The organism is Quyinboa sediminis (assembly GCF_042219855.1).
Classification (GTDB): Bacteria; Bacteroidota; Bacteroidia; order Bacteroidales; family UBA5342; genus JBHJHP01.
The window spans coordinates 461374-519044 of sequence record NZ_JBHJHP010000003.1; the positions used below are offsets into that span (position 1 = coordinate 461374).

At 39.8% G+C, this 57671-nt stretch carries 49 protein-coding genes (2 of these 49 only partly in view); 16 read left to right on the forward strand and 33 right to left on the reverse strand.

Features of this window, described 5'->3' with window-relative positions; translation table 11 throughout:
* Both ACE1EF_RS09880 and ACE1EF_RS09885 read right to left on the reverse strand, forming a co-directional pair.
* A protein-coding gene (locus ACE1EF_RS09880) for a RelA/SpoT family protein (RefSeq protein WP_375720492.1) crosses the window boundary here: on the reverse strand, nt 1-530 show its 5' portion. 1681 nt of this gene lie to the left of the window's left edge; the window shows 530 of its 2211 coding nt (coding positions 1-530); its start codon is at nt 528-530; its stop codon lies off the left edge, out of view.
* 56 nt (nt 531-586) lie between these two features.
* Entirely contained in the window at nt 587-1894 is a 1308-nt protein-coding gene (locus ACE1EF_RS09885; RefSeq protein ID WP_375720493.1) for an MATE family efflux transporter, read from the reverse strand.
* 131 nt (nt 1895-2025) lie between these two features.
* Between ACE1EF_RS09885 and ACE1EF_RS09890 the strand changes: the two genes are divergently transcribed.
* Nucleotides 2026-2733, forward strand: coding sequence for a hypothetical protein (locus ACE1EF_RS09890; RefSeq protein WP_375720494.1), 708 nt, complete (start codon nt 2026-2028; stop codon nt 2731-2733).
* Here ACE1EF_RS09890 and ACE1EF_RS09895 read toward each other — a convergent pair.
* The 6 genes from ACE1EF_RS09895 to ACE1EF_RS09920 all read right to left on the reverse strand — a co-directional run bounded on the left by ACE1EF_RS09895 (nt 2730) and on the right by ACE1EF_RS09920 (nt 11225).
* The gene (locus ACE1EF_RS09895; RefSeq protein ID WP_375720495.1) at nt 2730-3704 is read right to left on the reverse strand and encodes a 4Fe-4S binding protein; all 975 of its coding nucleotides are present in this window, start codon (nt 3702-3704) and stop codon (nt 2730-2732) included. The genes ACE1EF_RS09890 and ACE1EF_RS09895 overlap by 4 nt on opposite strands.
* A 12-nt stretch (nt 3705-3716) precedes the next feature.
* Nucleotides 3717-4046, reverse strand: a complete 330-nt coding sequence (locus ACE1EF_RS09900; RefSeq protein WP_375720496.1) for a cupin domain-containing protein — start codon at nt 4044-4046, stop codon at nt 3717-3719.
* Between the two features lie 137 nt (nt 4047-4183).
* On the reverse strand, nt 4184-5485 hold the full coding sequence (locus ACE1EF_RS09905; RefSeq protein ID WP_375720497.1) for a hypothetical protein: 1302 nt from the start codon (nt 5483-5485) through the stop codon (nt 4184-4186).
* A gap of 5 nt (nt 5486-5490) precedes the next feature.
* A complete protein-coding gene (locus ACE1EF_RS09910) occupies nt 5491-6744 on the reverse strand; it encodes a hypothetical protein (protein WP_375720498.1) in 1254 nt (417 codons plus the stop codon).
* 201 nt (nt 6745-6945) lie between these two features.
* Nucleotides 6946-8412 carry a sodium:solute symporter gene (locus tag ACE1EF_RS09915; RefSeq protein ID WP_375720499.1) on the reverse strand — a complete coding sequence of 489 codons (1467 nt, stop codon included), beginning with the start codon at nt 8410-8412 and terminating at the stop codon, nt 6946-6948.
* Nucleotides 8413-8570: 158 nt separating this feature from the next.
* Nucleotides 8571-11225 carry a CotH kinase family protein gene (locus tag ACE1EF_RS09920; protein ID WP_375720500.1) on the reverse strand — a complete coding sequence of 885 codons (2655 nt, stop codon included), beginning with the start codon at nt 11223-11225 and terminating at the stop codon, nt 8571-8573.
* 476 nt (nt 11226-11701) lie between these two features.
* Between ACE1EF_RS09920 and ACE1EF_RS09925 the strand changes: the two genes are divergently transcribed.
* On the forward strand, nt 11702-12700 hold the full coding sequence (locus ACE1EF_RS09925) for a GntR family transcriptional regulator (RefSeq protein WP_375720501.1): 999 nt from the start codon (nt 11702-11704) through the stop codon (nt 12698-12700).
* A gap of 30 nt (nt 12701-12730) precedes the next feature.
* Entirely contained in the window at nt 12731-13894 is a 1164-nt protein-coding gene (locus ACE1EF_RS09930) for a galactokinase (protein ID WP_375720502.1), read from the forward strand.
* A 59-nt stretch (nt 13895-13953) separates the two neighbouring features.
* On the opposite strand, the gene ACE1EF_RS09935 is transcribed toward ACE1EF_RS09930, so the two are convergent.
* A complete protein-coding gene (locus ACE1EF_RS09935) occupies nt 13954-14310 on the reverse strand; it encodes a hypothetical protein (RefSeq protein WP_375720503.1) in 357 nt (118 codons plus the stop codon).
* Between the two features lie 178 nt (nt 14311-14488).
* Nucleotides 14489-18106 carry a DNA polymerase III subunit alpha gene (dnaE, locus tag ACE1EF_RS09940; protein ID WP_375720504.1) on the reverse strand — a complete coding sequence of 1206 codons (3618 nt, stop codon included), beginning with the start codon at nt 18104-18106 and terminating at the stop codon, nt 14489-14491.
* Between the two features lie 180 nt (nt 18107-18286).
* Here dnaE and ACE1EF_RS09945 point away from each other — a divergent pair, with 180 nt between their 5' ends.
* Entirely contained in the window at nt 18287-19237 is a 951-nt protein-coding gene (locus ACE1EF_RS09945) for a glucosaminidase domain-containing protein (protein ID WP_375720505.1), read from the forward strand.
* Between the two features lie 62 nt (nt 19238-19299).
* Here ACE1EF_RS09945 and ACE1EF_RS09950 read toward each other — a convergent pair whose 3' ends face one another.
* From ACE1EF_RS09950 to ACE1EF_RS10000, 11 genes are all read right to left on the reverse strand, one after another.
* On the reverse strand, nt 19300-20124 hold the full coding sequence (locus ACE1EF_RS09950; protein WP_375720506.1) for an FkbM family methyltransferase: 825 nt from the start codon (nt 20122-20124) through the stop codon (nt 19300-19302).
* Nucleotides 20125-20229: 105 nt separating this feature from the next.
* The gene (locus ACE1EF_RS09955; protein ID WP_375720507.1) at nt 20230-20853 is read right to left on the reverse strand and encodes a YdeI/OmpD-associated family protein; all 624 of its coding nucleotides are present in this window, start codon (nt 20851-20853) and stop codon (nt 20230-20232) included.
* 9 nt (nt 20854-20862) lie between these two features.
* Entirely contained in the window at nt 20863-21444 is a 582-nt protein-coding gene (locus ACE1EF_RS09960; RefSeq protein ID WP_375720508.1) for a YdeI/OmpD-associated family protein, read from the reverse strand.
* A gap of 292 nt (nt 21445-21736) precedes the next feature.
* Nucleotides 21737-22966: an MFS transporter gene (locus ACE1EF_RS09965; protein ID WP_375720509.1), complete on the reverse strand. Its 1230-nt coding sequence runs from the start codon at nt 22964-22966 to the stop codon at nt 21737-21739.
* 21 nt (nt 22967-22987) lie between these two features.
* Nucleotides 22988-23941 carry a hypothetical protein gene (locus ACE1EF_RS09970; protein ID WP_375720510.1) on the reverse strand — a complete coding sequence of 318 codons (954 nt, stop codon included), beginning with the start codon at nt 23939-23941 and terminating at the stop codon, nt 22988-22990.
* A 247-nt stretch (nt 23942-24188) separates the two neighbouring features.
* Complete coding sequence (locus ACE1EF_RS09975; RefSeq protein ID WP_375720511.1) at nt 24189-24539, reverse strand: hypothetical protein; 351 nt, start codon at nt 24537-24539, stop codon at nt 24189-24191.
* Between the two features lie 479 nt (nt 24540-25018).
* A complete protein-coding gene (locus ACE1EF_RS09980; RefSeq protein ID WP_375720512.1) occupies nt 25019-25498 on the reverse strand; it encodes a hypothetical protein in 480 nt (159 codons plus the stop codon).
* 4 nt (nt 25499-25502) lie between these two features.
* Nucleotides 25503-26339 carry a hypothetical protein gene (locus ACE1EF_RS09985; protein ID WP_375720513.1) on the reverse strand — a complete coding sequence of 279 codons (837 nt, stop codon included), beginning with the start codon at nt 26337-26339 and terminating at the stop codon, nt 25503-25505.
* 35 nt (nt 26340-26374) lie between these two features.
* Nucleotides 26375-26896: a hypothetical protein gene (locus ACE1EF_RS09990; RefSeq protein ID WP_375720514.1), complete on the reverse strand. Its 522-nt coding sequence runs from the start codon at nt 26894-26896 to the stop codon at nt 26375-26377.
* Nucleotides 26897-27143: 247 nt separating this feature from the next.
* The gene (locus tag ACE1EF_RS09995; RefSeq protein ID WP_375720515.1) at nt 27144-28172 is read right to left on the reverse strand and encodes a hypothetical protein; all 1029 of its coding nucleotides are present in this window, start codon (nt 28170-28172) and stop codon (nt 27144-27146) included.
* Nucleotides 28169-30415: a LamG-like jellyroll fold domain-containing protein gene (locus ACE1EF_RS10000; RefSeq protein ID WP_375720516.1), complete on the reverse strand. Its 2247-nt coding sequence runs from the start codon at nt 30413-30415 to the stop codon at nt 28169-28171. The genes ACE1EF_RS09995 and ACE1EF_RS10000 overlap by 4 nt, the downstream gene beginning before the upstream one ends.
* Before the next feature lie 232 nt (nt 30416-30647).
* Between ACE1EF_RS10000 and ACE1EF_RS10005 the strand changes: the two genes are divergently transcribed.
* Nucleotides 30648-32699: a TonB-dependent receptor plug domain-containing protein gene (locus ACE1EF_RS10005; RefSeq protein WP_375720517.1), complete on the forward strand. Its 2052-nt coding sequence runs from the start codon at nt 30648-30650 to the stop codon at nt 32697-32699.
* A gap of 62 nt (nt 32700-32761) precedes the next feature.
* Here the strand turns inward: ACE1EF_RS10005 and ACE1EF_RS10010 are convergent, their stop codons facing one another.
* Nucleotides 32762-34408, reverse strand: coding sequence for an AMP-binding protein (locus tag ACE1EF_RS10010; protein WP_375720518.1), 1647 nt, complete (start codon nt 34406-34408; stop codon nt 32762-32764).
* Nucleotides 34409-34423: 15 nt separating this feature from the next.
* Nucleotides 34424-34993, reverse strand: coding sequence for a helix-turn-helix domain-containing protein (locus ACE1EF_RS10015; RefSeq protein ID WP_375720519.1), 570 nt, complete (start codon nt 34991-34993; stop codon nt 34424-34426).
* Nucleotides 34994-35139: 146 nt separating this feature from the next.
* On the opposite strand from ACE1EF_RS10015, the gene ACE1EF_RS10020 reads away from it, so the two are divergent.
* From ACE1EF_RS10020 to ACE1EF_RS10030, 3 genes are all read left to right on the forward strand, one after another.
* Nucleotides 35140-35952 carry an aminotransferase class IV gene (locus ACE1EF_RS10020; protein ID WP_375720520.1) on the forward strand — a complete coding sequence of 271 codons (813 nt, stop codon included), beginning with the start codon at nt 35140-35142 and terminating at the stop codon, nt 35950-35952.
* A gap of 147 nt (nt 35953-36099) precedes the next feature.
* Nucleotides 36100-36774, forward strand: coding sequence for a tetratricopeptide repeat protein (locus ACE1EF_RS10025; RefSeq protein ID WP_375720521.1), 675 nt, complete (start codon nt 36100-36102; stop codon nt 36772-36774).
* Nucleotides 36775-36885: 111 nt separating this feature from the next.
* Nucleotides 36886-38655, forward strand: a complete 1770-nt coding sequence (locus ACE1EF_RS10030) for a chloride channel protein (protein WP_375720522.1) — start codon at nt 36886-36888, stop codon at nt 38653-38655.
* Between the two features lie 53 nt (nt 38656-38708).
* Here the strand turns inward: ACE1EF_RS10030 and ACE1EF_RS10035 are convergent, their stop codons facing one another.
* A complete protein-coding gene (locus ACE1EF_RS10035; protein WP_375720523.1) occupies nt 38709-39164 on the reverse strand; it encodes a Spy/CpxP family protein refolding chaperone in 456 nt (151 codons plus the stop codon).
* 57 nt (nt 39165-39221) lie between these two features.
* Between ACE1EF_RS10035 and ACE1EF_RS10040 the strand changes: the two genes are divergently transcribed.
* The gene (locus ACE1EF_RS10040; RefSeq protein ID WP_375720524.1) at nt 39222-39875 is read left to right on the forward strand and encodes an HAD family hydrolase; all 654 of its coding nucleotides are present in this window, start codon (nt 39222-39224) and stop codon (nt 39873-39875) included.
* Here ACE1EF_RS10040 and mnmL read toward each other — a convergent pair.
* Nucleotides 39867-40865 (reverse strand): tRNA modification radical SAM protein MnmL/YtqA, encoded by a 999-nt coding sequence (gene mnmL, locus ACE1EF_RS10045; protein WP_375720525.1) that lies wholly within the window; start codon nt 40863-40865, stop codon nt 39867-39869. The two genes, ACE1EF_RS10040 and mnmL, sit on opposite strands and share 9 nt — an antisense overlap.
* A gap of 27 nt (nt 40866-40892) precedes the next feature.
* On the opposite strand from mnmL, the gene ACE1EF_RS10050 reads away from it, so the two are divergent.
* Complete coding sequence (locus ACE1EF_RS10050) at nt 40893-42425, forward strand: DUF4301 family protein (RefSeq protein ID WP_375720526.1); 1533 nt, start codon at nt 40893-40895, stop codon at nt 42423-42425.
* On the opposite strand, the gene ACE1EF_RS10055 is transcribed toward ACE1EF_RS10050, so the two are convergent.
* The 5 genes from ACE1EF_RS10055 to ACE1EF_RS10075 all read right to left on the reverse strand — a co-directional run bounded on the left by ACE1EF_RS10055 (nt 42413) and on the right by ACE1EF_RS10075 (nt 45534).
* Nucleotides 42413-42823 carry an acyl-CoA thioesterase gene (locus ACE1EF_RS10055; protein WP_375720527.1) on the reverse strand — a complete coding sequence of 137 codons (411 nt, stop codon included), beginning with the start codon at nt 42821-42823 and terminating at the stop codon, nt 42413-42415. The genes ACE1EF_RS10050 and ACE1EF_RS10055 overlap by 13 nt on opposite strands.
* 63 nt (nt 42824-42886) lie before the next feature.
* Nucleotides 42887-43435 carry a 2-oxoacid:acceptor oxidoreductase family protein gene (locus tag ACE1EF_RS10060; RefSeq protein ID WP_375720528.1) on the reverse strand — a complete coding sequence of 183 codons (549 nt, stop codon included), beginning with the start codon at nt 43433-43435 and terminating at the stop codon, nt 42887-42889.
* Between the two features lie 13 nt (nt 43436-43448).
* Nucleotides 43449-44210, reverse strand: coding sequence for a thiamine pyrophosphate-dependent enzyme (locus tag ACE1EF_RS10065; protein ID WP_375720529.1), 762 nt, complete (start codon nt 44208-44210; stop codon nt 43449-43451).
* A 3-nt stretch (nt 44211-44213) separates the two neighbouring features.
* Nucleotides 44214-45296 carry a 3-methyl-2-oxobutanoate dehydrogenase subunit VorB gene (locus tag ACE1EF_RS10070; RefSeq protein ID WP_375720530.1) on the reverse strand — a complete coding sequence of 361 codons (1083 nt, stop codon included), beginning with the start codon at nt 45294-45296 and terminating at the stop codon, nt 44214-44216.
* Between the two features lie 13 nt (nt 45297-45309).
* On the reverse strand, nt 45310-45534 hold the full coding sequence (locus ACE1EF_RS10075) for a 4Fe-4S dicluster domain-containing protein (RefSeq protein ID WP_375720531.1): 225 nt from the start codon (nt 45532-45534) through the stop codon (nt 45310-45312).
* 372 nt (nt 45535-45906) lie between these two features.
* On the opposite strand from ACE1EF_RS10075, the gene ACE1EF_RS10080 reads away from it, so the two are divergent.
* Genes ACE1EF_RS10080 through ACE1EF_RS10095 form a run of 4 tightly spaced genes read left to right on the forward strand, consistent with a single transcriptional unit; the run spans nt 45907 to nt 53478 of the window.
* Complete coding sequence (locus ACE1EF_RS10080) at nt 45907-47631, forward strand: alanine/glycine:cation symporter family protein (RefSeq protein ID WP_375720532.1); 1725 nt, start codon at nt 45907-45909, stop codon at nt 47629-47631.
* A gap of 56 nt (nt 47632-47687) precedes the next feature.
* Entirely contained in the window at nt 47688-50204 is a 2517-nt protein-coding gene (locus tag ACE1EF_RS10085) for an OmpA family protein (protein ID WP_375720533.1), read from the forward strand.
* Nucleotides 50205-50224: 20 nt separating this feature from the next.
* A complete protein-coding gene (locus ACE1EF_RS10090; protein ID WP_375720534.1) occupies nt 50225-51955 on the forward strand; it encodes a hypothetical protein in 1731 nt (576 codons plus the stop codon).
* On the forward strand, nt 51955-53478 hold the full coding sequence (locus ACE1EF_RS10095) for a DUF5723 family protein (RefSeq protein WP_375720535.1): 1524 nt from the start codon (nt 51955-51957) through the stop codon (nt 53476-53478). Before ACE1EF_RS10090 ends, ACE1EF_RS10095 begins: the two co-directional genes overlap by 1 nt.
* A gap of 33 nt (nt 53479-53511) precedes the next feature.
* Here the strand turns inward: ACE1EF_RS10095 and ACE1EF_RS10100 are convergent, their stop codons facing one another.
* The 3 genes from ACE1EF_RS10100 to ACE1EF_RS10110 are packed head-to-tail and all read right to left on the reverse strand — an operon-like array spanning nt 53512 to nt 56015.
* Complete coding sequence (locus ACE1EF_RS10100; RefSeq protein ID WP_375720536.1) at nt 53512-54630, reverse strand: Lnb N-terminal periplasmic domain-containing protein; 1119 nt, start codon at nt 54628-54630, stop codon at nt 53512-53514.
* Nucleotides 54627-55484 carry a lipoyl synthase gene (gene lipA, locus ACE1EF_RS10105; protein WP_375720537.1) on the reverse strand — a complete coding sequence of 286 codons (858 nt, stop codon included), beginning with the start codon at nt 55482-55484 and terminating at the stop codon, nt 54627-54629. Before lipA ends, ACE1EF_RS10100 begins: the two co-directional genes overlap by 4 nt.
* Before the next feature lie 30 nt (nt 55485-55514).
* Complete coding sequence (locus ACE1EF_RS10110) at nt 55515-56015, reverse strand: SLOG cluster 4 domain-containing protein (RefSeq protein ID WP_375720538.1); 501 nt, start codon at nt 56013-56015, stop codon at nt 55515-55517.
* 40 nt (nt 56016-56055) lie between these two features.
* On the opposite strand from ACE1EF_RS10110, the gene xseB reads away from it, so the two are divergent.
* Together xseB and dnaA are read left to right on the forward strand one after the other, a co-directional pair.
* Nucleotides 56056-56253, forward strand: coding sequence for an exodeoxyribonuclease VII small subunit (xseB, locus tag ACE1EF_RS10115; protein WP_375720539.1), 198 nt, complete (start codon nt 56056-56058; stop codon nt 56251-56253).
* 349 nt (nt 56254-56602) lie between these two features.
* Nucleotides 56603-57671, forward strand: partial view of a chromosomal replication initiator protein DnaA gene (gene dnaA, locus ACE1EF_RS10120; RefSeq protein ID WP_375720540.1) — the 5' portion only. It continues 365 nt past the right edge of the window; 1069 of the gene's 1434 nt are visible here — the first part of the coding sequence; the start codon lies at nt 56603-56605; its stop codon lies beyond the right edge, outside the window.

The window sequence follows — 57671 nt, forward strand, 5'->3', positions numbered from 1 at the left end:
GTCTCCCTGGCTATTTTTAACTGATCTTCATCACTGAAATACTGCAGGTGGCGCATGGTGTGCAAACGGTCCGCTACCATGATAAGAATCACGCGGATATCACGGGCAAAGGTCAGCAGGAGTTGTCTGAAGTTCTCTGATTCTATGGCTGCACTTTTTTCATACAGACCGGAAGCCTGGTCAAGTCCACGGATAATCTCCACTACCTGGTGGCTGAAAAGTGTTTCAATTTCTTCGAGTGGAATATGGTTGGCGTGTACAACATCGTAAAGCAATGTGCAGATGAGCGATGTTTTTCCAAGGCCGATTTCATTGACCACAATTTTGGCCACATCCAGCGTTTTGTAAATTGCATGTCTTCCGGATCGAACACGTTTGTTACCGCGTTCATTCATCGCAATCTGAAAGGCCCTGTGCACATGATCCTCGGCATCGTCCTCCTTAAAAACAGAAGCATCCTTCAGTAGTTTTCTGAATTTTTCGTACAGTTTTTCCTGTTCTTCCTCTGTAAATAATGACGTGTCAGACATGCATATAAATTTTATTGTAAAATTAGGAAAAAGATAAACGCTTTAAAACGGAATACCTATTGCTTTTTATAAATAAACGATTCACTCACCATCCATAAATATATTCCCCGGCTGAACATAAAAAGTAACATGGCAATCCATAAAGCGTGGTTTCCCAGGCTGTTTTTAAAAACATACCATACCGGGAAAAAGATCACGAAGGTTGATACCAGGATGGAAAACAGCATTTGTCTTGAGGCCGTGGCTCCGATATAAACACCATCCCATAAAAATGATGCAAAGCAGGCAATTGGGATCAGGGCAATATATGGCAGATAAGGTTTTGCCGTTTCAAGGATTACAGCCTGATCGGTAAGTAATGCCATAATATGGAACCCCAGCCCACCATAAATGAGTGTTGTGAAAACAGTAATACCGAATCCCCATTTAAAGATACGCCGTACGATGGTCCTGATGTCTTTTCTGTTGCCTGCACCGATTTCGCCGCCAATAATGGGTTCAGCAGCAAAGGCAAATCCATCCATCAGAAATGAGAAAAACATCAGGAATTCCCGAAAGAGAGAGTTTACTGCCAGAATGGTATTACCTTGACCTGCTGATTCGGATGTGAACCAGGTAAAAACGAGAATAACCATCAATGTTCTGAAGAAAATGTCACCTGAAACGGAAAGAAAATTTTTTAATTCATGGAAAGGTGTTATGCTTTTAAATCCAATAAACCGGATCAGTTCCGGAAATTTTTTAAAAAGGTAATATACGTACAGCGCCAAACCGATATACTGAGCACATACAGTTCCAATAGCAACCCCATCTGATTTATAGTCCAGAACAACCACAAACAAGACACTGATCAGGATATTAAATACATTTACCAGGATAGAGACAATCATAGGTATTCTGGCATTGTGCATGCCTAAAAACCAGCCCGAAAAGGCAAAAAGGGCAATGGATGCAGGGGCGGCAAAAACACGGATTCTGAAATATAGTGCTGCCTCTTCTTTTACTTCCTGGCTGCCGTCAAGCAGGTTAAAACCTACGTGGCTAATCACATTACGGAGGAGTAGTATCAATACGCCTGCTACCAGTGCAATAAAGAGTGCCCTGGAAAGAATTTTTGCAGCTTGTTTAAAGTCCTTTTTGCCATACGATTGTGCTGTCATTCCGCTTGTGCTCATTCGCAGAAACCCGAGACTCCAGTAGATAAAGTTAAATATAACGGTTCCAAGCGAAATGGCTCCGATATAGATGGGTGAGCTGAGGTGTCCCATCAGTGCCATATCCACAAAACCCAGAAGCGGAACAGTAATGTTGCTGATAATATTGGGGACTGCAAATTTTAATATACGGTGATCCATTGCTTTCATTGAATGCAAAAGTAGAAAAAAGCTAATGTCTGGCACCGCTTAGCTATAAATATAAAGGTATGGGATGAAATGTTAAAGATTTTATTTTTACAGTTGCTTTTTTGTAACTTGAACTGTTTTACGGAAATCTTATGAAGGGACTTTGCATTATCGGTTTCATCTTTTTCAGCTTCTTTTCCACAGCCCAATCCACGGACAACAGCGTGAAACTGTCAAAAAAAAACAGAATTGATCTGACCATTGGATATGCCGGTTCATCAGCTCTTGGCGGGATAAATGATATGATGGTTGCATATGGATATGATGATCCTACCACAGGATGGCTTTTTAATGCCGGCGAAATCATTAATCATCCCAAAATGAGCGGGCCCAAAATTTTTCTTAAAGGGTCATATACCCGTTATTATGATGGAAAATCTGGAATTGGTGCAGATATTCGTTATGCCTACCTTGGTGATATAAACGGCTATAGTGAGGATAAAGGTTATCTGTTCATTTCGCTTTATTCTGTCTCCGCAGGAGTGCATTATGTTTACAGGCCAAATAAATATTTTGAAATAGCTCTGGGGCCGTTACTTGCCTTAAATGCAGGTGATGATACAGATGCTGATATGAAGCGGTTTCATGACTATTCCTTTGGCCTGGACGGAAAGCTGTCACTGGTACTGGCAGAAGGAAAAGTGTCCTTCTGGGCCTTAAATGCAGAGTATATTTTAATGTCGAAAAGTGCACTTGGACCCTATGAAACCACGAATTATACCACCCGTTTTATAATCCCAGAAACCAGGATTAGTTTTAATACCTTCCAGTTGGGCCTGGTTTACGGTTTTAAGTTTTAAATCCTTCCTAAAGCCATAAATACAGCGTGAAATGAAATGGTAAGAAAAAGATAAAGCAGCCGTGCATTCGCGGGCTTCATCTTAAAGAATCTGTAATGAATGGATTGTGTATGACACGATTGCACACAATCACCACATAAGGTACATGTTATGCCCGGTTTCTTTTGCAGGATATCTGCAGGCTTTAATGCATTATAGCGGCATGTTGCTGTACAGGCCATACAATTGGTACAGTTTGAATCAATTTTCATCCTGAACGGATTGACGAATTTTGTGTAGTTCACAATTGTACCAATGGGACAGTACTGAACGCAATGTACCATTTGTTTCTTTTTGCGGGAAACAAACAGGATAATACCTATTCCGGTAAGCCCAAAGGTAATTGCCAGGATGGTAGCCCAGGTGTTTGTTATTCCGCTGAATCTGAGCAGCAGTGCCGAAACGATGATCAGAACGACCATGCTGTTCTTGAATGGTTTAAGCGCTTTGAGCTTTGCCGGTCTTCCTTTTTTATTTGATGCCAGGGCATCAAGTGCTCCGAAATAACAAAGGTGACTACACCACGCCGGACCTGTTAAAAGTATTGTAGATAGGAACAGCAGCGTCATTACTGAAAGTTGACCTCTGTAAATTGGGCCTCCGAGGATCATCATTGGTATGGGAAGATGAAGTTTTCCTGTCAGAAGAAATTTCTCTGATACAAGCATTCCAAGTATGAGCTGAGTGAAGAAGAACCAGCTGAACAACGACCAGGTTCGAAGCCGCCATTTGGCTACATTTCTGGGATCCTGCATTTTATAAGCCACGAATCCACCATAAAATGCAATAATGACTATTTCAATGAAGCCCCCGCCGGGAATAAAACGATCCAGCATAAGCATTCTCATCTCAACCATCAGTTGAACAGGAGTCAGTAGTAAAATGATAAACAGCGAAACGGATACCGGAAGAATCAGCGATTTGCGAATCATCTGTATGTGATGTTAAGCTTTTAACATGGTAAGCAACATTTTAAACTTTCCATCGGCCTCAACAGCGTGTGCAACATTAGCCGGCATAATGATCATTTCGTTTTCTGACAGTGTATATGGCTGCCTGTCAATTATTATCCGTGCCTTTCCTTCCAGTATCTGAACGATGGCATCAAACGGAGCTGTATGCTCACTTAGATTCTGATTGGCATCAAATGCAAATAAAGTAATATTTCCGGCTATATTTCGGGTAACAATTTTACTTACGATTGAACCGTCAGCATATTGTACGGATTCTTTTAAAAGATATGGTTTTGAGAGTTCAAAAACACCGTTGGTCATAATATAAATCTTTAAATTTGGACAGAACAAAGGTAAGTGGTTTAAGGAAGAAAAAAGGTAACATATGTTACACCTGAAAAAAACAGCCTGCAAAATCAGGCTGCTCATGGTTAAAAAACTATGTAGTAATTAACAGGTTAATATCGTATGCCTTTAAAGGATGTAAACGGCACAGAAATTCCGGCTTCTGCATACATCCCGAAGTTATTGTAGGAGTAATCGGAGTTGGCGTCACTATAGCCCCATCGTTGAAGTCCAAGATCCAGGTGCCATAAAACATTAGAGGTTACTGCACCTTCATAACGCACATACGCTTTAATGCCCAGTCCAAGATCTGTACTAACAGAAACTTCACCGGCAGTATTTGTTTCTTTGTTGCTACTTCTGCCCAAATCAAACTCCAGGTTTGCAGAGACATTATTTAATAAGCCATCATAAGGAGCATGAACACCACCACCAAAAACAATTCCCAGGTCATTGCTGGAGCTTTTTGAATCATCCTGCCTACTGTTTTCACTGTAAAGATTAGCATATAAACCACCTATAACCTTTATATTGTCTACAGGGTAATACGTTAATTTATAGTCGAATCCCACTGTAAGGTAACCCCACTTGCGAATGTCGTCCGTATCATATGCTCTTCTTTCAGTGCCTGTTCCTAACCAGATCGGGGTATTGGTGTCATATATGAATGTACCTTTTTTGTGGAAATCCGTCAGAACAGGAAAGCCATTGTTTTCCCTGTTACAGTAAAGGTCAGTACAGCCTATCTGGGCTACGTTTGATGCCTCAACATATAATTCGGCATCTGTATAATTGTAGTTGTCATAAAAATGCGTGTAACGGTCATATACAGCATTTGTTCTTGTAATCAGATTATTGTTGTCATACATCTGCGTAAGCAATCCTGCAAACAGTTCAAACCCAAAAGATCCGGACCTGGTCTTTCTTTCTTCATAATCAAATATTTCTCCGTTATAACTGTAGAATTTATCCGTGTTTAATCCGCCCTTAATATTGAAACCGGCAAAGTATGCCAGATCCGGTTTTAACTGATCTCCATAGGTGATACCAGCAGTAACTTTGCTGAATCTTTCAATATTATTGCGGCCACTTTCAGGTTTCCATGCACTTCTATCGGCGTAGAGTCCTGCATTAAATGCTAAATTGTCCCGAAACACATTTGTTGTGTAAAGGTTTAAATTCTGATTGTTGGTCACACCTGATCTGTTGCCATTACTCGTAGTGGCATACTGGTTAAACATTAAAAAAGAACCGACGTCAGTGTATGTGGTGCTTTTTTCTAACATATCGGCATCTATGGATGATACAGTGCCTTCAATGTCCTTTTTCTTGATAGGATCTTTTGCAATAGCCGGTGCTGCAGCTAGTATGCTGCCAATTATAATAGATGCGATGTATAAATTATTCCATTTCATAAGCGTTACTTATTAAAAACATTTAAATTACTGATATAGAAAGCCAGTGCCAGTCTTATTGCAAATCCGGCATAGCTTGTGCTAATACTGGAAACGGTGTTGGTATACCGGTTCACTTCATATAGCAGTGTACTGGTAAGGGCCATATATGATGTTAGAAAATAGGCGTAACCTAATCCCATTGAATAAGCGAATAAACGGTCTTTGTTTGTACTGGATTCACTGTTGAGGTATTCATTAATACGGTTGCCAAAACCAATTTTTGCCTGTGCATACAGATTATTCAGACAAGAATTCGCGATGGGAAGGTTATATCTCAGGCCAACACCAAGTTTAAAACCGGCATCTCTGTTACCATATTCCGTGTCCTGATTGACCGTTTTATCCGAGTAGCTGTTGATATACATCAGGGCTGCAAGGTTTTGGATCAGGTATATTCCAAATCCTAAACGCAATCCCGCATTAAAATAGTTGTTTACATTGTTTGCAGCATCTGTATATTTTGATGTAATATTTCCAAATCTTAAGAAGGGATTCAGCCCGGTAGTGATAAAAAGTAATCCGGGTACGTAGGGATTCATTATTCTGGAAATGCTGTTGTTTCTGCAATAAAAATCATTGCATGTTAATGCTGCGATGACGCTGGCTGATAAATACAGTCCTGATGTAACGGATGTATAATTGTCTAAAGCCTGGTTGCGAAGGGCATATCCAATTCTGGGCTGAAGCAGCACAGGCAGAGCCATGATCGGCCACCAGAATGCTCCCAGTTCCAGTTTTGCCCCGGTTAACAAGGAGGTGGAATTATTTCCGTCGGTTTGATCCAGATACCGGAAATAGTCGCGGGAAGCGCCAATTCCAAGCATGGCCGAACCATAGAAACCAAGGGTTTGAGAAAACTGATAACCGTAAATGTATCCGGCATATAACATTTTATTTCTGGCTATTTGTCTGTAACTGTAATTTGATTCATTATTTGTCCGTGTACGGGAGTAATCCAGCTGTGCAACAAAACCACTGTTGTTGATAAAGAACCATGTAAAAGTTAGACTGAGAGCTGTTGCTACAGCAGTTGCATATTTATTTCCGTCTGAAAACCTGCTTTGAAAAGAGACGTCCAGGTCATTATGTGTCTGGGTGTATTGCCGGCCTTTTTCAAACATGTTGGAAGAGTTGGGTTCATTCTGTGCATTCAGGTTCATAGGAAAAAGTACGAGTGCAAGCCATAGGGTAAGCCAAATAATCCCGGATGTTTTCATGATGCTCTATTTTTGATTAGTAACTTGAATAATTCAATACTAAGCAGAGAGTTGCTTTTGTGAAGTCATCTTTACGCGGGGAAAGTACCAACCAGGGAGAGATGAAAATTGCAATACACAATTGGGCCCGTACCAGGTTATTTTAATATTTATTAACCTATCAATTCAACAAGTGTTAAATTTTTTTGTTCATAGAGATTCTTAATTCTGCTTTATGGACGTCTTATTATTCATAAAATGAAGCAAGGTAAGGCCAAGAAAAGTGATGAATCCGTTCAGTAACAGAACTTCAAAGCCAAGTGTGTAATCCCAGATGGCTTTAAAACCGTAATAACATGCAATTGAAACAAGAGGTGATCCTGTCATGACATAGGGAATCTGTTTGTCGTTTGGTTTCATCTTTGTAAAAAGACCGGCGAAATAAACCCCTAAAAGGGGACCGTAGGTATAACCGGCAACCATAAATATGGCGCTTACAACAGCCTGGTTATTAATTTTATTGAATAACAGAATGATGACAGCAAGTACAACGGAAAACATAAAATGAACAAGTATTCGTTTTTCCCTTGGAAGTTCATTTTCCTCTTTATTGTAGCCTAAAATATCAACAGAAAACGAAGTAGTCAGTGAGGTCAAGGCTGAATCAGCACTGGAGTAAGCGGCTGCTACCAGTCCAAGCATAAATATCACAGCAAGGTAGGGACTAAGATAGCCTCCGGTCGCAAGAGTAGGAAAGAGGTCATCGCTGCGTTCCGGAATTTGCATCCCTATGCGGTTTGCATATATAACCAAAAGTACCCCCAGAGATAGAAACAGAAAATTTACAGGAACAAAGGCAAAACCATACCAGCGCATGTTTTTTTGTGCATCTTTTAAAGTTCTGCAGCTGAGGTTTTTCTGCATCATATCCTGATCAAGGCCGGTCATTACAATCGTGATGAAAATGCCTGAAAAAAATTGTTTGAAGAAGTTCTGTTTACTGGAAAAGTCATCAAAGACAAAAATCTTCGATAACGGATTGCTGTAGACTGTGCTAAATGTTTCACCTGCAGTAAGTTTCAGCTGCCCTGAAATCTCGATTACAGTAATTACAAGAGCTGCAAGCAGTAAAAAGGTTTGTAACGCATCAGTCCATATAATGGTTTTTATGCCGCTTCTGAAAGTGTAGAGCCAGATCAGTAATATGGTCACAACAACGGTTACGGAAAATGAAATTCCCAGTTGTTCAAAAATGGTAATCTGTAATACATTAGCCATTAAAAACAGCCTGAAGCTTGAGCCAATGGTTCTGGATAAGATGAAAAACCAGGAACCCGATTTATATGTATTTTGTCCGAAGCGTTCGTCAAGGTAAGAGTAGATAGAAGGCAGCTTAAGTTTGTAATAAATGGGCAAAAGAACCTGCGAAATTATAATATATCCAACTACATAGCCCAGAACCATTTGCATATAGGTGAAATTGGTACTCAATACCCATCCGGGAACAGATATAAAGGTTACACCGCTTAATGAAGCACCCAGCATTCCAAACGATATGACATACCAGGGTGCACGCCGGTTCCCGGTGAAAAAGGTATCGTTGGTGCTGCTTTTACCGGTTACAAACGAAATCACGAATAACACACCGAAATAAGCTACCAGAATGTATATGTATGTACCTGGATTCATATTCGTTATTTAGCACAAAGAAAACGATTTAATTTGCTTTTCAATAAATTATCCTGCCGGATAAAATAAATATTGATTAGGCATAGAATTTCGCTTTAATTACTTCGCAGGAAGAAGTGAATTATGCATAACTTGGCGGGTCAGGTGTTTTCGGTTTTTCATTCAATTTTCACAATCAGCATATTTACCAATTGATCCCGGCTTGCATCATCAGATACTATGAGCAGGTATGTTCCTGTATTTAAGCTGCTGAGATCAAATTCATATAAATGCTCGTGAGCTGATCTGTGGAAGCTTTTAACAAGCTGTCCCATGCTGTTGTATATCCCGAATGATAGTATCTCTCTTTGACCGGTGTCATTGATGCTGATCCTGATCCGGTTCTTAAACGGATTTGGATAGACACTGTTTTTAATTGTATTAGTACCGGTATTAACCGATGTAAAGTCTCCGGGTGAACCGTAAATTTCTGCGGATAGTTCCCAGTTCGAGGCTTCTGCATTATCGCTGTCCGGGTCCCTGAGTACCAAAGATCTTCCGTGGCCATCAGCTTCCCAGGGCCATGGGTAGGCGTTGCTGTAAGTGACGGAATCCACCTTATCTCCAAAACTGTTGGCCAGTAAAATTGTTTCCCCGTCATTGCTGAGTCGTTTTGAATACGTATCGTAGGGATCAAAACTAAAAAGAGAGGAGAACATCGTTTTATCATTTGCCAGTACCGTTGTTGCTCCGGGGTTTATAATGAGATCATTATCAAAGGTATATTCAATGCCATCCGTAAAGGTATAACCTTTGATGTTGATTTCTTTTTTGCCATTGTTCAGGAGTTCAATAAATTCAAGATCCTGATATCCTGAATTGTACATAATCTCACTGATCATTATGGCGTTATAGTCACTTTCTGGTATAAAACCAGCCTCAGCAAGTGCACTCCATTCGTTGGTTTCGGTCGATAAGAATCTTGCTTTAATTGTTGTTGTTGTATTAATGGTGACTGGGGCTTTGTATTCAGTCCCTCGTATGCTGCCGCCTTCTTCTCTGGGATCGGTGCCGTCGAGTGTATATATAATTATACCCGGAACTGAATTGTTGTCCGAAACAGAAACCGTAGCCCCGCTTTCGATTATACCTTCCTCTTTATTAAATACCGGTGGCATTACAGATGGAAAAAGACGGTTATTGTTTTGTCTGAATTGATCCAGTACTTTATTGATACGGTTGGGAATGTATTCAGTTAAATCTTTATTAACTTCAGGAATCCAGAAATCATCCCTGGTGTAAACTGTATTGGTTGAACTTTCAAGGTAATCTCCCCATCTTGCAGATTCCAGGATGATTGCCTGGTCAAGCTCATTTTTACGTTTATTAAAAGCATGTTCAAAATTCTCCGGAGTCAGGGCACCGTTATTGAATGCGTGTTTATAGAATGCATCGGCAAACATAAGTCTGTATTCTGCATTGTTTTTTAGTAACTGATGGATTTCTGTTGGGCCGCCGGAATCGTTTTTGTCCGTATTATTGTAATTTACATCTGAATACCGCATCACATGCTCAGCATCCCAGGTGTAGAACCTGTAACCTGAATTCAGGTTCTTATTTACTGCTGCATAATAATTCTGATGCGCCCAATCGTAATTTCCCAGATAAAAGTTGAGTATCATGTAGTCAATAAACCGGGGAAGATCAAGGAGCTTCTTTATTTCATCCAGTGATGTATTCTCTGTGAATCCTTTTCTGGCTTCTTTCAGAAGATTGAGATACGAGGTGTTTGATCCTGCAACAACGGTATTCGGGTTGTGTTTAACAATATCGAAATCTTCTGTTTGGGCATCATAATATTCTGCCATAAAATCCTCATCCGGTCTTTCGTGGAGGTCGTAAATTCCCCAGTAAAGGCCATTAATGTAAACATTTACATATATGCCATGAAAACTTAATCCGCCCATTTCGTTTTGTAAGTCAGACGCAAGCTGATCTCTGAAATACAGCGATGTCTTTCGTTGCAAATTGTCCCAAGGATGAATCCACGAATATAATAATCCGTCGACTACCAGGGTATTGATGGATTCAATCTCGGAATCCGGAAAGAGTCTTTTCTTTAGCTTTTTAGGACCATACTGACTCTTGAACAGCAATCTCATGGATTGTTTTGGCGATTTCCAGTCTACAATACTTGTGCCACCCTGGTTTTGTACTCCACAATTTATTAAAAAACTCTCATTGGGATCAGAATATATGAATTCTGCACTAACAGGCTTTTCCCTGGTGATATTGGTGTTCGGGTATCCAACATATAACCCTGATTCCGGATCAAACCATTCATCGGTTTCCATGGTGAGAGATAATGCGGGCAGGGATTTCAGCGCGGCCTCAATTTTATCTGAATATACCGGGTTATTAACTACTTCCGGATCCATTTCATAGTCAGCATTTATTGTTTTTGATCCACCCCAGGTTGCAGGGAATCCATTGGGATGTTTAGGTTGCCTGCGAATATCCTCCGGAAAAAGATATGTCTGTGTAATCAGCTCAGATGTATCTGTGGAGGACAGGGCTACAGCCCTGACGATTGTGGTAGTATTTACTAACAGGCTGCTGGTGTATTCGATACCATTGTTTGAAAGCGGATCCGAACAGTCTAACGTATATTTTACTGTAGCGGAAGGATCAGAAGCTGTTATGATGAGGTTGCACGCGTAGCGGTAATAGCCCCGTGAATAATTAAAATCCAATGTCAATGAATCAGTAGATCCAAATAAACGTATTCCTGAACTCAGGATAAGAACAGCTATAACCCAAATAAATCGTTTCATCCTCTATGCAAGCGTAAAAATAATATCACCCAAACAGGTTGTCCTGTATAATAAAAGGACGAATTTAATAAAACTTTTAAAGTTTTGTCCACGGCATGTAAGATAAGTATGGTTAAAGTTAAGTTTTAACACTGGTTCTGATTGCAGAGTGTTATTCCAATTGTATTAACTGAAGGCCTGCCTGTTCGGAGATAAAATTTGACACATTTAGGAGTAAAAGTGTCATCATATACAACCGTTTTACATGATGAAGATCGTATTCTTTTGGTCTTCGTTTCCTGCAAATTTTAAGTGTTTGGCTTTCAGAATTTAAGCTGCTTTAAGTGAGAATTGATTTTGATCTGAAATGCCAACTGGTAGGGACTGGTATGCTGCAAAACATGTTTTGCTGATGCGTTTTTTATTTATATTTGATAGCATTTTATTAACGTGTCAGAGCCTGAATACAGCCTGACAGATAACTTAAAATACGATATATGAACCTGATACAAATTAATGACGATCTGGATGTACCCAAGTACAAACAGATTATTAATTCAATTTTTCAGGCGATACAGACAGGAGATTTAAAACGGGGCGATAAAATTCCATCCTTAAATCAGATTAAAGATGAATTTGGACTGTCACGGGATACTGTTCTGGCTGCTTTCAAAGAACTAAAGGACAAAAAAATAATATCTTCCACACCTGGTAAGGGGTATTATATTTCGACAACGAACATCAAACAGAAGGAAAAGATTTTTCTGATGTTTGATGAATTTAATGCATTTAAGGAAGATCTGTATAACGGTTTTATTGGAGCGATAGGGAATAATGCGGCTGTAGATATTTATTTTCACCATTTCAACCGTCAGGTTATGGAAACGCTGGTGGAGGAAAACAAATACAAGTATACCTCATTTGTAATTATGCCCGGATCATTGGAGAACATTGCTCCGTTGATTAAAAAGCTTCCATTCGAACGCACTTATATTCTGGATAGAAAAGCAGATTTGCCTTATTTGTACGGCACCATCTACCAGAATTTTGAGGAGGATATTTATGATGCGCTCATCACAGGACAAATGTTTCTGATGAAATATGAAAAGCTGATCCTCGTTTCTCCGAAGGGAAAGGAGCCTGAGGAACGAAAGACCGGTTTTCTGAAATTCTGTAAAGAAAACAGCTTTGATTATGAGCTGCTTGAGTCGCTTGATGGCAGAACCGTGAAACAGGGAGAAGTGTACTTTGTTACGCATGACAGGCATCTGATTCAGATCATTAAACAAACAGAGAAGTTTAAGCTGCATCTGGGCAAGAATGTCGGCCTTGTTTCGTTTAATGATACAGATCTGAAAGAAGTTGTAGCCGGAGGTATTACAACCATATCAACTGATTTTAAACTGATGGGACAGGATATGGCCCGTATGGTTCTTGACCGGGTTAAAGAAGTGAAGGAAAATCCTTCACAACTGATAATAAGAAAATCGCTGTAAACACAAATATTAACTAATCGATTTAATAAAATGGATGTAAAAACACTTAAACAAGAGTTTGTGAAAACTTACGGGGAAGGAGAAACAGCTGTATTTTTCTCACCCGGCAGGGTAAATCTAATTGGTGAACACACTGACTATAACGGTGGCTTTGTTTTTCCTTGTGCCTTGTCTTTTGGTACGTATTGTCTTATCCGTAAAAACGGTAGTGACGTATTCAGGTTCAAATCACTTAATTTGCCTGAGGTGGTGGAAGTGAAGCTGGAAGATCTGACCAAACCACTTCCAAAGGGAACATGGGCCAACTATTCACTCGGTGTGATCGCTCAGTTTGTTAAGGATGGACATGTGCCTGAAGAGGGAGCAGATATCCTGATCTGGGGAAATGTACCCGGTGGCGCAGGATTGTCTTCATCTGCTTCTCTTGAAGTGGTTACGGGTGTTGCTATTAACGATACCTACGGATATAATCTTGATAAACTGACACTGATTAAATACGGACAGAAATCGGAGCATGAATTTGCAGGTGTAATGTGTGGTATTATGGACCAGTTTGCCTCAGGAATGGGAGAGAAGGATAATGCAGTATTTCTGAATTGTGATACGCTTGAATATGATCTTGTTCCGGTTGTTCTTGATGGTGTTAAAATCGTCATTGGAAATACCAATTCACCTCATTCACTGGACTCTGGTATGTACAATAAACGGGTAAGCGAATGTCATGCAGCTGTAGACGCCATTAAGCCTTATATTCCAATCAATAACCTGGGCGAACTCTCAATGGAGCAGTTTAATTCGGTCGCTGATAAAATTGAAGACAAGACCGTAATGCGCAGAGCCCGTCACGTTGTGAGTGAAATCAGCAGAACGACAAGGGCTGTCTCCGAATTAAAAGCCGGAAATCTTGAGGTATTTGGCGAATTGATGAACGGTTCACATGATTCTTTGCGTGATGACTATGAAGTTACAGGACACGAACTGGATTCCATGGTTGAAGCAGCCCGGAAAATTGAAGGCACAATTGGTTCACGTATGACCGGTGGTGGTTTTGGTGGCTCAACCGTAAGTCTGGTAAAAGATGAATACGTAGATGAGTTTATCGAAAAGGTAGGCAAGGAATATACTGAAAAAACAGGATTGGTTGCAGAATTCTATGTCGCTGAAATCGGTGACGGTGGACACAGAGTAGAATAACAATCCGCAATTACTGAAAAATAATAAAGGCTGTCTTTTTGGACAGCCTTTTGTTTTATTTAGTCTTCATCTTTATCCATCGGTTCCTCTCCATCATCTTCCACATTATCGGCCAGATATTCCAGATCTGAGTACTTGTCCTCGTATTCCTCTTTGATTTCAGTCTTCAGTACACCGTCATCATCGTAATCGTCATCCTGGTCGATAATAATTTCAGCCTCTTCGGCTGTCATTCTGATCATGTAATATTTTTCATCCGTTTCAAAAGGCAACGCACTGACGAGTTTCCCGTCCTTGTTGGTAAATGTGATCAGATTTTCTGTAAATCCGTATGGATAAACCAGTTTGATCTGTTCAAGAATAGAAGCATCCAGTTTGTCGTAATCCTTTATAACACGTGGTTTTACCTGGCTCATAATAAAAAATAATTTAATGTTAAACTAAAAATTCAGAGCTCTTATGTGACTACAAACATAAAAATATTTTTTAATCACAAACAGTAAACAAGTCAGATGTTTTGTACAATATTAAATTATTTTTTTTGAATAAACCAAATTGATTGGTATTTAGTGTGTTATGAATGAGTATGGTATGTTAATTAACAATATAAGAAATCCCTTCCATTTCATTCAGATTCTCCAGCAGATCATCAGTAACATTAATCCTTACACCACGGGAATGAAAGCTAACAACGTGATTATCTTCAGGGTTAACAATTCTGAAAGACAATAATACGCTTCCCTTATTATTATCGAAAAGATTGTAAAGCTCGTTGACATTGTCTTTGCTCACAGATGCCAGATCCATGTTGAGCGTCATTTTTTTAACCAGTTTTTCCCTGACTTCACTCAAAAGGTTGATCGATTTAATGCTGAAATCGTATTTTGTATTGTCCCATCGGCGCTGCTGGACCCTGCCTTTGATCATGATGATATAACCGACCTGGAAAAAGTTTTTAAATTTAATGTAATCCTCTCCAAAGAAGGCAAAGTCGAACGGACCATGGTAATCTTCTACGGTCAGTATGCCAAACAGTTTGCCGTTTCTGGTGGTTCCGGTTCTGAATTTGGTTACCATTCCTCCGGTAGTTATTTCTTTGCCTACCATTTCATCCATGTTATCGAGCATCGGCATCTGGATATTGAAGAAGTTTTCTATTTCAAACCTGTAGCTGTCCAGCGGGTGAGCAGAAAGGTAAATACCGATGACATCTTTTTCTTCGTTCAACTCATGAAGCTTCGACCAGGGATCACAGTCCGGGATATCCGGTTTTTTAATCTGTATTGATGAAGAGCCCATATCGCCGAAAAGAGAATTTTGCTGAGAGGATTTATCATTCTGGAAAATGTTCCCATATTTTATCATGCTCTCAATAAATGTGTTTTCATCATTTGGTGCCTGGGCAAAAAACTGAGCCCTGGTTTGCAGATTCAGATTATCAAAAGCACCTGATTTTGCAAGTGCTTCCCAGTTTTTTTTGTTGACAGAGGTCAGGTTAACCCGTTCTGCAAAATCAAAAATATCTTTATACTGCCCGTTAGCTTCCCTTTCATTAACGATGTCTGATACGGCATTTTGCCCGACACCTTTTATACCAACCATACCAAAAAGTACTTCGCCCTTGTCGTTAACCGCAAATTTATGGATCGATTCATTAACGTCCGGTCCCTTTACCACAAGACCCATTCTGCGGCACTCTTCCATAAAGGTCGTTATTTTGGTGATGTCGTTAAGGTTACGTGAAAGCACACCTGCCATAAACTCAGCCGGGTAATGGGCTTTCAGATAACCTGTCTGGTATGCAATGCGTGCATAACAAACAGAATGCGACTTGTTAAAGGCATAACTGGCAAAAGCTTCCCAGTCTTTCCAGATTTTTTCTATCAGGGTATCCGGTTTTTTATCTACCTGTTTGCATCCTTCAATAAAGGCAGGATTGGATTTGCAACCATCCATGAATTTCACCTTGAGGTTATCCATCATTGCCTTAATCTTTTTACCCATGGCTTTTCGTAAGGAGTCTGATTCACCCCGTGTAAACTGTCCCAAATGGCGGGACAGAAGCATCACCTGTTCCTGAAAGACTGTGATACCATAGGTTTCATCAAGATATTCCTCCATCATGGGATGGTCATATTCTACTTTTTTTCGGCCATGTTTTCTGTCGATATAGTCCGGAATATACTCCATTGGCCCCGGCCTGTACAGTGCATTCATGGCCACAAGGTCTTCAAATCTGTTGGGTTTAAGCGCCCTCAGGTGCTTTTTCATCCCGGGTGATTCAAACTGGAATATTGCTGTAGTTTCGCCACGGCTGAAGAGTTCAAAGGTTTTTTCGTCATCCTCAGGAATATGGTCAATATCTATCTCAATTCCCTTGGAGCGCTTAATATTATCAAGGGTTTCCTTAATGATTGAAAGCGTTTTCAGACCAAGAAAGTCCATCTTTAATAATCCGATCGATTCCACAAAACGCCCGTCATACTGCGTGGTAAGAAGCTGAGCTTCCTTGGCAGGCATCAGGGGTACGTGTTCATCCAGCGGATCACGGCCTATAAGGATTCCACAGGCATGTACACCGGTCTGACGAACAGAGCCTTCCAGTGTTTCAGCGAACTTCAGAGTTTGCGCGACCAGCGGATTATCTGAATCTTTTTCATTTTCAAGATCCGGTACCTCCTTAAAGGCTTTTTTTAGCGTGATTTTTGGGGTATCAGGCACCATTTTTGCCAGACGATCCGCTTCAGGAAGCGGTAATCGAAGAACGCGGGCCACATCACGGATAGCCAGTTTAGCCGCCATCGTACCGAAGGTACAGATGTGTGCGACTTTATCTTTGCCATATTTTTTAGTCACCCAGTCCAATACCAGCTGGCGACCGTCATCATCAAAGTCGATATCCACATCCGGCATTGAAATACGGTCAGGATTAAGAAACCGTTCAAACAGTAAATCGTATTTTATGGGATCAATATTGGTAATCCCTACACAGTAGGACACAGCCGCACCGGCTGCAGAGCCACGTCCCGGACCAACAAGAACACCCATTTCGCGGGCGGCATTAATAAAGTCCTGCACAATGAGAAAGTATCCCGGGAAACCCATTGTTTTGATGGTCTCAAGCTCGAAGTCGATGCGTTCTTTTTTTTCCGGTAAAGCATCGCCATATTTTTTTTCTGCACCAATATACGTCAGATGCGTCAGGTAATCTGCTTCCAGTTTTACACGGATTACTTTCTCATATCCTCCAAGACGGTCAAAAGCAGGCCCGAATTCCTCTTTTAACGTTTCCTCACTAAATCGGGTACGGTATTCTGCTTCTGTACCGAATTCTTCAGGGATTGGGAAGTAGGGCATAATCGGATCAGCATTCAGCTTATAAACTTCTACCTTCTCAGCAATTTCCTGCGTGTTCTGCAATGCCTCAGGAACATCGGCAAACAGTTTATTCATTTCTGCCGTGGTTTTCAGGTATTCCTGTTTGGTATATCGCATCCTGTTCTCATCGTTCAGATCTTTCCCTGTATTAAGGCAGATGAGCAGATCATGTGCATCAGCATCTTCAGCATTGATGAAGTGAACATCGTTGGTTGCTACCAGTTTTATATCGTATTTTTTTGCCAGTTCAATCAGGTGCTTATTTACCAGTACCTGGTTTTCGTAGACATCGGCCCGCAAGGCTGGATCATCCGTAATATGACGCTGAAGCTCCAGGTAATAGTCGTCTTTGAAGATTCCCTTAAACCAGCGAATGGTTTCTTCTGCCTCGTCCATTTTTCCTGCCATAATTTTCTGCGGTACCTCGCCACCTATACATGCTGTGGTTACAATCAGGCCTTCACTGTATTTTTCAAGCGTTGCCTTATCGATTCTGGGCCGATAGTAAAATCCTTCAATATTAGCAATGGATACCAGTTTCAGCAGGTTCCTGTATCCTTTTTCATTTTTGGCGATCAGGATAAGGTGATAATTTGATCTGTCCTTATCTTTCCGGTTGTTTACAACGTAAGTCTCTACGCCCAGCAGCGGTTTTATGCCCTCCCTGTTACAGAGATCATGAAATTCCTTAATACCGAACATATCCCCGTGATCGGTAAGTGCAAGCGATGTCATACCATCGTTTTTCGCTTTGGCGATGAGATTTCTGAGGCTCGCTGCCCCATCTAGAATGGAATATTGTGAGTGAACATGAAGATGCGTAAACGGTATCATTATAAAAAATTTTAGCAAATAAAATTAATGAAGTCAGCGGGGGATTCATGAATGATAAACAAAAAAAGTATCAACAAGTTTTGAAAGAATTTTTTACTTGAAATTTCGTTAATAAGTATTACAAAGTGTTTCAATTGATTAGAAATTGATTTTTTATTTTTGCAGCATATGTTTAAGAAGATGATACCGAAAAGAACCGTTCTGATTTCTGTTTTTCTTATGGCGATAATAGCCATGACAGCACAGACCCTTACCCGGGAAGATTATGTGGAAAAATTTGCTCCGATAGCCATCCGGGAAATGCAGAAATATGGCATTCCGGCCAGTATAACATTAGCTCAGGGCATTCTTGAGTCATCTAACGGGAACAGCTACCTTGCACGTGTAGCCAATAATCATTTCGGAATCAAATGTCACGACTGGACGGGACCATCGGTTCACCGGGATGATGATATGCGGAACGAGTGTTTCAGAAAGTATGAGGAGCCGGTGCATTCGTTTGAAGATCATTCCAAATTCCTGACATCAAGGGAACGCTACCGGTTCTTATTTGATCTGAAAGTAACCGATTATAAAGGATGGGCAAGAGGCTTGAAAAAAGCAGGATATGCCACTGATCCGCAGTATGCAAACCGCTTAATCAAAATTATTGAGGATAATGAACTGTTTTTGTATGACCGTGGTGTAAAAGTAGAGTTTACAGAAGATGAAGCAATCAGTGAGCGTAAAACAAGGAAAGCTGAACCGGTGGATAATTTTGTGATCAAACCCTTTACCTCGCACCAGGTATATTCCAATAATAAGGTGAATTATGTAAAAGTTCGGCCGGGGGACAGTTTTCAGAGTATATCTCAGGAATTCAATCTGCGTGACTGGGAACTTTATAAATATAATGATTTGCCTGAAGATGCTTTCTTAACGTCAGGACAGGTGGTTTATATTCAACCCAAACGGAACCGTTCAAAAAACTACGAATATCATGTGGCTAAAGAAACGGAAACCATGCGGGAAATTTCGCAGCGCTACGGCATTAAGTTGAAGCGACTTTACAAAAAGAATAACATGGACAAGGGGACCCAACCGCAAACGGGGCAACGGATTTATTTAAAGCACAATAAACCCTCTAATTAATTGTGGTTGTAAGCAAAAGAATAAAAGTTAGCATATTGGTCTGAAATACCGGTGCGGTACTTTTAAGGCTTAAATATATAATTTCTTCTTTGCGGATTTGTTTCGTTCAGGGAAATATTGCCGGCATCATCAATATAATATTTGTGGTATCCCAATTCTTTCAGAAGAGTATGGCTTTTATCATTCTGTCCGGACGAATTATCGGCTAAGATTTCAATTAACAGGTTTGGTTTATACTTTAACAGGGTCTTTTTCATACCTTCCAGGCAGTCGTATTCAAATCCTTCCACATCAATTTTTATCAGGTCAATTTTCGGAACCGGATGTGCCTGCAGATAGGTATCTAACGAAGTAACCTGAACATCTTCGGTAATCCCGTTATCAACCGGCATTGCTGTAACCATCCCTAAATTGTGCTCATTTTCATTGTAATATAACTTAATATGGTCTTCCTTTCTGCCGATCGCCATTTTTTCGCATGTTATATTAGTGAACCCGTTTAAACTTACGTTTTTAACCAATGCATCATGATTAAAGGGAAAAGGTTCAAAGCTGATCACTTTCCCCTGACTGCCTGTCAGTTTGGATGCGTAGAGGGTGTAAAGGCCGATATTTGCGCCAATATCAATAAAAACGGCTTCTTTAGTCAGAAAGTTATGGATTGACTTTAACTCGGCATTTTCATATTCTCCAAGAAAGTATATGTTTTCCTGAATCCAGTCATCTATGCGCAGGTTGAGCTTTATTCCATGGAAACGAATTGTACGTTCCACACCTCTGAACAGGTTTAACGGGTTGAAAATGCGTTTATGAATTCCAAAAAAACGTTTTTTGAAAAAGCGGTTTTGAAAAAGAAATCTGAATATACCGGCCAGAATAACTTTCATGAGTAACTGGTTTACTTAAGGATTATATATTGTTTTATCCGGAATTACCGGTGCTAATTTAGCATTTTCCAGTAAAATTGATGTACAATATCACTTTACAGGATTTCAGCGTTCATTCAATCCCTTACCTTCCAGAATTCCCGGGATGCATTTTTCAATTCGGATTTCCCTGGTTTTAGGTTGTTTCGCCTGGCTGAAGTAAATAAGGTAGCCTTTTTTCCGACCTGGGGTTAAATTATCGAATGCATCTTTAAAAAGAGGGTAGGTCAAGAACCGTTGTTGAAGCTCATCCGGAATAATGAAATCTTTTACAGGCCTGCGCTCAATTTTAAGACCTGATATTTCAATCTCAATAGCTTCCTGAATGTAGCTTCTGAGGACAGGTTCAAGTTCATTTATTCTGTCTGTTGTTGTAAATTTAATCAGCCGTCCTTCGTTTGAATTTTCGCCCGGTTTTTCAAGAATGTTTTCCTGATCATTCAGTAAGGCGCCCTTAAAAAAGCTAATGGCACAGTATTCCCTGAATGCACTTATTATTAGTATGTTTTTCTTGTTATAGGTGTAGCAGGGGACGCTCCATTTCAGTTCTTCCTTTAAACCACATTCAACCACTATATAGCGCAACAGGTTTAACTCGTTAGTCCACCGATGAACCTTGCATCTTGTTGTTCCTCCGAATTCACAACGCATACAGCCCTGACTCAGATACAGATCAATCTTTGGATTCATGCATAAAATTTATTTTTCATTATAACCTTTTCCAGCCATAATTTTCGGAATGCATTTTACTATTCGGGCTTCTCGTGTTGACGATTGTTTCGCCTGGTTGAAATAAAAGCAATAGGCCCTTTGCCGGCCTGCGGTAAGCGCCTCAAAAGCGGATTTAAGATCTGCCATTTCTTCGAACTTATGTTTTAACTCGTTAGGCAGTTCCGGATCTGCATTAAAAGGTTCCGGGACTTTTGCACCGGATTTCTCTATGTCAACGGCTTCAAAAATATATTGTTCCAGAATTGGTGTGAGCTTTATGATATCTTCCACTTCGCGGAACCGGACCTGACGACCTACCCTTGTATTTTCTCCTGTTTTGACCAGGATTTTATGTAGATCTTTAAGCAGAACGCCTTTAAAAAATAATAATGCACAGTAATCTTTGAAACCCTGAATAATGACTACATTACTACCCTGATAAGTATAACACGGTTTACCCCATTTCAGCTCTTCATTCAGTCCACAATCCAAACAAATAGTACGAAGAATTTCTGTTTGCTCCTGCCACTGCTGCTCCTGCATCAGGAACTGATCAACTTTTGGATTCATCTTTATTATTATGCATGTTGTTAATAATAACAGTCTGGCAATAGGTTGGGTTCAGGTTTTAATAACCAGATGCCTTGAAATTGGTATGGCACCATCTCTGAAATAAGTAATTGCAAAAACGCTGTTGTCCGGTTAAAGCTTCAGAGATTCATTGCTACACTTTGAATTACAAGTATTTGCTGGCTGTTGGGCTGGAGGATTGTCATTTTGAGCGTAGTAAAATGAAGCGAAGAATCTTTAAGTAATGTTGATTTTTAGCCGGACAACAATGATTACAAAAAAATAATGTTTTTCAGTTGTTATTAAGATCCGCATATCGGTTTGAGTTTCTCTTCTTTACCCTGTAAAACAATAAGAGTAAAATGCTTCCAGCTACCATTATGACCAGGGCAGTGTAGACGCCATATTCAGGATGCCCGGCGAATTTCTCATTAAAAAGGCCGAAAAACAGAGATAAGAGTTTTGTCGGAACATAAGATAAACTAATCAAAATAGCCAGGTATCTGGGATTACTGTATTTGGTAAGAACAGAATGAATAACCGGCGCAATATGTACTTCAGAGATACCCATCAGAACCAGGGATAGAAGAAATATTGAGACATGTTGCTCTTCTGCAACCTGAGGGATAAAAAAGTATAATCCCAGAGCAATTGTTCCGCTGATAAATCCGGTTAGAAGTTTAAAGAACTGACTGCTGTATAAAAATGTCCAGATTACAGACGCTATTAAACTTAAAATGATAATTATCCCGGTGGTCAGAAAGTCCCGGATCATAATGGAATTAAATAATGTTGAAATTTCATGAAATGAGTTTTGTATTTGAACTACGCGAAAAGTAGTAATCTGGTAAACACTCCAAAACAATCCAGCCAACAGTAAGGCAACCAGTATTTTTATGGAGCGTTCAACGAAAGAACCGAGTTTTATTTCTGTATATTCTTGTTTCTCCACTTTTGTGAAGAATGCAAAGATGACGGATGTTAACATGAGAATACCGGCTAAAACAAAACCTGTTATCCATCCGGTTGATTCTCCTGCAATTCCTACGATAAATGCTCCAATAGTTGCACCGGCATTAACGATGAAGTAAAATAATGTAAATCCTGAATCCAGTAGTTTTGGTTTAATCAGGTATGTTTTTCCAAAATTTGAGATTAAGTTTGGTTTGTACAAACCATTACCTGCAACCACCAGAAACAGTCCGGCATAAAGTCCTGTAATACCGGGAATACAAAGACTCAAAATACCGGCAGTCTGAATGAAACCTCCTGTAATTATTGCTTTTTTATTACCCAGAACCAGATCTCCAAGCAATGCGCCGATTAATTGAGAAATGATAAATGATCCGATGAACAGTCCATATATGCTTTGAATTTGGGTTTGGCTAAATCCAGGAAATTTATCAAAAATATACAAGATCAGAATTGCCCGAATCCCAAAATATGCAGTTCTTTCAAAGAAAATGGATAATCCGTAGAAAAGAGTCTCTTTACTGTGTGACTGGTTTTTAATTTTTTCCATTCGATTATGTTATACCGTGTTCTATTCCTGCAATACAGCTTTTATGGCCTCTGGAATCTCCGGGTTTGGTAATTCCTTGATATTCAGGATGGCAAAAGTGAAGTTGTCTGCCATTATCTCTTCCGGATGAATGATATACTGCGTGTTTTTGCCCACCTGTTCATAAAAACCATTTACCTGATTCAGCGTAAATATCACGGGTTTATTCTCCAAGTAAGCCGCCGATTTTATACTGTCACCCTGCAGTTTTAAAAAACCAATTCTCAGGTATTGAAAAAAATCACCACCGGAATAGGCCTGATTGGCGAAAAGAATCATCATACAATCCACGGATTGCCCGTCAACCTTAAGCGTAATGTAACTATCTGTTTGTGGTGCATCAGGATTTGTTATTCTGTAAGGTTTTATTACATCCGGGTAATCCTCTGAATTCATGAGTTTGAATCCGATAATTTTATACATTGCTTTTCTGAACTCCTGATTATTTCTGGTGAGTATGTGAAACAATTCATGAGTGATAATCCGTGTTAATTCGTTGTCATCCATTGTCATCACATCATCTTTCAATACGATGTAACTGGAACGCGTATATCCACCGGCTCCACCTTCTTCCCTGGCTGTCGTCTTTATAAATAATACCTCTTCAGGAAAGTCGAGTTTAAGGCCCTGTATTTTTATGTGATCCTCAATGTCTGCACATGCTGAGTTGATTTTCTCCTTCTCTTTATTTGTCCAGCTCCTGCACTGCTCTGAAATAAAACGGAAGAGTTCTTCTTTGGTACTGTTTTTCTTATGCATCCGGGCGTCGATGTCAAAAGTACTCCAGCTATTTGTGAATGCATCATCCTGAACTAAAAGTTCCTTTGCTTTTTCAACATCTGCAAATGCAATGACATGGGTTAATTTGTTTGCAAGAGCACTTGATTCAAAAGATATCATCAGGAAAAGTATAAATCCGGCCAGTTTATGTTTCATCTGTATTCAATTAATGCCTTGTTTTGCTTTATGATTTATCAGTCATAATTAAAGTTATTGATTTCGTACTTAAAAACTACTGCTGTTATCAGGCACAGGTTATTTCAGGAATTAAAAGTAAAAATATTTTTTGGTTTTCAGCGGGTTAAGGGTAGAATATAAAAAAAGATCCCTCTCATTGGGGCTGAGAGGGATCAGATTTTGGGTAATTACATAGAGAATTAACGCCTGTTTGAATGTAGAAAGGTTATGAATTTATATTAACTTCTTTTTCATTTAGTAAATAGATAATTACCATTGCCGGTATCAGACTCATTAGTATCAGTCTTAAAAACGACGTCTCATAGTTAAAATAAATGAGCACGCCTACAGTTGTGTAAAACAGAAGGCATCCGTTAATGGCTGTTGCCAGGTTGCCCCGTTTTCGGGTCATTATCTTAGCTGAAAAATGCGATAAAGCAGGAACTACAAAGAACCAAAACACTATCACTGAAAATAAATTCCAGCTTAAAACCGTTGAGTAGAGCAGAAACGCGCTCAACAACACTACCAACACAAATAGCACGGTTATTAATCTACGGGTTACTCGGGTTATCATAATTAGTGATTTACAGTTTCAATTAAGACACCCTTTTTTAAAAATCCCTTAGTCGAAAAAGTATTTTTTATACAAAATCTAAATAAAAATTACATTATTTGTGTAAGTTGTTGAATGCCAGCATACCCTGAAGTGAACAGAAAACAGAATAAACAGTAATAATGGAATAAAAGGATAGCCTTTCGATGAATAGTTCAAGGAATTTAAGATAACTATTAGCGTGTAAAAAGATGTTATCACTGTAAGAACCGGATAACAAATCAGGACCAAAAGAAATGTAGATGCTGAAGTCAGTTTACAATTATAGATTTATGCTTTAACTGCACTGAATGATCAGTATCATACAGAATAATACCGGGTGGTGCCAACAGGAGCCCATTCCTGCGCAAATACCCCCGTACTCAGAAGTAGTGCAAAGGTGAAAAGCTGAATTTGTCTTTTTATTGACATTGACCGGGAATTTAGGTTTAGCGTATGTTTTATTCTAAAAGCTCATTAATTTCATTCAGATGAAGCTGCATATGGCGTAAAAAGTCTGATATCATAATTCTTAATGATACTGTTTCATTTTCTTCACCGGAAATCCATACATTTTCAAGTTTGTTTGGATCAACTTGTTTAATAACGTGAATCAGATGGAGGTGAATATATTTCCATAACTGAACCAGGTTGAACCATTCTTCTTCCTGGTAGTTCTGTATGGCAATCCAGCGATCGTTATTACCATGTGTGGCATAGTTTGGAAATTCCAGGGGGTTTTCACGGTATTGGAGGTGTACAATTCGATGGGTGTTGTTGGATGCAGAATCAATCATGTGGCCAATGATCTGTTTAATCGTCCTGTTTTGGCAGTTTATTTTGTCATAAAGCAAGTCTACAGGAATCGTTGAAAGTTTTGTTTCCCATTCAGCGATGAGAGCCAGAATGCCATTTGTTACAGATTCAAATGCCGCAATCATAACTTCAATTTATTTTTTCTGTTGCAAGCCGTCTGATCCGTTTTGATTTATCATAAACCGAGATATGAAATAGAGTTGTTGGATCACTGATTCTTTCTGTTGCCAGGTAGCGTATTTCTTCCGATTTATCAAAAAATGCCACGTGTTTCAGGTAGGTGTCATTTTCTATTTTACTTACAGCAATCTTACGTATCTCCATATCTTTATCAAAGTAAGCTACATGTTTAAGGTAATCCTCGTTTGCCAGTTTTTGTACAGCCAGTTTTCTTATTGCAGGGTCCTTTTCAAAATATGCGATATGCTTTAAATACGTATCGTTTTGAACGTGTTTTAAAGCAGCCAGTCGGTTATCCGGATCCGGATTGAATACCGCAATCTGGTTAAGGTTGTTCCTGTTATTAATTTTTGAGAGGGCAAGTTTTTTAACCGTTTCACACTGATCGGCCATCATGACTTCCCGAAGAACAGATTCATCATGTATTTGGTCTACAGCTATTATGCGTACAATCGTATCCCTGTCTGAAATAGCGATCAGTTTTAAAATATGATTATCCTGTGTGTTTTGTGTAGCTACAATCCTGGTATTCAAAGGTTGCTGAAAAAACATTTTGCTGTTAAAACCGGATTTTTCAACACGCCCTTTTGTTTCGTCGAGGACCTTTACAATTGTATCTCTGTTTATGAAAACATGGTTGTAGAAATACGTTTGTTGCGTTGTTAATGAACTCGTTATTACATATCTGTCCGTACTCACAGATTCTGTTTTCTTCCGGTATGTAACTCTGATGCAGCTGCTAAGAATCAGGGTAATTAATGTAAGATAGAGTAAAATACTTTTCATCTTTCATGATTCAGGTTCAATCGTTAATGTGGTATTCAGGAATGTTCTTCATTTTTCTTTTTCAGTATCCACTTTGCAAAAGGTCGAGAATTACCAATCAGGACAAAACCAAAAGCATAGAGCAGCAGTAATCCGGTTTGTTGTATTAAGAAGTCTGTTGGATTGGTCATGTCGCCGAGCAGGTATCTTACCAAGGCTGCCGCAGCGGCTAAAAATGCAGGAAAACGAAAAATAATAATGATCAGTCCTGTAATTATAAGTGCAATGCTCAGCAATTCCTCATAGTTATCTCCCGGTTGCAGGTCTATCACGTCATCATTTTTAACAATGAGCCGGACAAATACAGCCGTTTTTATTACCAGGAAATAGCTGATCGCAGTCAGAACAGCAAAAGCCAGAATATAACCAATAAGTCCCCCCAGGCTTGCCATAAAATTGTTGCTTTGATAAAAAATCTGTGAGAAATTAATAATATCCTTAATCAGGAGAAGCGCCCCAATAAAAATCTTTATACCAAATATTTTTAGGGTCAGATCAATAACATCGGTCTTTTTCATAATAGGTAATTTAATTCACAGCAAGGTACAAAAAAAGATTACATCACCCAAATATACCACGTTGCATTGATGAATTTTTTACCCCTCCATCCTCGATAGCTATCGGGACTTCCCTAAAGTGGGAGGCTTTAAGTCCCCTTCAGGGGATTTAGGTGTAATTTTGCAAAAACTACTTACAATCCGTAAGTAAAGATAATTCTGAAATCACTTTTGGGACAGCCTCTTTCATATTAAATAATCTTCATTTCTACCAGCTTGTAGGCAGACCTCCGTCCACAACCAGCATGGCCTGAACCAATTTGGCATGATTGATAAGATCCGTTGCTGAGCTTACTTCAGAACGGTAGTTAATGCCCAGTGGCCAGAAGTGCGTATTGTCGCCATGCAGTTCCTGTCCTGTAAGTTGCTGACATAACGCCTTTGCTGCTGCCCCCTGCCATACACCGTTTATCATATTATTCCAGTAGGCATTGGAAGTGCCTGATCCAAAATAGTGTGCCATCTCATGCATGGTGGTTCCTACCCACATATATGATGTATTGGGACCATAACCAATACTTCCATGATAGTTGGCCTGGGCCGTTGGAATACCTGAACTGTAATACACGTGTATGTTAGCTTTAAATTCAGTATACCGGTTGTAATAGTAACAGGCGCTGTCCAGTGCTTCTTTTATCAGGGCATAATATTCAGGAAACTGGTTCTTGTCTATATCAAGTGTATAAGTTACATCACCCATCAGGGTCTGAATTTTTTTTGCTTCGCCATACGTTGTTCCCATGCAGTTGATGACATAAGGTCTAACATAATAGGTTGATCCTAAGACCAATCCCGTTGTTGAAGCATATAATTTACCTGCATTTGTTCCACTGCTGAACGTATTGTCATCGGTTGTAGGATTTTGATTCGTGCTGGACCAGCACAATCCACGCTCCAGTATTTCACATCCGCCATCGTTAATATTCAGTTCACAGATTATTTTATCCAGTTTGTATTCATAATCAGCTGATATCAGTTCTACAGCGGGAACTGTATAGCTTCCTTCAGAATAAGTCATGCTGTCAATTTCTGACATCCTTATTGTTCTGACGTCTCCATCTTTCAAATGAACCAGAATGTTATTATTCGACTGATCCACCTCAACGCTGTCAAGGTTGGAAAGTGCAAAACGCTGAACTGATTTATTGATTTTAAATATATTCATTGTCTTATTCTGTGCCATAACAGAACCAACCAACAGCAATAAGGAAAATAGTATTAAATGCCCTTTCTTCATCGTTTTGTAAATTTTGTAACGTAACTACCCGATTTAACTATATATACGCCTTCAGGTAGCTGATTAATATCAATTTTATGTTCTGATTCTGATGTAATCCGTCTCATCATTCGCTTACCACTTATGGAATAAATGTCCACTTGCTTTGATCCCGGACCGTCAACTGATACATATATAGTTTGGGTTGCCGGATTCGGATATACAGACATTGAGCCGTGTAGTATAGTTTTATCCGTTGCAGTAGCCCATTGTCTGAAAGTGATTTTCCGGATATCTGTATTTGCATATGTATCGGTTGATCCCGACGTAAAATCAAATATTGTAGAAGTTTCATCAGCCACAAAGTGGGTGACAGTGTTTAACTTCAGACTAATAACCGAATTGTCATTTTTAACGATTTCCAGATACCCGGCTTCGGGTTGTTCGTTATGAACCGTAGCTGTCGTTTCGGCTGTTTTACTTTCCTCAAGATTGGCATTATAAGCTTTTTCAAGCATAGCCAGACCGTCATTCACATGGAGTTCTGTCTCTGCTATTTCATTTTGATCCAGGGCTCTGCTATAAATTCTGAAATCATAAACCAGGGTATTTCTCAGGTAAACATCTGATGTGTAGCAGGAACGGCCAATCCAGTTATAAAGTGTACCGGCAAGACCCGGTTTCAGTAAGGTTGTTGAGGGCAGATTGGTGATTTTATCTTTTGCCACGGCAATACCGTCAATGTAAATTGTCGCGGTTGTTCCCTGTTGGGTAAACGTTACATTGTGCCAGTTTCCCTTTAATGCCTTCTTATTATAACCAACATCCTGATTGCCTGAAGATTCAGTATAATTCCCGGGTGTAATGCTCAGGCTCTGATCTTTAAGGCTACAGATGATATATCCGTTTATGTCTGACATCGCATCTGCTGTATTGGAGAGGTTCCATAAAAAGTTGCCGTTATTATCCAGCCCTGAATAGGAATCATCGATCCGGAAATAAGCCGATACGGTATAATTTGTTAAACGGCTTACTACCTTTCCCATACCAGACCCCATGTCGAAATAACCGTTGGATGAGCCAAGGTTCAGCACATTAAGAATACCGGTGGATTGCGTTCCTATGGTGACCACTTTAGCACTGTTTTTTAACGAACCGCTAAAGTTCTTTTCAGCAACATCTTTTACAACAGTACCGTCAAGGTTAGAGAAATCATATCTTACAACAAGGTCATTCACAAATTCAGTACCGGCTTTTGCAAGAACCGTTGCGCTGAAGGTTTTGGTTTTGGTGATGGATCCCAGCTTTACCGTTGCTGTCAGAACTACATCCGAATTAAAGAAGTCCGGTCGGATAACGGTACCATTCGAAGCTACTACAGATGGTTGTGATGAACTCCAGGATACCGTAACGCCCTGATCTCCAAGCGTTGTTGGTAAGGATATATTGTCTTTTAAAGCTGAAAGGTCACCCAGATCCAGCGCGTCATATTGTGCATACAGTTCATCCAGTCCGGTTAGCATCAATATTTCCTGATTATCCAGTGCACGGTTGTAAACCCTGATGTCATCGAATATCCCCTTAAATCCATTAACATCCTGTGCCCAGCGCGAAAATCCAAAATAGTTATCTGTGGTTGATCCCAGCCATGAACTGATATTATACGAAAGGTTGGATGTGGAGGCAACAACATTGCCGTTAAGATACATTGTCGCAGTTCCTTTTGAACCATTCCAGTTGTAGGTTACGGCTACATGTGCCCATGCCGACGTCGGGCATTTTTCGTTGGACATAATATTTATGGCGGTACCGGATGCCGGTCTGAACCTCAGGTTCATGTATCCGTCATTTGAGCCGTAACTTGGAATAAAGGCAATGAAATTGTTGCTGCCTTCTGTGCCTGTTCCCCAGTCAAAAAAACGGGTGGCATCCTGCCTTAAAAGCAGCTTTACCCATGTGGCAAAGGTGAAGGAGGTCATCCCGGCATTAATGTTATCTGGAGCTTCAATGTAATCACCGTTTTTATTACAGAATACCCCATTCCCGGTCTTTCCGGTATATACAACTGCACTGCCCTGCAATGTCCCATCATGGCCGTTACCTGAGTCATCTGTTACTGTTGCTCCTGTTATATTCTCAAATGTGTAATGTAATATCAGACCGTCATTAATATTTTGTGCTTCCACGTGTTGTTGAAACAGCAGGAAGACTGATAAAATAGAAATGCCGCTGATGAATTTTAAAAATAAGGGTTTGTATCTCATACCTTAATGTTAGTAAGTATTTCAAATCTTAGACCATGCGAAAATACAATTTAATAGAAGTTAACGATGTTATAAAATCGTCAGATTTTGCTGATTTTTCGATCTGTTGTTTTTTTAGTGGAACTGAACTGTTGATGGTGAAGCGTAGCAAAATTTTCTGGTCATCTTTATTTAGAATTTCAACTATGAGGCCTTTTCGTATCTTTGCAGCGCAAATTCAAACAGGTTAATTATGCATTTAAAACATTTACCAACCAGGCGCGTGCTACTGTTTAAGAAATGGAGCCGCAAAACATTTGCAGTTTACAATACACTGCACAAAGAGATCAAAATAGGCGTTTTAAGCGTAAGTGCGTTCGCTACCCTAGGCGCTCAGCAGACAGCGGCTCAAACCGATACCATTCGAACCAACGATAAGGTGGATTTGGAAGAAGTAGTGGTGAGTGCCGATGCCACACCCGAACTTCAGTCTGAAGTGGCCAGGGTGGTTACTGTAATTACTAAAGACGAGATTCAGGCGTCGCCGGTCAACAGCATTGCCGACCTGCTTGAATTTGCACTTAATGTAGACGTACGACAACGTGGAGTAAATGGTGTTCAGTCGGATATCAGTATTCGTGGCGGATCATACGACCAGGTAATGGTTTTGCTGAATGGTGTTAATATCTCCGATCCTCAGACCGGACATAACATGATGAACCTCCCTGTTGACCTTAGCCAGGTTGACCGGATTGAAGTACTTCAGGGCGCAGGAGCCCGGCATCTCGGGGCTAATGCTTTTAGTGGTGCGATCAATATTATTACCGGTTCATCTGAAAACAATAAGATACAGTTGTCCGGTTCAGCCGGTGAATACGGTTTTTATGACGGTAATCTGAGCATTGCATTCCACAATTCATTAACACATCATCAGATTTCGGCAGGCTTAACAGGAAGCAGTGGTTATATTGAAAATACCGATTTTAAGCGACAGAATATTTACTATAACGGCGGACTTGATCTGGACTTTGGTTCATTTGTATGGCAGGCGGGTTATACTGATAATGGTTTTGGTGCCAACAGCTTTTACACGCCCGTATACCCCGATCAGTATGAAGCGGTAAAAACAAACATTGCAAGTCTGGGATTTACGACCGGAACCCGGTTTAAAGTATCACCCACAGTTTATGTCCGGAATTCGAGGGACCGGTTTGAATTATTCAGAGACAAACCAGCGACTTATCCGTATAATTTTCACAAAAGTAATGTGTATGGTTCCAGGATTAATACCACCTACTACTGGGCATTGGGAAAAACGTCTCTGGGTGCGGAAATAAGGAATGAAAATTCGCTGAGCAACACACTTGGAAATATACCGGATACAGTTAAAGTGAACGGCTATGATGCCTTTTATTATAAATCGTATACTCGCACAAATTACAGTGCATATGCTGAACATCAGTTTAGTTCGGGACCCTTGTTTATGACTGCAGCGGTTATGGCGTTCGGATCGACCAGCCTGAACAGTGGTATCTCTTTTTACCCCGGATTGGATATCAGCTATGAGCTGCTTGACGGATTCAGAGTCAAGGGATCAGTAAACCGTTCCTTGCGCATGCCAACTTTCACCGACTTGTTCTATAACGGGCCTACCAATGTTGGAAATCCTGATCTGAAACCGGAAACAGCCTGGAGTTATGAAGGCGGGTTTAAATTTCATAAAAAAGGTATTGCATCTCATATTACGGCATTTTATCGACAGGGAACAAATCTGATTGACTGGGTTCAGTTGCCTGATAATGAAAAATATACCACCACCAACTATACTCAGCTGAATACCTTTGGTATTGAAACGTCAACACGACTGGATATAACAAAGATGAGAGATGCAGCTTGTTTTATAAGGAGAGTAGGCGTGAGTTATTCATACCTGAACTCTGATAAGGTGGAACAGGATTATGATTCCAGGTATGCACTTGATTATTTGAAACATAAATTTACCGTGACTCTGAATCATTCAGTAGTAAGTAAGATTTTTGCTGAATGGAATGCTTCGTGGCAGGACAGAGCAGGAACGTATCAGAAGTATCTTGGACGCGATCCGGAAACGAGTGATCTGCTGTATCAAACCACACCTTATGCTCCGTTCTGGATGGTTAGCGGAAAAGTATACTGGGAAAATGATCGGTTGAAACTGTTTGCGGAAGCCTCTAATATTTTTGATGTGAAATATATGGATGTAGCTAATGTTGTTCAGCCCGGAAGATGGGTGAAAGCTGGTGTTGTGTTCCGAATAAACTATTAAAGGGCTGCTTAGCGGGAGGCGATTTAATGACGCACTCCCGCTGGCAGCTTTATAGTTGTTAGTTAAATGATCTCTATACCTTTTTCCTTCAGCATTTCAAGTCCCTGTTCACCAAGCTTGTATTTCTGTATTTTTCCGCTGGCAGTCATTGGATAGCCTGATACAAAAAATACATATTTAGGTATTTTAAACCGTGCGATTTTTCCCCGGCAATAATCTGTTACATCACTTTCACTAAGCTGGCTGTTTTCATCCAGTATAATGAATGCCCCGACCTGTTCACCATACTTGGGGGAAGGGACACCGGCAACCTGAATATCCCTGATTCCTGGCATGCTATATAGAAACTCTTCGATTTCGCGGGGATAAATATTTTCACCTCCCCTGATGATCATATCTTTAATACGCCCGGTAATTTTGAAATAGCCTTCACCTGTTTTAAGACCCAAATCTCCGGAATGTAACCAACCATCTTTGTCAATTGCTTCTTTTGTCGCTGCTTCGTTGTTGTAATACCCCTTCATAATATTATATCCTCTACAGCAAACCTCACCCTGTTCATCTGCAGCACATTCATCTCCTGTCTCAGGATTTACAACTTTAACCTCAATTCCCGGCAATTCTTTGCCAACAGTCGAAACTCTGGCATCCAGGGGATCATCCGTCCTGGTCTGGGTCATTACAGGAGATGCTTCAGTTAAACCGTAGGCTATGGTTACTTCATCCATGTGCATCTTTTCAACCACTTTTTTCATTACGTCCATCGGGCAGGGTGATCCTGCCATAATTCCGGTACGCAAAGAAGTAAGATCAAACATATCGAACATGGGGTGGTTAAGTTCTGCGATAAACATGGTTGGAACACCGTAAAGGGCTGTACATTTTTCTTTTTGAACTGAGGCCAGCACCATTAAGGGATCAAACGATTCAATGATGGCGAGTGTACCACCATGCGACAATAAGGCAAGCACTCCAAGTACAATGCCGAAACAATGAAACAGGGGAACCGGGAGACAGAGGATTTCATCTTCTGTGAACTTTTGACATTCACCGATATAGTAACCATTATTGAGAATATTATGGTGCGTTAACATGACACCCTTGGGAAATCCTGTTGTTCCGGAGGTGTACTGCATGTTGATAACCTCTTGGCAATCCAGACTATTTTTGACAGCATTCAGCTCATCATCATTTACATGCTCTCCAAGTAAGAGTAATTCCGGTGTATTGTACATACCCCGGTGTTTTTCCTGTCCGATGAAAATAACATGTTCCAGAATGGGAAACTTTTTTGACTTCAGCTGACCGCGTTCCATCAGTTTCAGTTCAGGAATAAGTTCATTTACCATGCCGACATAGTCGCTGTCCCGCCATCCATCGATAAGGCACAAAGCTTTTAAATCAGCATTTTTAACCAGGTAATCCAGCTCATGTATTTTATAGCTTGTATTAATGGTCACTAATACAGAGCCTATTTTTGCCGTTGCAAATAAAAAGGTCAGCCAGTCCGGAACATTCGTTGCCCAAATGCCTACATGGTCACCTTTTTGTATTCCTAAGGTCAGTAGTCCCTTTGCCAGTTTGTTCACCCTGTCGTCGAACGCCTTATATGTAAACCGAAGATTACGGTCCGGATATATGATGAAGTCCTTGTCGGGTGTTTTTGTTACAATATTTTCCAGTGCTGTTCCAAGTGTGTGATCAAGCATGTTCATGACAATTGGTTAAAATGGTGCATATACTACTGCCAGCAGAATGGCCTGTTCGTTGTTCTCCGAGCTAACATGGTGTTTAACGATGGAGTCATAATAAATGGAATCTCCCTGATAAAGTACAAATGATTCCTTCCCGTAGCTAACCGATACACTTCCACTTAGAACATACAGAAACTCTTCACCCTCGTGTGATGAGGAAATAAATTCTTTTGATTCACTGGCGCTCAGATTGATTAAAAAAGGTTCCATGTGTCTGCCTGACTTATTTCCGGCAAGCGAAAAGAACTCCATCTCTTTTCTGGCGGAGGTGTTGTCATTGGAAAAGCTGATGGATTTGGTATGATCTTCTTTGCGGGATACCACAGGACCAATGCGGTCTTCATCATCAAGAAAGGTACCGAGACGAACACCCAGAACACGGGCAATCTTAATCAGCGGACTTAATGAGGGTAAAATCTCGTCATTTTCAATATGCTCAATCTGTTCAATGGACAAACCGGCTCTTTCTGCCAAATCTTCAATGCCAAGGCCTTTGATTTTTCTGATCTCGTTAATCTTTTCTCCAACGTTGTTCATCATGTCAAAATCGTTTTTGTGTTTTTAATGGGGACACCAAATGTAAATAAAAATCAAATTAAGTCGTTTTCCAATCTCCCGCTAATCTTCTGAAAAGCGGTAATTCAGAATCAATTTATATATCTTTGAGTTTTGATAATTATCCCAGAATGAGATATACCGGGCATAAAATATTTTTAAATGGTAAGTTAACCGATATTTCCAACGATCTTGATTTTTACATGAGCGGGAGGAATATTTACGAAGTGATCCGGATTATTGACGGAAAAATACTGTATTGGCAGGATCATCTTAACCGGTTGGAAAATTCACTGCAGACGGAACAGATCACGTTTCAACTTTCAGATTATGATTTTCCGGAGATGATCGCCATACTGATACATCAGAATATGATCAGGAATATGAACATCCGAATTGATGTTTTTATCACAGATTCTTTGCATGTGCTGGTTGGTTTTATTCCCTCGTTTTATCCTGATGTGGAAACCTACAACACAGGAGTGAAAACTGTAACGCTCAGATCTGTCAGACACGATCCGGCTGTAAAAGCGGTGCATCATGAACTGAGAATTAAAGTAGACAGGCTACTTAAAGATAAAACAGTATTTGAGGTTTTGCTGGTCAATGAGAAAGGACTTCTGACGGAAGGTAGCCGGACCAATCTTTTCTTTATTAAAGGAAGTGCAGTATTAACCGCAAAAGTTGAGGATGTACTTCCCGGCGTAACCCGAAATAAAGTGATAAAACTTTGCCGGTCACAGAACATTACAGTAAAGGAGTGTAATATTCGTCTGGATGATATACAGCAGTATGATGCCTGTTTTCTTACCGGAACATCTCCAAAGGTCATGCCGGTCAGCTCAGTAGATAATTTCACATTCAAGGTTCAGAACTCTGTTTTATTAAAAATAATGGATGCATACAACCTTTTGATGGATAGATCGTTATATAAAGTGGAGTAATTTTGGCATGGTTGTTGAATTATTTCAGGCGTACAGATTTAAAAGCATCTAATTTAATTGATGACATTGTTGTTTTAACAAAAAAGATTATTTTAGCGGCTCATAGATAGAAATAACTAAGTGTATAACAATTAAATATAGTTGAAAATGAAAAAGATTGGGGTAATATTAACATTTTTGGTCTTTTCGATTGCAATGTTTGCGCAGGATAGTGCAGCAGAACTAAAGAATGCCGGAAATGAAGCGTTGAGAAATAAAAATTATGCGGAAGCTGTTGCTAAGTATGAAGCCTATTTTGCAACAAACGAAGAAGGTGTAGCTGACGATAACATGACACTGTATAATCTTGCCAACAGTGCTTTGAAAGCTAAAGATTTTGCAAAGGCAGAGAAATATTTTAATCAGTGTGTGGCTAAAGATTATAAACCTGATCTTTCGTTGTATTACATTTCAAAGATTTATAGTGAAAAAGGTAACGAAGCCAAGGAAATTGAGACACTTGAGAAAGTTTTAACCAATTATCCAAACAGTAAATATTACTCAAAATTCCGCGATTATGTGGCGAAATACTATAATATTCAGGCACAGGATCCATATAACAAAGCGAATGAAATAGCAGTAACAGCTGCCGGTAGTGGTGATGCTGGTATCTATCTTTCAAAAATGAAGGATGCCCTGGTCCTTTGGGATAAAGCTAAAACAGGATTTGAGAAAACACTTGAAATCGATCCGAACAACACAATTGCCAAAAGTGCCATTTCAAATATGAATGATCAGATTAAGGCTTATGAAACCTATAAGGCAAGTTTGCCAAAAAAATAATCAGAAAATACTGGATATAAAAGAGGTGCAGAAATGCACCTCTTTTTTGTTTAAATCGTTTTCTTAATATTACTGAATATTGTAACTTCGCAGCCCAAATCAGAAATCAAAATGGCTAAAGCGTATATCATCAGATCGCTTCAGAATTTTCGCAGTTTATCCACAGAAAAGAAACTTTACATCATCAGTTTTATTGTCGGATTATTAAGTGGATTGGCTGCATTTATTTTAAAGACTACTGTACATTATACCCATCATCTTTTAATTGAAAACTTTTCTTCTGATAAGGGAAACTATATGTTACTGTTGTTTCCAATACTGGGTATAATACTAACGGTGTTCTTCATTAAAGTTTTCGTAAAGGATAATATTGGTCATGGTGTTTCAAAAATCCTTTACGCTATTTCCAATAAAAAAGGCCGTATTAAGCCACATAATTCCTGGTCATCTATCATCGCAAGTACGTTAACAATTGGATTTGGAGGATCTGTAGGAGCAGAGGCCCCGATCGTATTAACAGGTGCTTCCCTTGGATCTAATTTAGGCCGTTTTTTTAACCTGGATCATAAATCTCTGATCGTATTAATCGGATGTGGTTCAGCCGGCGCCATTGCCGGGATCTTTAAAGCTCCGATGGCCGGCATGGTTTTTACGCTTGAGGTACTGATGCTCGATCTGACGATGGCTTCTCTTATTCCGCTACTGATATCAGCTGTAACAGCAGCATCATTTGCCAACTTCCTTATGGGTGATGAGGTGTTGTTCAGTTTCGATCTGGTGGACAGTTTTGAGTTATGGACAATTCCATTTTTTATTTTTCTTGGTATATTTTCCGGTTTTATTTCACTCTACTTTTCACGAGGGGTAATGTTTATAGAATCATGGCTCGGGAAATTTAAATCACAGCAAAAACGTCTGCTTGTAGGAGGCATTATCCTGAGTGTAGTCATTTTCTTTTTCCCTTCGTTATATGGTGAGGGTTATACCACCATCCGCTCTTTACTTCACGGCGAGAGTGGTGATGTGTTGAATGGCAGTATCTTTCTGGGGATTGAAGGGAAGTTCTATCTGTTTGCACTGTATCTGTTACTGATAGTAACGTTTAAAGTGGTGGCAACCAGTGTGACTACCGGAGCCGGTGGTGTAGGTGGTATTTTTGCTCCATCACTTTTTTTAGGCGGTGTGGCCGGATTTACGTTTGCATTTATCTTTGGCCATTTTGGCATCTTACTACCCGAGAGCAATTTTACCCTGGTTGGAATGGCAGGTATGATGGCCGGTGTTATGCATGCTCCTTTGACGGCAATATTCCTTATTGCAGAAATAACTGATGGCTACGAGCTTTTTATCCCGTTGATGATAACCTCGTTGTTTTCGTATATTACCATTAAGTATTTTGAGTCACACAGCATTTATCACAAGCGTCTTGCTCAACGCGGACAGCTTTTAACGCATCATAAGGATAAAACGGTGCTAACCTTGATGAAGCTGAACAGTGTGGTTGAAACTGATTTTGAAAAAGCGTATCCTGACTGGACACTTGGGGACCTGATTAAAGTTATTTCTTCCTCTAAACGGAATATTTATCCGGTAGTGGATCGCGATCAGAAACTCGTTGGAATTGTATTGCTGGATGATATACGGAACATTATGTTTCGACCCGAAAAGTATGATGTGTTCAAGGTAAAGAAACTGATGATTGTACCACCTGCTGTCATCAGTATTAATCAGACAATGGAGGAGGTGATGAATACCTTTGAAAAAACCGGTGCATGGAATCTGCCGGTGGTGGATGATAATGGTGTATATATGGGATTTGTGTCTAAATCAAAAATCTTTAATGCCTACCGAAAGGTACTGGTTCACTTTTCCGATGAATAAAAAAAGCTGCACCTCACGATGCAGCCTTTTTGAAATATGAAAAAAACCCTTAATTAATTCGTTCTGTTGCCTCTTTGAGGTCTGTCTCCGTTCGGAGGTCCCTGTCTGTTAAATCTTTGTCTTCTTTCTTCCTGTATCTTGTCGTATTTAGTCTTTTGATCATCCGTTAAAAGAGCCTTGAATTCTTTGTCATATTCAGTCATCAGTTCACGGAATTTGCCACGTTGAGCCTGCCGCTCTTCCGGCGTGGTTGCCTGGTTGCGCATATCCGTCATCTTCTTGTCATACTTTTTGTTTAATTCCTTCGCTTTAGTAACCTGATCTTCAGTTAAAGACAGGTCCTTCGTAAGTTGTGTGAGGCGTTGTTCCTGACGTTCCGCATATGACATTCTTTGTCTTTGACCCTGCTGACCACCTTGTTGCTGGCCGCCACCATATTGAGCCATCGCTGTTGTTACAGAAAGAGATAACATGATCACAGCACTAAAAAATAATGTTAGCTTCTTCATTTTTTTTAATTTATTAATTTTACAATGTTTAGACATTAACACCGTCAATTTTATTCCATGGCGCTTAAAAATAATTTCGAAAAAACAAAAGGAATCATCTGGGACTGGAACGGTACATTACTGAACGATGTTGAATATTCCGTGGATTGTATCAATAAGTTGCTGAAAAAAAGAGGCATGAGACAGTTGTCGCAGGCGCAGTATAAACAGGTATTTACTTTTCCTGTCAGGGATTACTATGAATCTATAGGATTCGATTTCAATAAAGAAAACTGGGAAACGGTAGCCATGGAATTTATGAAGACTTACTGGATGAACATGAACAGCCTTAAGCTTTATGCTGATGCCATCGACGTACTACAGAACATGAAACGCAACGGTTTAAGGCAGTTTATTGTCTCAGCCATGGAACATGAAAAACTGAATCAGATGGTTCAGGGCTACAGCCTGGGATCTTATTTTGATGCGGTTCTGGGAATAAGTGATCATTTTGGTAACGGAAAAGCGCATTTGGGAAGTACTGTGCTTGACCGGAGTGGATTAAAACCAGATGAAGTGGTTTGGGTCGGAGATTCTTTTCATGATTATGAGGTTGCCGGGTCAATAGGTATACAAACGATATTTGTTTCCAGCGGCCACCAGAGCCGGGATGTGTTAAATGCTTCCGGTTGTAAGGTATTTGATAGCCTGTCTGATATCAGGTTAATCTGATTCAAAGTACCTGCCCTGCCAGGTATTTCTTTCCTTTAACCGTTTTTCAAGTTTATGGATGAACTCAAAATTCTTAAGCCCCCACATTCTGTTAACCAGTAGTTCTGTTGGTGATTGACTTATGAAACGTTCAACTACAAATTCAGGGTTCAGAAGTTCCAGAAAATCAATAGCCAGTTCAATATACTCTTCGGCTGAATAAAACCTGAACCACTCCGGGTGTTCTTTAAACTGAACAGCCATTCTGGTACCTTTTATAAGTTGCAGTTGGTGGAGTTTAATGGTATGCAACGGTAATTTCGATATACGCGTTGCATGATCCAGAATATCACGATGTGTTTCCCCCGGTAATCCAAGGATAAGATGGGCTCCGGTATGTATTCCGGCTTTTGCCGTAAGCGTTACAGCTGTAACGGAAGTATTATAGGAGTGACCGCGGTTAATGAATTCAAGTGTTTTATCCAGTGTGGATTCAATACCGTATTCAACGGTTATGTAATAGTCTTTCTGAAGGGTGTTAAAGTAATGCAGCAGCTCTTTCGACATACAGTCAGGCCGGGTACCGATGACCAGACCGATCACTTTGGGATGCCTGAGAGCCTCTTCATATTTGACGGCCAGTTTCTCTAAAGGTTCATAGGTGTTTGTATAGGCCTGAAAGTAAGCAAGGTATTTTTGAGTCTTGTATTTATGGTCAAAAAAACGGATGCCCTGTTCTATTTGTTCAGTGATCGATCGTTCTTCCGAGCAATATTCCGGATTAAAACTCTGGTTGTTACAGAAGGTACAACCACCGCGTCCAACAGTACCATCCCTGTTGGGACAGGTAAAGCCTGCATTGATGGATATTTTTTGTACCCGCTCTCCAAAATAGTTTCTGGAAAATGACGGATAATCATTATATCTTCTGTTTCTTTGCTGCTGATTATTCATGCGATGCAATGATACAAAAAATGTATTTGTCATGCGGTTCTTAACACAAATAAACATGACAACATTTTTCTAAATGTAGCGTATTTGAGTATCTTTACGACAAAATTGAAGAACCCGATGTTTACAGATAAGGATTTAGAACAGTTAGCAGATAAAGGCATTGAAAAGGCTGTTGTGGAGGATCAGGTAGAAACCTTTAAACGAGGCATTCCCTTTTTAAATATCAAAGAACCGGCTACGCCCCAAAATGGTATCGTGGTTTTGGATCAGACTTCTGATAAAATTGAAGAGTGGGAAAAAGCACTTAAGAAAGGTATTTCAGTGGTTAAGTTTGTTCCGGCTTCCGGAGCAGCTTCCCGGATGTTTAAAGATCTGTTTTATTTTCTGAATAAACAGGAAACCTATCCTGAAAGAGAGTCTGTAAAGACCTTCTTTAAGAAAGTGGAGGACTTTGCTTTTTTTGAAGATCTGTCCGATTATCTTGAAGATATGGATATTGATGATGGGAATTATTTCAAAAAAATGGTTTCCCGTTTACTGGATAAAAGTGGAATGGGGTATGGTGTTCTGCCTAAAGGACTGTTAAAGTTTCATAAGTATAAGAATGGTGCCCGTACAGCATTTGAGGAACATCTGGTAGAAGGTGCGATGTATGCCAGACAAACCAACAGCATGGTGAACCTGCATTTTACAGTTTCTGAAGAGCATATGGTTGCATTTACCAAGTTGCAGAAAAAAATTCAGTTACAGTATGAAAAAGAATTAGGTGTGAAATTTGATATTTCATATTCTGTGCAGAAACCGTCTACTGATACTGTTGCAGTAAATATGGATAATACGCCGTTCAGAAACGAAGATAACTCCCTGTTATTCCGTCCCGGAGGTCATGGCGCCTTACTGGAAAACCTGAATGAGCTGGATGCAGATGTAATTTATATCAAGAATATTGACAATGTAGTTCCTGATCATTTCAAAGAACCTACCGTAACATACAAAAAGGCCCTGGCCGGCATATTGATGGATGTACGGAACAAGGTGTTTACCTATCTGGAAGATCTGAACAAACCTACAGAAGAGTTGATTTCTGAAGTGAGACAATTTATCGAATCTGAGCTTTATTTCAGGTTTAATGATAATTTTGAACACCTAGACTTTGATACTAAAGTTCAGGTTTTAAAGCAGAAACTTGATAGACCTATCCGGGTTTGTGGTATGGTTAAAAACGAAGGAGAACCCGGTGGCGGACCTTACTGGGTAGTCGACAGCGAAGGAAATCAGTCATTACAGATTGCTGAAATGAGCCAGTTGGATGCTGACAACGATGATGTCAAAGCTTTAATTTCCGATGCAACGCATTTTAATCCGGTTGATCTGGTTTGTTCGGTGAAAAAAGTGGATGGTACAAAATATGATCTGAGACAATTTAAAGATCCGGAGACCGGGTTTATCTCATACAAGTCAAAAGATGGTAAAGATTTGAAGGCTCTTGAATTACCTGGATTATGGAATGGTGCAATGGCTTACTGGAGTACAATATTTGTGGAAGTACCGGTTGCGACGTTTAATCCGGTTAAAGAGGTAAATGATTTATTGCGAAAAGAGCATCAACCAGCCTGATTGTCCTGAAGTATCACGTCAATTTTGTCCACTTTGGCCAGCTTTCCGTTAACCATGGCCACGCCGGTTATTGTGGCTTTGATGGCCCGTTTCATATCGGAAAGACGGTAGATTTCCTGCTGGAAAAGGTATTTTAAACCATCTTTTCTGAAATTCAGGCACGATTTGAATATGTCACCGCTTTTTAGTGGCATTTGGTAGGCAATTTCAAGGCGGGCAACAACCAGATCTATCCCTTCAGAATGAAGCTGCATAATATCCAGTCCTTTCGTTTTAATAAACTCATGCCTTGTGTGCTCCATATAATTCTGGTAAACAGCATTGTTTACAATGCCTTGAAAGTCACATTCATAATCCCGGACTGCCATATCCAGTTCAAACTGAAATACCTGTTTCATAGGAACCTGCGTTTGTATTTTATATGAGATATAAAAAATCCGGCTGTAAGGCCGGATTATATGTTATTCGTTTTGTGCTTCAATTAAATCGACCCCTATTTTCAGGGCTTGCTCATTTTTCGGGATGAGATGATGGTGGCGTGACGGCAGGGATTTTTTCAATCCTGCAATTACATTTTCTAATTCCACAATCGGTTTTACTTTTAGGTAGCCGCCAAGTACAATCATATTAAATGTTTTCAGCATCTTCAGCTTTGCTGCTTTTTCAGTAGCATCAACCCTGTAAATATGAATATCCTTTCGTTCCGGATGACGCGTGATTCCATTTCCGTCGTAAATCAGTGTTCCTCCGGGCTTAACCTTATCTTCGAACTTATCAAGCGATGGTTGGTTCAGCACAATAGCTGTATCAAATTTTGTAAGAACCGGTGATGAAATCCGTTCGTCACTCAGTATGACAGTAACGTTTGCGGTACCGCCACGCATTTCAGGTCCGTAAGATGGCAGCCACGAGACTTCCTGGCCCTGCATCAGTGCTGAATAAGCCAGAATTTTACCCATAGATAAAACACCCTGACCACCAAATCCTGCGATTATAATTTCTTCTTTCATGATGGGGATACTTTTAAATGTCTTTGATGTCACCAAGGGGATAAAAGGGGAACATATATTCTTCCATCCATTCATTGGCTTTAACGGGCGTCATTTTCCATCCTGAATTACAGGTTGAGACAACCTCAACGAACGATGTTCCTTTATTTTCTTCCTGGTTTTTAAATGCTTTGAGCAGCGCTTTTTTTGTCTTTCTTACATTTCCTGCTGTGTGTACGCTTTGACGGGTTACATATCTTGTCCCTTCAAGGTGAGCCACCAGTTCTGTCATTTTAATAGGGTTTCCATCCTGTGAACTTTCCCTTCCAAAAGGACAGGTTGATGTCTTCATCCCTTTAATGGTGGTTGGCGCCATCTGCCCACCGGTCATACCATAAATACCATTGTTAATAAAGACGATTACAATATTTTCGCCACGGTTACATGCATGAATCGTTTCTGCTGTTCCAATGGCAGCAAGATCACCATCGCCCTGATACGTAAAAACATAACGATCGGGCAGAAGACGTTTAATGCCTGTTGCCACAGCGGGTGCTCTTCCGTGGGCTGCTTCTGTCCAGTCAATATTCAGGTAGTTATACATAAAAACTGAGCATCCAACAGGTGCTACACCAATGGTTTTTTCCTGTATGCCGAGTTCTTCGATAACTTCTGCAATTAGTTTATGCACTACGCCATGGCTACAGCCCGGACAGTAATGCATGGGTTTATCGGTGAGAATTTTCGTTTTTTCGTAAACGATATTTTCGGGTTGCATGATTTGTTCCAGTTCCATAGTTTACCCTCCGATTATTTTATTTTTCAACGCATCAACGATCTCATCAGGTGACGGAACAATTCCTCCCATCCGTCCGAAATGTTCAACTTTTACTTTTCCTTTGGTCGTTAAACGTACATCTTCAATCATCTGGCCGGCATTCATTTCAACGGTTAACATCCCCTTTACTTTTGACGAGTAGCTGTCGAGTTGTTTCGCCGGAAAAGGGAATAGTGTAATCGGTCTGAACAAACCAACTTTAATACCTTCTTCCCTGGCTGTTTCTGCAGCTTTCTGACAGATTCTCGCGGCTGAACCAAATGCGACAAGCAGATATTCCGCATCGTCGCACATGATCTCTTCATACATGACATCAGTCTCTTCCAGTTCCCGGTATTTCGCCTGCATTCTCAGATTATTTTGCTCCATCATCTCCGAGTCCATTTCAAGAGAGGTAATGATATTGTAATCACGGGAACTGTCTTTTCCAAGGGTTGCCCAGGGATAAGTATTTCGGATATAGGATTCTTCCATACGGTTTTTCTGTGTTGGAAGTACCACTTTTTCCATCATCTGTCCAATAATACCGTCAGATAAAATCATTGCCGGATTCCGGTATTTGAATGCCAGTTTAAAAGCAATATCCACAAAATCTGCCATTTCCTGAACAGAACTTGGTGCCAGGGTGATCAGTTTGTAATCGCCGTGTCCACCGCCCTTAACGGTCTGCAGATAGTCTGCCTGACTTGGCTGAATGGTGCCGAGACCCGGCCCGCCACGCATCACATTAACCACCAGGCAGGGGAGTTCAGCACCTGCAATGTAGGAAATACCTTCCTGCATAAGGCTGATACCCGGACTTGAAGAGGATGTCATAACTTTTTTACCACATCCGGCTCCACCATAAAGCATATTGATTGAAGCTACTTCGCTTTCGGCCTGTAATACAACCATGCCGGTGGATTCCCACGGTTTCTCAGCCATTAACGTTTCCATAACTTCGGATTGTGGAGTAATGGGATATCCGAAATAACCATCACAACCACATCGTATGGCTGCCAGGGCTATTGCTTCATTTCCCTTGAGTAGTCTTACTTCTTCCATAAGATTTGTTCTTTTATATTTTAACCCTGTAAACGGTAATACAACTGTCGGGACAAACCAATGCACAATTGTTGCAGCCTGTACAGCTATCAGGGTTGGTCATATACGAATAATTATAACCTTTCTTATTTACCTTGGCTCCAAGTGCCAATACATCATGCGGACAAGCGACCACACATAAATCACATCCTTTACAGATTTCGATATCTACTTTTATTGCGCCTTTAACTTTAGCCATGCCACTAAAATTATGAGTTATTTTGAGGTTTGATCCAAATTGTCAGATCTTTTTTACTGAATAAAATGTTCAAAAGACTGAATAATTATTCAATACTGAAATGAACGTATCGGAACAAAGCTATATAAAATTAACCGAACCACAAACAAACATTTGTCAGGTTCCCGCTATATAAAACCGTTAGAAATAAGGGACCATGTGATTGAATTTTACAGGATAATAAATCAATTTAGAATTATAATTATTCATTTAGTTTATGTTTTGCATGACTGAGTGAAAAAATGTGATGTTTTGTAAGTTTTAAAGTGCATTTTGGAAGCAGATATTTTTGATTTGTTAACAATTGGTGTATTTTAGCTGAAAAGCTTAGATATGGTAAAAATACAGGAAATTCTTCAGTCTCTGGATGGGTTTATCGGAGGTAGTCAGTGGTTTGTTTTTTTGTTGTTGGGTGTAGGAGTTTTCTTTACTGTATATCTTGGTTTTCCTCAGATCCGGTATTTTAATCATGCGATCCGATGTGTTCTTGGAAAATACGACAAGAAGGATGATCAGGGAGATACCTCTCATTTTCAGGCCTTAACAACCGCCCTTTCAGGAACAGTGGGAACAGGTAATATTGCAGGTGTAGCCCTTGCAATTCATCTTGGAGGTCCGGGAGCGCTTTTCTGGATGCTGGTAACGGCGGTACTTGGCATGTGTACTAAGTTTGTGGAGGTAACATTATCGCACAAGTACCGCGAGTTTGGAGAAGACGGTACGGTTAGTGGCGGACCAATGTACTACATGAAAAAAAGACTGAATATTAAAACCGGTTCAGGCAAAATGATAAAGACCGGATACTGGATGGGAGGGTTTTTTGCTGTTGCAACGGTAATATCTTCGTTCGGAACCGGTAATTTACCGCAGATAAACGGGATCTCAAATTCGCTGTTTTCCACTTTTGGTATTAATAAGGTATTAACCGGACTGATACTTGCTATCCTTTTGGGACTGGTTATTATAGGCGGTATTAAACGAATAGCAAAAGTTACATCACGTCTGGTTCCGGCTATGGCCATTTTTTATTTTATTGGAGCTCTGGGTGTATTGATCACAAATTACAGTAACATATTGCCTTCTTTTGCATCAATTTTTACAGATGTATTTACGGGAACCGCGGCAACAGGGGGATTTCTGGGGGCAGGTTTCATATTTGCATTTAACAGGGGAGTCAACCGTGGTTTGTTTTCAAATGAGGCAGGTCAGGGATCTGCACCAATAGCTCACTCGGCAGCCAGAGCACATGAGCCTGTTTCTGAAGGCTTTGTCGCTATTTTAGAGCCCTTTATTGATACCATTATCATCTGTTTTTTAACCGGAATGGTCATTCTTTCTTCAGGTGTCTGGAGTGAGAAACTGGATCAGAAGTTCCAGTATTCTGATATGGAGATCCTGAACGGCGTATATTCAGAAGATAGTCCCACAGACAGAGAAGCCATATACCATCATCTGCAGGGGCAGCATAATCTGGAGGAATTTAGCGGAGATCTGACTATTGTAGATGGTAAAATTAAAAGTGATATTACATTTCTCCATGCCAGATCAATTGCTGATGATATTATAGTTAAGCAGGGGGATCAGGCCTACACCGGAAAAGTACATATAACGGATGGCAACATGCCCGCGGATGCTAACCTGGATTTTTACGGGGAGTCACTGATGCATAGCGCGCCCCTCACGGCTGCAGCTTTTACCCGTGGAATTTTCGGCTCATTCGGACAATATATAGTATCAATAGGTCTGTTGTTATTTGCATTCAGCACAGCAATTTCATGGTCTTATTACGGCGATAGAGCGGTTACCTATCTTGTGGGAAGCAAATATGTGGTCTGGTATCGTATCATATATGTTATGGGCTTTTTTGTAGCAGCATTTGCAGATACAACCTTGATATGGATCTTGTCCGGTATAACCATTGCATTTATGACTATACCGAACCTTTTTGGTATTTTCCTGCTGCACAGTGAGATGAAAACAACAGTTAAGGATTACTGGACAGATTTCATAAAAGAACATCCGGAGAGTAAAATTCCTCGCGGTGTGTTAAAAAATTAAAAAATTTGTTTTAATTTTACCGTAATTTAAAATACAACAGATTAAACTGATTAGATATGCGATCTAAACACTACTTAACCCTGCTTTTATTTACCTTGTTTTTCTCGGGTTTTGTATATGCCGGAGAGGATGTTAAAATTGTGTTGAATGATTTTATGCCTAAGGAAGCAGATACACTCGGAACGAGAGAATTGGTTAAGGCCGGTGACAGGCTTTACAAGAAAGGTGTTGAACACTATGAGGAAGCATTGGAGTTTTTTAAAGGCGCTGTGGTAGCCAACGCCAATTATGCACCGCTTAACTACAAAATGGGGGTGTGTTACCTGTATACCAATAATAAAAGGCCGGCACTTAAGTATTTTCTTAAGTGTGAACCGGATATATCTCCGGAATACTATTTTGTGCTGGGTCGGGCTTATCATTTTAACCTGATGTTTGACAAGGCGCAGCAATGTTACTATTCTTACTATAATGGATTGAAGCCCAAAAAACAGCAGGAACTTTCCAAAAAAATAGGCAAACTGACAGCTGAATGTAAAAGCGGTAAAGCTTTAATAGCGGATAGTGCCTGGGTTGATGTTCAACCTTTTTATGCTTTAAACAGTAAGTATGATGAGTTTCAACCGTTTTTTGCTTATACCGATTCCGTATTCTTTTTCAGCAGTAACCGTAACAGCACAAGAAAAATAAACGAAGACTTCTTTTTTGTGGATAAAAGTGCTTTAAAACTTGGCGAGGATACGGTATTGGATTTGAGTGAACCGGGACATGGCATAAATAACAAAACCAATAATGCAGCGTTGTGTTATAATCCATCAATGGATATTCTTTTGACTTATAACGGCAAAGCAGGGAAGGGGGATTTATTCTACATGGAGAAAAACAAACAGGGCAAATTTAAACAACCAAAACCCTTAAAAGGAGACATTAATACAAAATACCAGGAAGGGACCGCAATTTTTACAGATTTAAAAACCCTTGTCTTTTCCAGTAACAGAAAGGGTGGAGAAGGAGGAATGGATTTGTATATCAGTCATTTAAATGATGATGGCAAGTGGAGCGAACCTGAGAATATGGGATCTTACATCAATACACCTTATGATGAAGAGGTTAGTGGTGTGAGTATAGATGGACGGACGTTGTATTTTACAACCCAGGGGCACAACTCCATGGGCGGAAATGATATATTCAGTACCACTCTGACCAGGGAAGGGGTTTGGACCACTCCGGAAAATCTTGGTTATCCGATCAATACCCCGGATAACGATGTCGGGTATCTTGAAATGGATACCAATAAGATTATTGTTGTAGGTACACGTCCTGAAGGAGCAGGTGGCCTGGATATGTTTCAGCTGACCTATAAATATGCTACATTTATTGACGATTCGCACTTCAGCATAAAGGGGAAAGTTACCGATTCGGAAAGCAACGAACCGATTGACAGTGCATATGTTGTCATCTATAATGTATTTAATGATTCTGTGCTTGCTGAACTTTCAACGGATAAGGAAGGATTCTTCTATAAGTGGTTCCCTGATAAGGAAACGGTAGGGTTCAGGGTGAATGCAGACGGTTATAAACCATATATGGAAATCTTTAAGGAAGAAATCGGATCGGATACCTTGTATTTTGCATCCGTTGAGATGGTACCCGCAGAAGCTGAAAAAGTTGTAAGCTATGATTTTACACTTCTGGGACAGGTTAAAGACAAACAAACCAATAAACCTTTGATTTCAATCATTGAAATTTATAATGAAGCTGATTCTCTGGTGGCAAAAGTTACGACAGATGAAACTTACGGAAGGTATAAGACTGAATTAAGTGATATCAGAAAATCGTACTATTTCAAGGTTTCGGCCAATGATTATATCGCGGAAGATGAGCTCCATGTGTTTAATGCGGATGACAGTGTGAGAACCGCTGTTCAGAATTTTACACTGATGCCGCAACCTAAACAGGAATCATTAATGTTTGCAGGTACTGTAACGGATTCAAATACCGGTGAACCGGTTGTTGCTGAAATGAAATTCATTGATCCGGTTTCACAGGAGGAATCTGTAATTTATCCGGATTCTGTTACCGGACGTTACAACTATATGTTACAGGCACATCACAGCATGGTGGTGGAATTAAGAAAAGATGGTTATTTCTTTACTTTCGAAATGATTCCTGCACCACAGAATAAGGAGGAGAAACTTGTTAGAAAAGATTTTCAGCTAAAACCAATTAAAAAAGGTGAAAAGATTGTGCTGAATAATATTCTGTTTGAAACGGGAAAAGCTATACTGACCAAAGAATCTTATGCAGAACTTGACAAACTGGTGAAGGTGATGCTAAACAGTAAGGTTAATGTCGAAATCTCGGGTCATACCGATAATACCGGTGGTTATGAGTTGAATAAAAAGCTCTCCCTCGAAAGGGCAAAAGCGGTTGTGGATTACCTGGTTTCGAGTGGAATAGAGTCATCCCGTTTAAAGTATGCGGGTTATGGTCCGGATCAGCCAATTGCAACAAATGCTACGCGTGAAGGCAGAGCCCAGAACAGGAGGGTTGAAATGAAAATCATAGATTAACAGAGGAAAATATGAAGATCATGAAAAATATACGAATGTTAAAGATATCAGGAATTCTGAGCGCACTCCTTCTTTTTGTGTCGGGATGTGTTGAAAAAGAAGTTCTGGATCTGAGTAATGCTGATTATGACTCATTTGATCTGCCGGCTCGTGTGGCAATCCCGGTGGCTAAAGGAAATGTGTCGATTCGTGATGTCGTAGAGCGACTGGATATTAAGGATTTTGAGCTTAAAACGGAGGAAGATGGTTTAATATATTTTGATTATACCTCAACCTTTGACATTGCTGAGTTTGTAAAAGTGGATGTGCCGGATCAGACCCATCAGGAACAATTGATTAAGGAAGATACGCCGATTCCCGATTTTATACCTGTGTTTGGCGGGTTAAGTTTTCCGATTGCCTCAGAGTCGAGATTTACAGTGGAAGTTGAGGGTGCTGAAATTTATGAGGCCGTTGTTAACGGCGGATTATTTGAGATATATGCTGATGATGTGCTGGGTGACAGTTATCCGGGAATTGAGCAGAAGCTGGAAGTTACGATTAAGGAACTTACCCTGGAAGGAGCATACTTTAACCAGACCTTTACAAATGTAGATTTCGGCAAAACGCACACATTTGATATGGCCAATTATGTGCTCAAACCATCCGGTAGCGGAACAGATGAGTACATTACAATTGAATATACCTATACACTGACCAATACCACGGTTTCAACTATAAATGTTGCCGCGCCGAAATCCCTGTATTTTGAATTTAAAATGAGGGATATAGAACCGCGCTATGTCAAGGGATTTTTCGGAACCCGCGAGATATACAGTGGTAATTCAGTCGTGGATATTCCTATTATCGACACTAAATATGTAAAGGATTCAACCGTATTTTTTAAAAACCCGAGTGTGAGCATCGATCTGGTTAATCCTATTGCCATGCCATTTGATGTTAATATAATGCAGATTGGTCTGATAAACCGAAATAAAAGGGATACAACTTTTCTTGAAACGGATGAATCCACCTTTAGTGTAGATGGTGCAGGTGCAACATTCTCCGGTGATCATCAGGTTTCGGTGCACCCGTCCTCATTTAGTTACGTATTCGATACACTGAATTCAAATGTGGAGGACTTTGTCGGAAATCTCGGACGGGCTTTTGATAAGGTTTTGCTGAACTATAATGTAGTTTCCAATCCGGCAGGTAAAGATCCTGAAAACGATAACGTATTAAAGTTTGACAGCGCAAATGTAGTAGTGAAATCCACTGCCAAACTACCGCTCTGGGTTAAAGCCGAGAATCTGACTTACGAGGATACTGTGGCATTCGATTTTGAAGCAGAGGTTCTTGATAGTGCAGATATTGATACAACGGCTATCGATAATATTGATTCGGTAAGGGTGATACTCGGAATTAAAAATGCCATTCCTATTGATTTTATGGGACAGATTTATCTGGCTGACAAAGATTACAACATAATAGACAGTGTATTTACCCAGGCAGATGATGTGGTGATTCACGGATCAGAAGTAGATGCTGAAGGTGAACTCGTAGCAAAGGTTGAAAGTGTGATTGAGTTAGTGGTAAGCCCCGGGAAACGGAATGAATGGAAGCCGGGAAAATATATTATTTTTAAAGCTGAAGCTCAGTCATCATCAAGACAATTTGTAAAAGTTTACGATTATCTTGATTTGGATTTTTATGTAGGATTTGAAGCCAGCGGACATGTGAATAACGAGGTATTGGATGCCGGTCAAAATTAATGAAAAACAGTAGAATGATGCAAAAGATAAAAGTAATAGCTCTGTTTGTAGCAGTCTTTTTAAGCATGAACGCAAAAGGACAGCTCGTTAACTCATTATATTATATGGATAACCTGCCTCAGGCATCCCGATTAAATCCTGCACGCATGCCCAACTGCAATTTCTATATCAGTATGATGAATGTAGGAACAAGTATGTTTACCGAGTTAGGCCCTCAGCACGTGTTTACACAAGATAATGTTGTGAATGATACATTAAGGATGCCATTCTATAACGAAACTCTGTGGAATGACTTTTTAAATAAACTGCACGATCCTATTTCATTGAATTTTGAAACAGAAGCAGGTGTTGGTTTTGGTTTCAGAGCAGGCAGGGGGTATTTCCATTTTGATCTTACGGAACGCAACATCGTGAATCTGAATCTTGCTAAGGATTTTCTCACCATGAACGATTTGGGTGACGGTGTTACAAAGGATTTCAGTACATTAAGTATGAACTCAACTGTATTTATGCAGGCCGGTATGGGGTATGCCAGGGAAATAAATCCGAATTTAAACGTAGGGCTGAAGCTGAAACTTCTGAAAGGCCTTGCTGCAGCCACCATGAATATAAGCCGGGCTGAACTCTATACCTCTGTAGAAAACTGGAACTTTTCTGCTGATATGGTCGGTGATATTTCTTTTCCTGTTCAGTTTGATACCGATGTTAATGGCGATTTGACAGCCAATGACTCAGTTTTGCAGAATATCGATTTTTCATATGTGAAAAATTATCTCTCACCGGCCACCAATTTTGGCGCTGCTGTGGATTTTGGTATTGAGTATAAAGTAATGCCACAACTTTACCTTTCTGCAAGCCTGGTAGATCTGGGTAAAATTTGGTGGAACTATGAGGTGTCAAATATTACAGCTGGTGGTAATGTGCAGTTCGAAGGTGTAAGCGAAGAGCCCATTCTGTATAAAGATGATCAGCAGGTTGAAGATTATTTCCAAAACCTGGGTGATAGTCTGCTGAATGAATTATCATATGGTGTGAGCCATAATAATTTTTCTTCCGGGCTGGCGCCAAAGCTTTATCTCGGTGCAGAATATCTGCTGAATGATCAGATTAGTTTTGGTGTTTTATCCAATACATCATTCTATAAGAACAAAACCATGGAGTCGGTTATGTTCTCTGCAAATGCGAATTTATACCACTTCCTTACCGCAGGTGCTCACTACGGTTGGAACTGGGGCTATGCCAATACAGCTGGTTTTACTTTTGGAATTAACATATTCCCTTTACAGATTTATGTTGCTGCTGACTATCTGCCTTTAAAATATCAGAAAGTTGATGTAACGGAAGGAAATGAGCAGGTAGATCTTGGTTTTGCCAAATGGGATTATGCACCCATCCCGGTAAATTTAAATGCACTGAGTTTACAGGTAGGCTTAAACCTTAAATTCGGTTGCAGGAAACGGTACAATGAACCGATTTATAAAAGTAAGTACGATGAAGATATTCCTGGTTACCGGGAGTTGTAATCAGTTAAGTGAACTATATTGAGCCGTCTGAATTCAGACGGCTTTTTTTATGCTGTTTGCTTTAACAGATTCTGAAATCAAGACAATAATATTTAGTGTTAACAGAATAATAGGTAGGGTTGTAGCCTGTTTTACAACCAGTATTATCAGCAACGCCGCTATATAATAAGAAAGATAAAGAATATAAAATACACGTTTTCTGCGAAAGAATGTCAGGTATAGCGCGCCTAAAATATTCAGTGGTTGTAAAATAAGAATATTGAAATTAGGAAACACTGCCGGGTGTATGGAGAAGAAGCTTATAAAAGTCAGAATGAGTCCACCTGAACCGCTTATAAACAGTAAGAGGATTAAGGGCCAGTTTTTTGTGTTCCCTGCATAAAAAAATCGGATCAGCAAAATGATCAGTAATACGGTAAAAAATAAAGATGGTGTTAACAGTTGTATGCTTTTTGATACCGGTTCAGCATGATATAATGCGTCAGTAGCATAGCCCTTTTTCTTGTAGGCATTCATTAATTCAATTGGAAGAAATAGTTTTTCACGTTGTGTAATGGTATCTTCAAGGGGCTGCCCAAGAGCCAGGTTGATTCCAAAGCGTGTCCATGGCGCAGCTTTTAAATAGGGCTGCAGGATCTCTCTGAAGGTAATACGGGGTGAATCCGGCCTGTAATCAGAGATATCCAGCGTTTGTTCAAGATCATCTCTAACTTTGGTTGCACAGTTATTGTATAGAAAATTATAGAGATAAGTCCTGTTTTCCGGTTTGTAGTCCGTTGCCAGAATGTTGATCAGTTTTCGCTTTTGATCCGGAGTGAGATTCAGCTTTTGTTCCCAAACACTCCTGTTTTCTACCTGGTAAGAAAACAGGAAAGATTCAAACGTCTGAACGCCCAGCATATAATAGGTCTCTCCTTTTACAAATTTGTAAATAAAGTTTTCGCTGCTGAAATCAAACAACCCATAATTAAAAACATAATCTTGTTTTTTTTCGCTGTTATTGACCCGAATAGCAGTGTGTCCAAAAAGAGAATAGACATCAGTTCCCTCTGAACAGGTCAGGAGACTGAATTCAGCGCTGGTACTCAAAACAGCTCCTCTGAACTGTAAAGACAGTAACAGTAATATGGTCAGGAAAGAAAGCCTTTTCATGGTGTGGTTCTGATGTGTTTTTCTGCATGATATGATGAGCGCACAAGCGGTCCGCTTTCCACCATACTAAATCCTTTTTTTAGTGCAATATCTTTTAAAGCTGCGAATTCGTCAGGGTGGACATAACGCTCAACAGGCAAATGTTGTTTGGTCGGCTGCAGATATTGTCCAAGTGTTAAAATGGAAGTTCCTGTTGCCAGAATATCATCCATAGTTTTGAGAATTTCATCCTCAGATTCCCCAAGACCAAGCATTATTCCTGATTTGGCCCTGATGCCGGAAGATGCAATGTAATTTAAAACGCTGAGACTGGTGCGGTATTTTGCAGCAGATCTTACCCTGGGGGTAAGCGCCTCAACTGTTTCAAGGTTGTGTGAGATAATTTCGGGCCTGACCGCGATAATTTTATCAATTAAATCCGTTTTGCCTTGAAAATCAGGTATTAATACTTCGATGGTTATATTCGGATTTACTTCCTTTAGCTTTTTTATGGTCAATGCCCAGTGTGCTGACCCAAGATCAGACATGTCGTCTCTGTCCACCGAGGTTATGACTGCATGTTTCAGGTTCATCAGTTGAACAGATTTGGCTATATTTTCCGGCTCTTCCGGATCTGCCGGTAAGGGCTTTCCTGATTTTGTATTGCAGAATTTACATGACCGGGTACAGATATCTCCAAGAATCATAAATGTCGCCGTGCCTAAATCCCAGCATTCACCCATATTAGGGCATTTTCCGCTGGTGCATATGGTGTGTAGTCTGTGTTTCTGAACAATGTCATGAACAGATTTATAGGATTCTCCTTTGGGAAGTTTTATTTTTAACCAGTCCGGTTTTTTTCTGCTTTCTGCCATCTTTTTTTTACAAAGATATTATTTGTGGTTTTAATACGATTGCAACCATTCATTTAATTGGTTCATGACTTCGTTTGCTGTGTAGGCAAATACAAGTTTTGGATACTTTAATGAGCGGAGAAATGCTTCGGATTCCTTTGATTGGTTTAGGACAATCAGGTATTTGCCGTTTTTAACAGTCAGCGCTATTTCTGAAAGCGTTCCTGCCGTATTCCCAATCGCGATAACAACGTCGCTTGACAAAATATTTATAATGTTTCTGGCATTTCCCATGCCGGTTACAACAGGAATTGTTAGTCCCGGTGCAGCATCATCTTTGTTGATACCGGGTAATATCCCTACTGAAATACCGCCTTCATTAGCGACACCTTGAATCACAGACTTCATCACACCGGAGTTCCGGCCACCACATAATACAATGTAGTTCCGTCTGGCCAGTTCTGATCCCAGGGCACAGGCCATCTGCATGTCCTGTTCAGTAGCATCTTCGCCAGATCCCATGATGCCAATAATACCCATAGTGGTTTTCATTATTATTTGTTAAGTTTGTAGATAAGACAAATGTAGAAAAATGGGATCAGAAGAACTAAATTATTCATCAGCCCTTGCAGAGCTTGAACAAATCCTTGAACAAATTGAAAGTGAAGAGCTTAATGTTGATGATTTGTTGGGTAAGGTAAAAAGAGCTGCTGTTTTAGTTGAGGTTTGTAAATCAAAATTGAACGGAATTGAATCGGAGGTGGAGAATATTTTGACTAAAATAAAATAAATGTTAATTAACTCAACCGGACTTAACTTAACATTTTTTAAAAAACCTTATAAAAAAAAATGAATTTGTAAGTTTCGAAAATGACCAGTTTTTCTTCAAAAAAAAAAATAAGAAAAAATTGATTTTTTTTGGGTTGATTAAAACCCTTATTTTTAAAGCAAATTAGATGAATTTGCGTGTAAGTTATTGATAGTCAAAATGTTTTATAAATAACTGAAACACAAAACGTTGTATTAAAACTTAAAATTGCAAGTTTATTTAAATTTTTTTTTGAACTTTTTTTTATCAAAATTTGTCTTCACGTTTAATTGAAACTGAATGTCTAACCCTTTTAATACTAAAATTTCAAATGGTTGAAACTTGCGAGCATGTTTGGTCTAAATGCATGGATTTTTTCAGGGATAATTTGCAGCCCGCCACATATAAAACGTGGTTTGAGCCTATTAAGCCTCTGAAAATATCAAATAATGTATTGACGATACAGGTTCCAAGTCCTTTCTTTTATGAATTTCTGGAAGACAAGTACATCGATCTGTTAAAAAAAGCATTGTATAAGGAGTTAGGCCCCGGCGCCAAACTTGAATACCAGGTGGTTGTTGATAAGAGTGAAGCAGATAAGACCAAGGGAAATGACACCGGCACCGTAAGGTTACCCGGACATAACGGGGGAGATATTCATTCAGGTATGCCTCGTCACAACGGATCACCGGTTATAAAAAATCCGTTCATTATACCTGGTATTAAAACCATTGATCTTGATCCGCAGTTAAATCCCAATAATTCATTTCATAATTTTATTGAAGGCGACTGCAATAAAGTGGCATGTTCTGCAGGAAATGCTATCGCATCAAAACCAGGTAAAACACCTTTTAATCCTCTTTTTGTTTATGGTGAATCCGGTCTTGGAAAGACTCATCTTGCTCAGGCAATCGGATTAAAAGTTAAAGAGTTACATCCGAATAAAACAGTACTTTATCTTAGTGCCAACCAGTTTCAGACACAGTATACCGAATCAGTACGCAACAATACACAGAATGATTTTGTAAACTTCTACAAACTGATTGATTTTCTGATTATTGATGATATTCATGAACTTTCGGGTAAAGAAGGAACGCAAAATACCTTTTTCCACATTTTCAATCATCTTCATCAGTCGGGTAAACAGCTGATTCTTACATCAGATAAACCGCCCTTCCAGTTACAGGGTGTGGAGCAACGACTCCTCTCCAGGTTTAAGTGGGGCTTGTCCACTGAACTGGAATCACCGGATTATCTTACAAGAAAGGCAATTTTAAAGCATAAGGTTTACCAGGAAGGCCTTGAAATTGGTGATGATGTCATCGATTATCTTGCAGAGAATATTACGGCAAATATCAGGGAGCTGGAAGGTGCATTGATTTCACTGATTGCACAATCCA

What these genes read in the sequence shown, in the direction of transcription:
- ACE1EF_RS10060 (WP_375720528.1), bottom strand. Translation starts at nt 43,435, where the DNA reads ATGAAAGAAGAAATTATAATCGCAGGATTTGGTGGTCAGGGTGTTTTA.
- ACE1EF_RS10010 (WP_375720518.1), bottom strand. Translation starts at nt 34,408, where the DNA reads ATGCTTGATCACACACTTGGAACAGCACTGGAAAATATTGTAACAAAA.
- ACE1EF_RS09980 (WP_375720512.1), bottom strand. Translation starts at nt 25,498, where the DNA reads ATGATTGCGGCATTTGAATCTGTAACAAATGGCATTCTGGCTCTCATC.
- ACE1EF_RS10025 (WP_375720521.1), top strand. Translation starts at nt 36,100, where the DNA reads ATGAAAAAGATTGGGGTAATATTAACATTTTTGGTCTTTTCGATTGCA.
- ACE1EF_RS10075 (WP_375720531.1), bottom strand. Translation starts at nt 45,534, where the DNA reads ATGGCTAAAGTTAAAGGCGCAATAAAAGTAGATATCGAAATCTGTAAA.
- ACE1EF_RS09955 (WP_375720507.1), bottom strand. Translation starts at nt 20,853, where the DNA reads ATGAATCCAAAGATTGATCTGTATCTGAGTCAGGGCTGTATGCGTTGT.
- ACE1EF_RS09960 (WP_375720508.1), bottom strand. Translation starts at nt 21,444, where the DNA reads ATGAATCCAAAAGTTGATCAGTTCCTGATGCAGGAGCAGCAGTGGCAG.
- ACE1EF_RS09945 (WP_375720505.1), top strand. Translation starts at nt 18,287, where the DNA reads ATGATACCGAAAAGAACCGTTCTGATTTCTGTTTTTCTTATGGCGATA.
- ACE1EF_RS09995 (WP_375720515.1), bottom strand. Translation starts at nt 28,172, where the DNA reads ATGAAGAAAGGGCATTTAATACTATTTTCCTTATTGCTGTTGGTTGGT.
- ACE1EF_RS09905 (WP_375720497.1), bottom strand. Translation starts at nt 5,485, where the DNA reads ATGAAATGGAATAATTTATACATCGCATCTATTATAATTGGCAGCATA.
- ACE1EF_RS09895 (WP_375720495.1), bottom strand. Translation starts at nt 3,704, where the DNA reads ATGATTCGCAAATCGCTGATTCTTCCGGTATCCGTTTCGCTGTTTATC.
- ACE1EF_RS09975 (WP_375720511.1), bottom strand. Translation starts at nt 24,539, where the DNA reads ATGATAACCCGAGTAACCCGTAGATTAATAACCGTGCTATTTGTGTTG.
- ACE1EF_RS10055 (WP_375720527.1), bottom strand. Translation starts at nt 42,823, where the DNA reads ATGAAACAGGTATTTCAGTTTGAACTGGATATGGCAGTCCGGGATTAT.
- ACE1EF_RS10000 (WP_375720516.1), bottom strand. Translation starts at nt 30,415, where the DNA reads ATGAGATACAAACCCTTATTTTTAAAATTCATCAGCGGCATTTCTATT.
- ACE1EF_RS10070 (WP_375720530.1), bottom strand. Translation starts at nt 45,296, where the DNA reads ATGGAAGAAGTAAGACTACTCAAGGGAAATGAAGCAATAGCCCTGGCA.
- ACE1EF_RS09985 (WP_375720513.1), bottom strand. Translation starts at nt 26,339, where the DNA reads ATGAAAAGTATTTTACTCTATCTTACATTAATTACCCTGATTCTTAGC.
- mnmL (WP_375720525.1), bottom strand. Translation starts at nt 40,865, where the DNA reads ATGTTTATTTGTGTTAAGAACCGCATGACAAATACATTTTTTGTATCA.
- ACE1EF_RS09885 (WP_375720493.1), bottom strand. Translation starts at nt 1,894, where the DNA reads ATGAAAGCAATGGATCACCGTATATTAAAATTTGCAGTCCCCAATATT.
- ACE1EF_RS10100 (WP_375720536.1), bottom strand. Translation starts at nt 54,630, where the DNA reads ATGAAAAGGCTTTCTTTCCTGACCATATTACTGTTACTGTCTTTACAG.
- ACE1EF_RS10030 (WP_375720522.1), top strand. Translation starts at nt 36,886, where the DNA reads ATGGCTAAAGCGTATATCATCAGATCGCTTCAGAATTTTCGCAGTTTA.
- xseB (WP_375720539.1), top strand. Translation starts at nt 56,056, where the DNA reads ATGGGATCAGAAGAACTAAATTATTCATCAGCCCTTGCAGAGCTTGAA.
- ACE1EF_RS10085 (WP_375720533.1), top strand. Translation starts at nt 47,688, where the DNA reads ATGCGATCTAAACACTACTTAACCCTGCTTTTATTTACCTTGTTTTTC.
- ACE1EF_RS09890 (WP_375720494.1), top strand. Translation starts at nt 2,026, where the DNA reads ATGAAGGGACTTTGCATTATCGGTTTCATCTTTTTCAGCTTCTTTTCC.
- ACE1EF_RS09935 (WP_375720503.1), bottom strand. Translation starts at nt 14,310, where the DNA reads ATGAGCCAGGTAAAACCACGTGTTATAAAGGATTACGACAAACTGGAT.
- ACE1EF_RS09970 (WP_375720510.1), bottom strand. Translation starts at nt 23,941, where the DNA reads ATGAAACATAAACTGGCCGGATTTATACTTTTCCTGATGATATCTTTT.
- ACE1EF_RS09900 (WP_375720496.1), bottom strand. Translation starts at nt 4,046, where the DNA reads ATGACCAACGGTGTTTTTGAACTCTCAAAACCATATCTTTTAAAAGAA.
- ACE1EF_RS09950 (WP_375720506.1), bottom strand. Translation starts at nt 20,124, where the DNA reads ATGAAAGTTATTCTGGCCGGTATATTCAGATTTCTTTTTCAAAACCGC.
- ACE1EF_RS10110 (WP_375720538.1), bottom strand. Translation starts at nt 56,015, where the DNA reads ATGAAAACCACTATGGGTATTATTGGCATCATGGGATCTGGCGAAGAT.
- dnaE (WP_375720504.1), bottom strand. Translation starts at nt 18,106, where the DNA reads ATGATACCGTTTACGCATCTTCATGTTCACTCACAATATTCCATTCTA.
- ACE1EF_RS10020 (WP_375720520.1), top strand. Translation starts at nt 35,140, where the DNA reads ATGAGATATACCGGGCATAAAATATTTTTAAATGGTAAGTTAACCGAT.
- ACE1EF_RS10090 (WP_375720534.1), top strand. Translation starts at nt 50,225, where the DNA reads ATGAAAAATATACGAATGTTAAAGATATCAGGAATTCTGAGCGCACTC.
- ACE1EF_RS10015 (WP_375720519.1), bottom strand. Translation starts at nt 34,993, where the DNA reads ATGATGAACAACGTTGGAGAAAAGATTAACGAGATCAGAAAAATCAAA.
- ACE1EF_RS10095 (WP_375720535.1), top strand. Translation starts at nt 51,955, where the DNA reads ATGAAAAACAGTAGAATGATGCAAAAGATAAAAGTAATAGCTCTGTTT.
- ACE1EF_RS10080 (WP_375720532.1), top strand. Translation starts at nt 45,907, where the DNA reads ATGGTAAAAATACAGGAAATTCTTCAGTCTCTGGATGGGTTTATCGGA.
- ACE1EF_RS09920 (WP_375720500.1), bottom strand. Translation starts at nt 11,225, where the DNA reads ATGAAACGATTTATTTGGGTTATAGCTGTTCTTATCCTGAGTTCAGGA.
- ACE1EF_RS09925 (WP_375720501.1), top strand. Translation starts at nt 11,702, where the DNA reads ATGAACCTGATACAAATTAATGACGATCTGGATGTACCCAAGTACAAA.
- ACE1EF_RS09930 (WP_375720502.1), top strand. Translation starts at nt 12,731, where the DNA reads ATGGATGTAAAAACACTTAAACAAGAGTTTGTGAAAACTTACGGGGAA.
- ACE1EF_RS10065 (WP_375720529.1), bottom strand. Translation starts at nt 44,210, where the DNA reads ATGGAACTGGAACAAATCATGCAACCCGAAAATATCGTTTACGAAAAA.
- ACE1EF_RS09965 (WP_375720509.1), bottom strand. Translation starts at nt 22,966, where the DNA reads ATGGAAAAAATTAAAAACCAGTCACACAGTAAAGAGACTCTTTTCTAC.
- ACE1EF_RS10035 (WP_375720523.1), bottom strand. Translation starts at nt 39,164, where the DNA reads ATGAAGAAGCTAACATTATTTTTTAGTGCTGTGATCATGTTATCTCTT.
- ACE1EF_RS10040 (WP_375720524.1), top strand. Translation starts at nt 39,222, where the DNA reads ATGGCGCTTAAAAATAATTTCGAAAAAACAAAAGGAATCATCTGGGAC.
- lipA (WP_375720537.1), bottom strand. Translation starts at nt 55,484, where the DNA reads ATGGCAGAAAGCAGAAAAAAACCGGACTGGTTAAAAATAAAACTTCCC.
- ACE1EF_RS09915 (WP_375720499.1), bottom strand. Translation starts at nt 8,412, where the DNA reads ATGAATCCAGGTACATACATATACATTCTGGTAGCTTATTTCGGTGTG.
- ACE1EF_RS10005 (WP_375720517.1), top strand. Translation starts at nt 30,648, where the DNA reads ATGCATTTAAAACATTTACCAACCAGGCGCGTGCTACTGTTTAAGAAA.
- ACE1EF_RS09990 (WP_375720514.1), bottom strand. Translation starts at nt 26,896, where the DNA reads ATGAAAAAGACCGATGTTATTGATCTGACCCTAAAAATATTTGGTATA.
- ACE1EF_RS09910 (WP_375720498.1), bottom strand. Translation starts at nt 6,744, where the DNA reads ATGAAAACATCCGGGATTATTTGGCTTACCCTATGGCTTGCACTCGTA.